38 protein-coding genes and 1 pseudogene are annotated in these 42916 nt (G+C 58.5%); 7 read left to right on the forward strand and 32 right to left on the reverse strand.

Translation table 11 applies throughout. The annotated features are described in order from the left end of the window. On the reverse strand, positions 1-329 hold a 329-nt coding region (locus GHN86_RS24120; RefSeq protein ID WP_416333495.1), incomplete at its 3' end, for a DUF6124 family protein. A gap of 244 nt (positions 330-573) precedes the next feature. Here GHN86_RS24120 and GHN86_RS19815 point away from each other — a divergent pair. Next, positions 574-957: a type II toxin-antitoxin system PemK/MazF family toxin gene (locus GHN86_RS19815; RefSeq protein WP_153381767.1), complete on the forward strand. Its 384-nt coding sequence runs from the start codon at positions 574-576 to the stop codon at positions 955-957. A gap of 218 nt (positions 958-1175) precedes the next feature. Here GHN86_RS19815 and GHN86_RS19820 read toward each other — a convergent pair whose 3' ends face one another. From GHN86_RS19820 to GHN86_RS19915, 21 genes are all read right to left on the reverse strand, one after another. Next, a complete protein-coding gene (locus GHN86_RS19820; protein WP_153381765.1) occupies positions 1176-1622 on the reverse strand; it encodes an excinuclease in 447 nt (148 codons plus the stop codon). A 52-nt stretch (positions 1623-1674) separates the two neighbouring features. Further along, positions 1675-2901, reverse strand: a complete 1227-nt coding sequence (locus GHN86_RS19825) for a beta-ketoacyl-ACP synthase (RefSeq protein WP_153381763.1) — start codon at positions 2899-2901, stop codon at positions 1675-1677. Further along, positions 2901-3629 (reverse strand): 3-oxoacyl-ACP reductase FabG, encoded by a 729-nt coding sequence (gene fabG, locus GHN86_RS19830; RefSeq protein ID WP_153381761.1) that lies wholly within the window; start codon positions 3627-3629, stop codon positions 2901-2903. The genes GHN86_RS19825 and fabG overlap by 1 nt, the downstream gene beginning before the upstream one ends. Continuing rightward, entirely contained in the window at positions 3622-4089 is a 468-nt protein-coding gene (locus GHN86_RS19835; RefSeq protein ID WP_153381759.1) for a hotdog family protein, read from the reverse strand. The genes fabG and GHN86_RS19835 overlap by 8 nt, the downstream gene beginning before the upstream one ends. Beyond that, complete coding sequence (locus GHN86_RS19840; protein WP_153381757.1) at positions 4086-5273, reverse strand: beta-ketoacyl-[acyl-carrier-protein] synthase family protein; 1188 nt, start codon at positions 5271-5273, stop codon at positions 4086-4088. Before GHN86_RS19840 ends, GHN86_RS19835 begins: the two co-directional genes overlap by 4 nt. Next, the gene (locus tag GHN86_RS19845; RefSeq protein ID WP_153381773.1) at positions 5270-5728 is read right to left on the reverse strand and encodes a DUF3261 domain-containing protein; all 459 of its coding nucleotides are present in this window, start codon (positions 5726-5728) and stop codon (positions 5270-5272) included. Before GHN86_RS19845 ends, GHN86_RS19840 begins: the two co-directional genes overlap by 4 nt. A gap of 71 nt (positions 5729-5799) precedes the next feature. After that, positions 5800-6528, reverse strand: coding sequence for a class I SAM-dependent methyltransferase (locus tag GHN86_RS19850; protein ID WP_153381755.1), 729 nt, complete (start codon positions 6526-6528; stop codon positions 5800-5802). Then, positions 6525-7772, reverse strand: coding sequence for an NAD(P)/FAD-dependent oxidoreductase (locus tag GHN86_RS19855; RefSeq protein ID WP_323369499.1), 1248 nt, complete (start codon positions 7770-7772; stop codon positions 6525-6527). The genes GHN86_RS19850 and GHN86_RS19855 overlap by 4 nt, the downstream gene beginning before the upstream one ends. Further along, entirely contained in the window at positions 7760-7894 is a 135-nt protein-coding gene (locus GHN86_RS23920; RefSeq protein ID WP_267129123.1) for a hypothetical protein, read from the reverse strand. Before GHN86_RS23920 ends, GHN86_RS19855 begins: the two co-directional genes overlap by 13 nt. Next, the gene (locus tag GHN86_RS19860; protein WP_153381753.1) at positions 7888-10203 is read right to left on the reverse strand and encodes an MMPL family transporter; all 2316 of its coding nucleotides are present in this window, start codon (positions 10201-10203) and stop codon (positions 7888-7890) included. The genes GHN86_RS23920 and GHN86_RS19860 overlap by 7 nt, the downstream gene beginning before the upstream one ends. After that, a complete protein-coding gene (locus GHN86_RS19865; RefSeq protein WP_228385016.1) occupies positions 10193-10963 on the reverse strand; it encodes an outer membrane lipoprotein carrier protein LolA in 771 nt (256 codons plus the stop codon). The genes GHN86_RS19860 and GHN86_RS19865 overlap by 11 nt, the downstream gene beginning before the upstream one ends. Continuing rightward, positions 10960-11385 carry an acyl-CoA thioesterase gene (locus GHN86_RS19870; RefSeq protein ID WP_153387175.1) on the reverse strand — a complete coding sequence of 142 codons (426 nt, stop codon included), beginning with the start codon at positions 11383-11385 and terminating at the stop codon, positions 10960-10962. The genes GHN86_RS19865 and GHN86_RS19870 overlap by 4 nt, the downstream gene beginning before the upstream one ends. Further along, complete coding sequence (locus GHN86_RS19875) at positions 11378-12922, reverse strand: HAL/PAL/TAL family ammonia-lyase (protein WP_153387178.1); 1545 nt, start codon at positions 12920-12922, stop codon at positions 11378-11380. The genes GHN86_RS19870 and GHN86_RS19875 overlap by 8 nt, the downstream gene beginning before the upstream one ends. After that, the gene (locus GHN86_RS19880) at positions 12903-13841 is read right to left on the reverse strand and encodes a glycosyl transferase (RefSeq protein WP_153381747.1); all 939 of its coding nucleotides are present in this window, start codon (positions 13839-13841) and stop codon (positions 12903-12905) included. Before GHN86_RS19880 ends, GHN86_RS19875 begins: the two co-directional genes overlap by 20 nt. Beyond that, the gene (locus tag GHN86_RS19885; protein WP_153381745.1) at positions 13838-14572 is read right to left on the reverse strand and encodes a glycosyltransferase family 2 protein; all 735 of its coding nucleotides are present in this window, start codon (positions 14570-14572) and stop codon (positions 13838-13840) included. The genes GHN86_RS19880 and GHN86_RS19885 overlap by 4 nt, the downstream gene beginning before the upstream one ends. A gap of 179 nt (positions 14573-14751) precedes the next feature. Continuing rightward, positions 14752-16422, reverse strand: a complete 1671-nt coding sequence (locus GHN86_RS19890) for an AMP-binding protein (protein WP_153381743.1) — start codon at positions 16420-16422, stop codon at positions 14752-14754. After that, positions 16419-16964, reverse strand: coding sequence for a hypothetical protein (locus GHN86_RS19895; RefSeq protein WP_153381741.1), 546 nt, complete (start codon positions 16962-16964; stop codon positions 16419-16421). Before GHN86_RS19895 ends, GHN86_RS19890 begins: the two co-directional genes overlap by 4 nt. Further along, the gene (locus GHN86_RS19900) at positions 16961-17215 is read right to left on the reverse strand and encodes an acyl carrier protein (RefSeq protein ID WP_153381740.1); all 255 of its coding nucleotides are present in this window, start codon (positions 17213-17215) and stop codon (positions 16961-16963) included. The genes GHN86_RS19895 and GHN86_RS19900 overlap by 4 nt, the downstream gene beginning before the upstream one ends. Positions 17216-17224: 9 nt before the next feature. Next, on the reverse strand, positions 17225-17485 hold the full coding sequence (locus GHN86_RS19905; RefSeq protein WP_153381738.1) for a phosphopantetheine-binding protein: 261 nt from the start codon (positions 17483-17485) through the stop codon (positions 17225-17227). Continuing rightward, a complete protein-coding gene (locus tag GHN86_RS19910) occupies positions 17430-18251 on the reverse strand; it encodes a lysophospholipid acyltransferase family protein (RefSeq protein ID WP_323369497.1) in 822 nt (273 codons plus the stop codon). Before GHN86_RS19910 ends, GHN86_RS19905 begins: the two co-directional genes overlap by 56 nt. Then, complete coding sequence (locus tag GHN86_RS19915; RefSeq protein WP_323369998.1) at positions 18244-18966, reverse strand: beta-ketoacyl synthase chain length factor; 723 nt, start codon at positions 18964-18966, stop codon at positions 18244-18246. Before GHN86_RS19915 ends, GHN86_RS19910 begins: the two co-directional genes overlap by 8 nt. Positions 18967-19424: 458 nt before the next feature. Here GHN86_RS19915 and GHN86_RS19920 point away from each other — a divergent pair, with 458 nt between their 5' ends. Continuing rightward, complete coding sequence (locus GHN86_RS19920; protein ID WP_153381731.1) at positions 19425-20198, forward strand: ParA family protein; 774 nt, start codon at positions 19425-19427, stop codon at positions 20196-20198. Here the strand turns inward: GHN86_RS19920 and trxC are convergent. Next, complete coding sequence (trxC, locus tag GHN86_RS19925; RefSeq protein ID WP_153381729.1) at positions 20195-20635, reverse strand: thioredoxin TrxC; 441 nt, start codon at positions 20633-20635, stop codon at positions 20195-20197. The genes GHN86_RS19920 and trxC overlap by 4 nt on opposite strands. A gap of 233 nt (positions 20636-20868) precedes the next feature. Between trxC and GHN86_RS19930 the strand changes: the two are divergent. After that, positions 20869-21271: pseudogene (locus GHN86_RS19930) on the forward strand (helix-turn-helix domain-containing protein). Here GHN86_RS19930 and GHN86_RS19935 read toward each other — a convergent pair. The 5 genes from GHN86_RS19935 to GHN86_RS19955 form a co-directional block, all read right to left on the reverse strand. Continuing rightward, a complete protein-coding gene (locus GHN86_RS19935; protein WP_153381725.1) occupies positions 21264-21539 on the reverse strand; it encodes a DUF3077 domain-containing protein in 276 nt (91 codons plus the stop codon). The pseudogene GHN86_RS19930 and the gene GHN86_RS19935 overlap by 8 nt on opposite strands. A 405-nt stretch (positions 21540-21944) precedes the next feature. Further along, a complete protein-coding gene (locus tag GHN86_RS19940) occupies positions 21945-22694 on the reverse strand; it encodes a hypothetical protein (RefSeq protein ID WP_153381723.1) in 750 nt (249 codons plus the stop codon). A gap of 227 nt (positions 22695-22921) precedes the next feature. After that, the gene (selO, locus tag GHN86_RS19945; RefSeq protein WP_153381721.1) at positions 22922-24385 is read right to left on the reverse strand and encodes a protein adenylyltransferase SelO; all 1464 of its coding nucleotides are present in this window, start codon (positions 24383-24385) and stop codon (positions 22922-22924) included. A 160-nt stretch (positions 24386-24545) separates the two neighbouring features. Next, positions 24546-27878: a mechanosensitive channel MscK gene (mscK, locus tag GHN86_RS19950; RefSeq protein WP_153381719.1), complete on the reverse strand. Its 3333-nt coding sequence runs from the start codon at positions 27876-27878 to the stop codon at positions 24546-24548. A 35-nt stretch (positions 27879-27913) separates the two neighbouring features. After that, entirely contained in the window at positions 27914-29656 is a 1743-nt protein-coding gene (locus GHN86_RS19955) for a potassium/proton antiporter (RefSeq protein ID WP_153381717.1), read from the reverse strand. Positions 29657-29947: 291 nt separating this feature from the next. Here GHN86_RS19955 and GHN86_RS19960 point away from each other — a divergent pair, with 291 nt between their 5' ends. Continuing rightward, positions 29948-30529: a hypothetical protein gene (locus GHN86_RS19960; protein ID WP_153381715.1), complete on the forward strand. Its 582-nt coding sequence runs from the start codon at positions 29948-29950 to the stop codon at positions 30527-30529. Positions 30530-30600: 71 nt separating this feature from the next. Here GHN86_RS19960 and putA read toward each other — a convergent pair whose 3' ends face one another. Further along, on the reverse strand, positions 30601-34545 hold the full coding sequence (gene putA, locus GHN86_RS19965) for a trifunctional transcriptional regulator/proline dehydrogenase/L-glutamate gamma-semialdehyde dehydrogenase (RefSeq protein WP_153381713.1): 3945 nt from the start codon (positions 34543-34545) through the stop codon (positions 30601-30603). Between the two features lie 447 nt (positions 34546-34992). Here putA and putP point away from each other — a divergent pair, with 447 nt between their 5' ends. The 3 genes from putP (at position 34993) to GHN86_RS19980 (ending at position 37975) form a co-directional block, all read left to right on the forward strand. Further along, positions 34993-36480 (forward strand): sodium/proline symporter PutP, encoded by a 1488-nt coding sequence (gene putP, locus GHN86_RS19970; RefSeq protein WP_153381711.1) that lies wholly within the window; start codon positions 34993-34995, stop codon positions 36478-36480. 227 nt (positions 36481-36707) lie between these two features. Next, positions 36708-37049 (forward strand): hypothetical protein, encoded by a 342-nt coding sequence (locus tag GHN86_RS19975; RefSeq protein WP_153381709.1) that lies wholly within the window; start codon positions 36708-36710, stop codon positions 37047-37049. Between the two features lie 89 nt (positions 37050-37138). After that, positions 37139-37975: a 23S rRNA (adenine(2030)-N(6))-methyltransferase RlmJ gene (locus GHN86_RS19980; RefSeq protein ID WP_122785140.1), complete on the forward strand. Its 837-nt coding sequence runs from the start codon at positions 37139-37141 to the stop codon at positions 37973-37975. A 160-nt stretch (positions 37976-38135) separates the two neighbouring features. Here GHN86_RS19980 and msrA read toward each other — a convergent pair whose 3' ends face one another. The 3 genes from msrA to GHN86_RS19995 all read right to left on the reverse strand — a co-directional run. Next, entirely contained in the window at positions 38136-38786 is a 651-nt protein-coding gene (gene msrA / locus GHN86_RS19985; protein WP_153381707.1) for a peptide-methionine (S)-S-oxide reductase MsrA, read from the reverse strand. A gap of 67 nt (positions 38787-38853) precedes the next feature. Next, on the reverse strand, positions 38854-41535 hold the full coding sequence (locus tag GHN86_RS19990) for a GGDEF and EAL domain-containing protein (protein WP_153387182.1): 2682 nt from the start codon (positions 41533-41535) through the stop codon (positions 38854-38856). A 414-nt stretch (positions 41536-41949) separates the two neighbouring features. Then, on the reverse strand, positions 41950-42916 hold a 967-nt coding region (locus GHN86_RS19995; protein WP_194286456.1), incomplete at its 5' end, for a 2-oxo acid dehydrogenase subunit E2.

Raw genomic sequence — 42916 nt, forward strand, 5'->3', positions numbered from 1 at the left:
ACAGACGCTTTCACCTGAGCAATCAAATGCACCACGGCCAACGCCACGTCGCGGTTAAGTCCTTGCAGATTATCGGCAGAGGCATACGCGGTCGCTAGGGCGCAGCGCAGCAATTCATGGGTGTGTTCGAGGGTTTGTTCGTAGTCGGGAGTGTGAGTCATGGTGCAGTTCCTTTCGTGAGTTAAGAGCTGACGCCATTTGCTTGCACACAAAGAGGGTGGCAGCTGTACGCGGGTGTGCAAGACCGGTCGAAAGGAACGCAATCCCGGCAGGTGCGAAGACCTCCCACGTACAGCCGCCATAAAGCTAAATAGGTGGCGGTGATCCATGTTCCTTACTCGATTCGAACTTGCACGTCCGGTCACCCATGGGGGATGACGTACCGAAGGCTATTGATCGAAAGAGGCAGGCGCAAGGCCAAAGGATTCTCTAGGAATCGTCCTTCAAAGGAAAGAGACCGCGCCCGCAGGCATTGTTACCGAGTGATAAAACAGGACATTCGCCGTCATACAACGACCTTGGAATGTTGAAACTAAAGCTGCGCAAAATCGCTTCTTTTTTCGGGTTCAGCCAATGTCCCTCCTCTATCAGCCGAAAGAAGGCAGTGTGCTTATTTGTGATTTCAGGGGCTTTGAAGTGCCGGAAATGATCAAGGTGCGTCCCGTTGTGGTCGTGCGTAAACACCGCACCAATCGTCAATTGGTGACGGTCATTCCCTTAAGCACCACCGAGCCACAATCCATGTTGAACCATCATCTTGAGTTGCAGAGTCATTTGCAGGGAGCGAGTCCTGTCTGCTGGGCAAAATGTGACATGGTGGCCACCGTTAGCCTGTCTCGACTGGACCGGATCAAAACCCGTGACAGACAAGGGCGTCGTATTTATGTGGTTTCACAACTTGAAACACATGAATTCATTGCCATCAAAGCCGCGGTTCGGTGCGCGTTGGGGTTGTGATGCACAGGCAGAAAACGATGAGCCGGAAAATAGACGGTTGCCTAATTTTTTGCTCGGCGCGATACTCGCCACGTTCCCGCAAGGGGCTTGTGAGACTCTGAGGATCCTGGGCAACCAGCCATCACAGAGCCGGGCAGACGCAGTGCGATGACAAGCCAGTCTGTTTGTGAATGAGGCGCCGAAAGGCGCCTTTGTCGTTTTTGAACGCTCTGTTTTTCTCACTCCACCTTCGTCAGATTCCCTTTCAGTGCCACGCCGGCAATCACTGCGCCTGCATGGCATTCGTAGGTTTTCGGATCTTTGCGTTCGTTCTTTTTGTAGTAGCTGGCGATGTCGGTGACGGCATTGGCGCCGACGTTTTTCGCCGCTTGATGCAAGGTGATCAACGCGGACTGCAACGCCCAGGAGCAGGCTTGATAGTCAGTTTTGTTAAAGGCATTGGTTTTTTTGTTGGTCACCACCCCCGGTGTGACGACGCTGGCTTTGCCCGCTGGCGTATTGCCCGCCAGGTAAAACTTGACGCTGCCATCAATCTTGCCGGTGCTGATGGCTTCGGTCACCACCTGATCAAACGGCAAAAATAGCGTCGTGTCGCGCGCCTGGCTAATGGCAGGCAGGGTGCCCAGTAGCAGTGCGGCGGCAGTTGCCAGAGTTTTGAATTGCATGGTGTCTCCTTGACGTTGGGGAAGAACAGCGTTGTTAAGGTTGATCGGTCACTCAAGACCAGCGGCGGAAAATCAACGACGTGTTGACCCCGCCAAAGGCAAAGTTGTTGTTCATCACGTAATCGTTATGCATCACCCGGCACTCGCCACGCAGGTAGTCCAGTTCGCCACAACGCGGGTCGACCTCATCGAGGTTGAGCGTGTGGATGTAGCGATCGCGGTTCATCATTTCGATGCTGAACCACGACTCCAGTGCCCCGCAGGCACCCAGCGTGTGGCCCAGAAAGCTTTTCTGCGAACTGATCGGCATATGCTTGCCAAACAACTCACTGGTGGCCAGTGTCTCGGCAATGTCGCCCTGTTCGGTGGCGGTGCCGTGGCCGTTTACATAGCCGATGGCCTGCGCGCCAATCCCCGCGTCTTCCAGCGCCAGTTCCATCGCCCGGCGCATGGTGCTGACCTCCGGGCGGGTGGTGTGCTGGCCGTCGGCATTGCTGCCAAAGCCGACGATTTCGGCGTGGATGTGCGCCCCGCGAGCCTGTGCATGCTCCAGTTCTTCAAGCACCAACATACCGCCGCCCTCACCAATCACCAGACCGTCACGGCCCATGTCATAGGGGCGTGGGCTGGTGTGCGGGGCGTCGTTTTTCAGGCTGGTGGCGTAGAGCGCGTCAAAGACCATCGCTTCAGTGGGGCACAGTTCTTCGGCGCCGCCAGCAAGCATCAACGGCAAACGCCCGAATTTGATCGCTTCGTATGCGTAACCAATGCCCTGACTGCCGCTGGTACAAGCGCTGGAGGTGGGGATCAAACGCCCGGTCAGACCAAAAAAGATGCTGATATTGGCAGCGGTGGTATGCGGCATCATGCGCACGTAGCTGTTGGCGTTAAGGCCATCGGCCACCGAGTTAAGCAGCATGTTGCCAAAGGCTTTGATTTCGTCGGTGCTGCCCGTGGACGAGCCGCAGGCCACGCCCATGCGGCCGTCGCGGATGATGGGATTGCCGAGCAAGCCCGCATCCTGCAACGCCTGTTCGGCGGCGCCCACGGCCAGCCGCGACACCCGGCCCATGCTGCGCAGTTGTTTGCGAGTCCAGTGTGTGGGCACCACGAAATCATCAATCGGGCCGGCCAGTCGCGTGTTGAGTTCGGTAAAACGATCCCACTCGTCCATGCGCCGGATGCCGCTGCGCCCGGCCACAAAATGCGCTTCGATGCTGGCCCAGTCACTGCCCAGCGAGGTGATGCCGGCCATGCCGGTGACGACAACGCGTTTCATCAGCACAGCCCTCCGTTGACGGCCAGAACCTGACGGGTGATGTAGCCCGCTTCGGCGGACATTAAAAAGTTAACGGCCCCGGCGACTTCTTCCGGGGTGCCCATGCGCTGGGCCGGGATCATTTTCATCAGTTCTTCTACGGGCACGTTTTCGTCGAGCATGGCGGTGTCGATCAACCCCGGCGCGACGCAGTTTACGGTGATTTTGCGTTTGCCCAGTTCGATGGCCAAGGCCTTGGCTGCGCCGATCAAGCCTGCTTTGGAGGCGCTGTAGTTCACCTGACCGCGATTGCCGATCAAGCCGGAAACCGAGGTGATGCACACAATGCGCCCGGCTGCACGACGCCGAATCATGGGCATCATCACCGGGTGCAATACGTTGTAAAAACCGTCGAGGTTGGTGCGCATCACCACGTCCCAATCGTCTTCGCTCAGGGCCGGGAAAGCGCCATCGCGGGTCAGTCCGGCATTGAGTACCACGCCGTAATAAGCGCCGTGTTGTTCAACGTCGGCCTCAAGCATGGCTTTGCATTCGTCGCGTTGCGACACATCGAACTGCAACACACGGGCATTGCGGCCCAAGGCGTGAACCTCAGCCATGACCGCGTCGGCTTCGCAGCGGCCACTGCGGCAATGCAGCACCAGATCAAAGCCGGCCTGTGCCAGGCGCAAAGCGATGGCGCGGCCAATGCCACGGCTGGAGCCTGTGACCAAAATGGACTCAGTCATGGCGGGTCTCCTCGGTTGTTTGAGTCAGGTACTGTTCAGGCTCAGGCGGTCGGAACACGTTCAGGCGGGCGCTGGCCTGGATGCCGGTGCCGGTGAGGTGGCACTCGAACACGCCCATGCCGTTGTCGTCTTCCAGCGAGCGTTGCGCATGGATACGCAGCTCGGCACCCAGCGGGAAGTGTTCGACGTTGCATTCAAACTTGCGGGTGCCGAGCAAAAACCCCAGTACCACTTCATGGCCTTGCGCGCGTGCGTGACAACCCGCAAACGCGGCCACACTTTGCGCCATCAATTCGACGCCCACCCAGGCGGGCAGGCTGCCGTCTTCACGGTTGAACAAGCCGCCGGCGCGTACCGTGAGGCGGGTTTCAATCTGTTCTTCATCAAACGCCAGCACGTGATCGATGAGGATCATGTCGCCAGCGTGGGGCAGCAGTTCGGCGAGCGGCCAATCAATCATGGGGCGTCTCCGATAATCAGGCTGACGTTATTACCGCCGAAGGCAAACGAGTTGCTCATCAGGCAGCGTTGTGGCGAGGCGGCGAGGGTTTGGCCGGGTGTGACCCAGTGCAGCGCGGGCAAGGTGGGGTCGGGCTGGCCATCCCACAGGTGCGGTGCCAGGGCATTGTCATGGGTCAGGCTGAGCCAGCAAAACGCCGCTTCCAGCGCACCGGCTGCACCCAGTGTATGGCCGGTCATGGGCTTGGTCGATGAGCACGGTACGCCCAAGGGGAATACCTGCGCGACCGCGTGGCTTTCCATCGCATCGTTGTGCTGGGTGGCGGTGCCGTGCAGGTTCAGGTAACCGATGTTGGCGGGATGTAAGCCAGCACGGTTCAGGGCTTTGTGCATGGCTTGAGCCGCGCCGCGCCCATTGGGCTCGGGCGCGGAAATATGGTGAGCATCGCTGCTGGCACCAGCGCCGAGCAGGGCGATCCCATGAGCGTCAGCCGGGTGTTTGCTCATGACGAACAGCGCCGCCGCTTCACCAATATTGATGCCGTGGCGGTTAGCCGAAAACGGGTTGCAGCGCTCGTCACTTACCGCGTCCAGTGCGCTAAAGCCATTGAGTGTCAGCGCGCACAAGCTGTCGACGCCGCCGCACAGCACCACGTCGCACAGGTTCAGGTCGAGCAGGCGTTGGGCGCTCATCAAGGCGCGGGCGCTGGAGGTGCAGGCGGTGGAAATCACATAGGCGGGGCCGCCAATGTTCAGCCAGTCCGCGAGAAAGGTGGCCGGTGCGCTGAGTTCTTGCTGTTGGTAATCGTAGTCGGCCGGGAACTGCTGCTCCTGCAAGTAATGGGCAATGCCGCGGCTGGCTTCGTCAATGCCCGAGGTGCTGGTGCCCAGGACAACGGCGATACGTTCACGGCCATAGCGCTTAATGGCCTGGTCGATGTCGTCGTGTATCTGCAAGGCAGCTTCGAGCAGCAACTGGTTGTTGCGGCTTTTTTGTTGATGGAGTTCAGCCGGGATGGCCGCCAGTTCGCCTTTGACGGCGCCGACGGTGAGCGAGCGCTCGGGCACCCAGCCGCTTTCGCGCTGCATGCCCGAGCAGTCGCCAGCAAACAGTGAGCGCGCCACGTCGTCAGGCCCACGCCCGAGCGAGCAAATCACCCCCAAGGCATTCAGATAGGTAGTCATGGCGCCGCCCCCAAGGGGCTGACGCGGTAATGCAGATCGCCTTTCATATCAATGCGAAACACCGACGGCTGCTGATACTGCACCTGCCAGCGTTTCGCCAGAAAGCGCAGGTCTGCTTCGGCGTTGGCTTGCGGATAATTGGCCTGCAATTCGTTCTTTGGAGTCAGGGCGAACAGCAGCGCGGCAAACAACTCACGGGCTTCGGGATTGGGCGGTAACAGACCGTCGGCGTGCCAGCGGCCGTCTTGCAGCAACTGTCGCGCCAGCGGAATGCCCAGCGGGTCCATCAGCGACCAGCGCAGTGCGGTGTCTTGTTGCTGAATCACCAGCAACCAGTCCTGGCGCTGCTCGGCCTGTTCGCGCTGGATATGCAGCTGCATCGGCAACGCCAGTGTGGGCGTTTGCCTGGGCAAGGGTAGGCTGGTGCAGCCGCTTATAAGCAGGAGCAATGCCAGGAAAAACCTGAAAACAGGCCTGCTGCGCACACCATCGCAGCCTGCGGCAGTGACTACAGCGGGTGTGTTGATCATTGCGGTAGGCCATTTAAAGGTTTGCGCGCCACCACGTTGACCAGCGTTTCTTCACGCTGGCCCACCGGTTTTGGCTTCAACAACCCTGCACGTTCCAGCAGGCCGAAGTCCTTGGAACGGCTCCACCACAAGTACGGGTACGAGACGTTCTGCGCCTCAAATTCAAAGCCCTGATCACGGATCATTTCCAGATACTGCGCGGCACTCTTCTGCACATGCATGGGGTGGCGGAACAACCAGCGAATCACCCAGGTGTCGATATAGGCTTCGGTGGATTCAGCGAACAGCAAATAGCCACCCGGTTTGAGCACGCGGTAGAACTCGGCCAGCGCCCGGTCTTGCTGCACCAAATGGTGAAAGGTCTGGTGGCAGAACAGGATGTCGACGCTGGCGTCCGGCACTTCCAGCTCGGCGCAATCGCTGCCGATCAGCTCGATTTCGATGCCCTGACGCTCCGCCTCTTCGCGGCTCATGCGCAGGCTCAGCGGGTCGGCATCCAGACCGATCAGGCGCTGCGGGGCAAAGGTTTTTTGCAGGTACTGGAACGATTTGCCCTGACCACAACCCGCATCCAGTATCACCGGCGCCTTGGGCAGTGGCTGGCTGAACAGGCTGCGCAAGTCGTTGATGGCCACCCGCAGTACGTGGTGTTGCCACGTGTGGCTGCGTAAGAACCAAAAGCCGAAACGGGTTTCTTCAACGTAGGTGTCGCTCAGAGGTTTCATGCGGGCTCCGTGGCGCAGATATCTGACAGCATGCGCAATCGGCGCTTGGGTTCGCTGACAAAGGGGTTGGTCTCGTCCCAGGCATAGCCGGCCAGAATCGAACTGATCATGCGGCGAATGTGTGGCTTGCTGTCAGGATGGTAAATCACGTCCTGAAAGGTGCCGGCATACCAGCCTTCGACGTAGCAGCGAAAGGTGTCGACGCCGCGCTTGAGCGGCTCGGCAAACTCGGTTTGCCAGTCCACCGTCTCACCTTGCAACTGGCGATGCAGCACCGCCGCGGCCATGCTCGCCGAGCGCATGGCAATGGTCACGCCCGAAGAAAACACCGGGTCGAGAAACTCGGCGGCATTGCCCAGCAGTGCGAATCCTGGCCCGTGCAGGGTTTTGACGTTGGCCGAGTAGCCACTTAGGGTGCGCGCAGGCGTGTCCCATACGGCATTGGCCAATACGCGCTGCAAGCTCGGGGTTTCGTCGATGAAACTGCGCAGGCAATCGTCGAGATTCTCACTGCGCCCGGCAAAGTGTTCGGCCGCCGCCACCACGCCAACCGAGGTGCGCCCGTTGCTGAACGGGATGCTCCAGAACCAGATGTCGCGCTGGGTCGGGTGGGTGGTGACGAGGATCTTGTTGCGATCAAAATGGGCGCAGTCGATACGGTCTTCGACGTGGGTGAACACGGCTTGGCGCACCGGGAAATTGGACGGTGCTTCCAAGTCCAGCAGGCGTGGCAGCACGCGGCCATAGCCGCTGGCGTCGAGCATAAAGTCAGCGTCTACCTGATAGCGACTGCCGTCTTCGCGTTCAATCGTCAGCAAGGGTTTGCCCGCTTCTACATCGGCGGCGATCACGCTTTCACCGTAGCGGATGTCGACGCCTTGCAAGGCCGCTTGATCCGCCAGCAACTTATCGAAGTCGGCGCGTTGCACCTGGAAGGTGGTGGGCTTGCCGTTACTGAACGTGTCTCCAAAATCGAAGGCACTGTACTGCTCGCCCCACGCGAAGGCCGCGCCGTTTTTGAGCTGGAAACCGGCCGCCTGCACAGCCTCCAGCATGCCGGCCTCTTCGACAAAGTCGAGGCAATGGGACAGCAGGCTTTCGCCAATGGAAAAACGCGGGAAGTGCTGGCGCTCAATGACCAGCACATCGTGGCCGTTGCGTTTGAGCAAGGCCGAGGCTATGGCGCCGGACGGTCCGGCACCAATCACCACCACCTGACGACGTTCCAATTCTATTCCTGACACAGGCGCTCCTTGCCGGGGATTACGGCAGACTTCAAAGGGGGTTTACTCATACCCGCCAACACCGGTAACAGCGTGGCGATGAGGCTCATCAGCATCAGTGGGATTACTGACTCGGTCAGCATGGCGTGTGCGCCTGTTTACCGGCCCACGGCGCGAGCATGAAACTGAACGCCAGCCCCAAACTCACCGACAGCCCGAAATTACTCACGGCAGGCGTGCTCGACACCGCCAGCAAGCCAAATGACAACCATGTGGTCAGCGCAGCCAGCAAGGTGCCGAGCAAACTCACGGCGGCGCCGCCGATTTGCTCGCGCATCAGGATGGCGTAATCGACGCTGATCGCCGTAACCAGCAGCAACCCGAACAGGCTGAACAAGGTTAATGGCTGACCCAGCCAGCCAAGGCTGGCAAGGCTGCACAAGGCGGCCAACAGCGGCAGGGCGACGATGCGCAGCGCGCCACCGAAGCCGAACGGGGCAATCAACAGCACAACGATCAGCACGCACGACAACATTTTCAACTCGGCGGCGCTGATTTGTGTGGCCGCAAACACCTTGTTTAAGTCGCCCAGACGATCCACCAGTTTCACACCGGGCAAGTCCTGCGCCTGCGCGCGTAACAGGCTGGCGTCATTCAAACCTTGCAGGCTGACCATGGCGGCGACGCCTTCGGGATTTTTGCCCAGCCAAAGCGCCCGCCAGGGTTCGGCCAAGGGGCCTTTCAGGGCGTCGTCGATGGACTGAACGGGCAAAGCTTGCAACTGCGTCAGCTCGTTTTGCAAGGCGCTTTCAGGCACACCCACGGCCAACAGCGGCTGCCAGTGTTGAGGCAACGCATTAAGTGCGGCGCGCAGGTGTTGCTGCTCGCCGGGCTGGCTGACCAATTGATCAAGGGCTAAAAACCCCTGCAATTGGCCTGCACCTATTAACGACTCAAGGCGCTGGCTTAGGGCGCTTTGGCGCTCCAGCAGCTGCTGCTCGTTGTCGGCGCGCACCAGAAAGAACTGGCTGGTGGGTTGATAGCCGGTGATGCGCGCAATGGCTTGCGCTTCGTTCATCAACTGCGCTGGCGCGCCGACCCACTGGCGGATGTCATTTTTGCTGGTCAGCTGCCACAAACCGGCCGCGCAAAAGATCAGCAGCCCTGCCAACAACGCAGGCGTCGGGACTTTTTTCAGCAGCGCCGCGCGCGCATCCAGCAGGCGTTGTGCGATGTGCAGCGGCCATTGCGCCGGGCGCAATTCGACGCCTTTGAGCAGCGCCGGCAACAGACACACGGCACTCAAATAAGCGCCGATCAACCCGGCCGCGGAGAAGATGGCGATTTGGGTCAGGGCCGGGAATGGGGTAAAGGCCAGCGCCAGATAACCGATGCAGCTAGTGGCCAGGCTCAGGCTTAGACCGGGCAAGGTCAGGCGCAAGGCGGCCCAGCTGCGCCACGGTTTCAGGCTCCAGCTTTTGGACAGGTAATGCAGCGGGTAATCCACCGCCACGCCAATCAGGCTGGAGCCCAGCACCAGCGTCATCACGTGCATGCTGCCAAACAGCGCGACACAGGCCACCGCACCAAACAGCATGCCCACCAGCACCGGAACAAAGGCCAGCAGCACGCGCCAGCGACGGAACGCCAGCAGTAACAGCAGAAGAATGCCCACGGTGGCACCGCCGCCCACCCAGGTGATTTCGCGAGTGGCTTGTTGTTGCCCGCTGGCGGCGTAGAGCAGGCCGCTGGCCGCGAGTAACTGCACGTCGTTGTTAGCCACCTGTTCACGGCTCTGCTCAAGCAGCTCGGCGACCCGCAGCGGCAGTTTCATATCGAACGCGTTGCCTTGGGTGCGGGCGCGCAACAGCACCCAGCTTTTGCCGTCTGCTTCGGCGATCAAGGTGCCGCTGCCAATGTCCAGTTGCACCGCGCCGCGTTGCGGCTGGCTGTTTTGGATGCGCCCGGTCAGGCCCAGCCAATCGTCCTGACTCGGCACCAGACTGAATCCGGTAAAGGGATCGAACAGCGCTTGCACCCGTTGCTGGATAAAGGCGTCGGGGTGTTCGATCAACTGTGTGCGGTCAGCGCTCGAGAGCATCGCCAAGCGCCCGCGCAGCAGTTGCTCACGCAGGGCCGGGAGGTCGGCTTGCAGGTTCCACTGGACCTTTTCAAACAGGCCGCTGGCTTGCCATTGCTCGCCCAATTGTTGAGCGGTGGCGATGGCCTGCTGGCGATCCGCGCTGCCCACCAGCACCAGCATTTCGCGGTTCAGGGGTTCTTGAATACGCTGCTCGGCGCTCAGCTCCAGCGCGTCGGGTGCGTCACCGGGCACCAGTTCCATCAGGTTGGCCGATAACGGCGCACCGTGGCGCCATTGCCAGCCGGCCAGCGCCAACACGGCCAGCAGCACAATCAAAAAAGCCCGTGGCAGCCAGCGTTCACTGCGCAAAATCGTGTTGCTCCGCGTCGCTCAAGGGTTGATTGCTGACACTGTTTTGCAGTTTCAGCAGGGTGCTGTCGCCTTGGGTTTCTTGCAGCTCGATGCGTTGAACCAACTCGCCGCCTTCAATGTTGATCTGATTGAACACTTGCTTGAGCAGCAGCGAGCGTGGGGTCAGGGTGAGCGTCCAGCGGGTGGGTTCGCCTTGCAGTTGCAGGTCGAAATCCCGTTGCAGGCCGCTGCTGTCGCCTTGCAACACGGCGAGGAATAAACGGTTCTGTTCGGCACCGGCACTTTTGCCGGGGAGCATCTGCCACTGCGTGCCGTTGCGTCGGGCGATGCCTTGGGCGGTGATGCGGTAATCCTGTTGCAGCGGGGTTTTCAGTTGCCAGAGCAGGCCGTGGTCTTTGGCCAGCACAAAGGTGCCGGTACTGGTCAGCGGTTTGGGCAGGGCGCGCAGGTGTTTTTCTTGCGTGAACTGGCCTTGGATCACGTGGGGTTTGGCCAGTTGGTCGCTGAGCTGTTGCAGGTCGAAGGCGTGGGCCAGTGGGGTGAACGCCAGCAGTACGGTGAACAGGGCTGCGAGACGTGTGCGGGCTTTACCCTCACCCCAACCCTCTCCCAGAGGGAGAGGGGGCTGATGTGTGGAGTGGCGGACATTTCGACAGTCAATGAGTGGGAGCTGACATGTGGAGGGGCTGAAATCACCTCGGTCAGTCCCCTCTCCCTCTGGGAGAGGGCTAGGGAGAGGGGCTTTTGATCTGTTCATGAAAGCACCCGCTCAACCGCTTGAACAAAACACCCAGGCGAAGCCAATTGCATCTCCCGGCTCTCAATTTCAACCGCCACCTGCACCGTCACCGCCCGAGTCAAACGCTCGCCCGTGACCGCATCGGTAATCAGATAATTAATCTTCAAGCGGTTCTCCCATTCCACCAGACTGGCGCGCACGTTGATCCGCTGACCAAACGTCGCCCCGCTCACATAGCGCAGCTGCATGTCGATTACCGGCCACGCATAACCCGCTGCAAGCATTTGCCTGTAGTTATGGCCGATATGGTCGAGCAGCGCGCAACGCGCCACTTCGAGGTATTTGACGTAATGCCCGTGCCACACCACGTGCATGGTGTCGATGTCGAAAAACGGCACCAACACTTCGGTATCAACGTGCAGTACGCCTTTGCTACGCATGCAGCCTCCAGTGTTGTTGGGCAATTCGGCTCAGGCACAGGCGCAGTTCAGCTTCCAGTGCACGGTCTTCGACCACGGGCGGGAAGTCTTTGCCCAGTTCGGCGTGCATCTGCGCCAGCGCAGGCGGCAACGGGCGGGCCTCTTCGACACGGCTGCGCAGCCACACGCCTTGGTTGGCGGCCAGCAGGGTGGCGGCCGCCACTTGTTCAGTCAGTTCCAGCACACGGATCGCATCACGGGCGGCAATGGTGCCCATGCTCACTTTGTCCTGGTTATGGCATTCGGTCGAACGCGAGAACACGCTGGCCGGCATGGTGTTTTTCAGGGCTTCGGCAGTCCAGGCACTGGTGCCAATCTGCACGGCTTTAAACCCATGATTGAGCATCGCCCGTTCTGCGCTGGCGCCCGACAGGTTGCTCGGCAGGCCGTGGTTGTAACGCACGTCCACCAACAGCGCGAGCTGGCGGTCGAGCAGATCGGCAACGTTGGCCACCAGAGTCTTGAGGCTGTCCATCGCAAAGGCGATATGGCCACCGTAGAAGTGTCCGCCATGCAGCACGCGTTCTTCTTCGGCGTCGATGATCGGGTTGTCGTTGGCGCTGTTGAGCTCGATTTCGATAAACCCGCGCAGCCAGTTCAGGCTGTCGGCCAGTACGCCCAGCACGTGGGGCGCGCAGCGCAGCGAGTAACGGTCTTGCAGGCGATGCAGCGGCGCGGTCGGGGCGTCGATGGCCAGATCCTGACGCAGCCAGGCGGCCACCTGCATTTGCCCCGGATGCGGCTTGGCGGCGAACAGGCGCTCGTCAAAGTGCTCGGGGTTGCCTTGCAGCGCCACGACATTGAGCGCGGTGATGCGGGTGGCGAGTTTGAGCAGGTAGTCGGCGCGGGCATACGCCAAGCAGGCGAGGCCGGTCATCACGGCGGTGCCGTTCATCAGCGCCAAGGCTTCCTTGGGCCGCAGTACCAGCGGCGTCCAGCCCAGTTCGCGGTGTACATCAGCGGCAAAACGACGTTCACCCTTGAATATCACCTCACGCTCACCGGACAAGGTTGCAGCCACGTACGACAGCGGTGTCAGGTCGCCGCTGGCGCCGACCGAGCCTTCTTCGGGAATCAGCGGCAGCACGTCGTGGGCGAGAAAATCGTGCAGGCGCTCCAGCAACTCGACACGTACGCCCGACACGCCGTGGCACAGCGACTGCAAGCGCGCGGCAAGCACGGCGCGGGTGGCTTGCGCGTCGAGTAACTTGCCCAGCCCGCAACCATGAAAGGTGTACAGATGACGCGGCAGCGCTTCGACGTGCTCCAGGGGCACGGCCACCACGCACGAGTCGCCGTAGCCTGTGGTCACGCCGTAGATCACCCCTTCTTTATCCAGCAACGAGTCGAGGAAACGCGCGCCCTTGGCGATGCGCTCGCGATACTCGGCGTCGTCTTGCAAACGGCTCGGTGCTTGACGATTGGCCACTGCCAGCACGTCTTCAATACGCAGCGGGGGTTGGCCGAAGGTTACTGGCTCATGCGGATGCGTCGTCATCGGTCTTCCAGAAAGGGTAAAAATTAAACCACTGTTGCGGCGCTTGAAGGCAGTAATGCCCGAGCCGTTCGGCGTAGCGGCCAGCCCAATGGGCGATGACCTGATCGCGGTCGCTGCGCCGCCACACGACGGCCTCTGCGAAGGGTTCGAGGATGACTCGGTAACGGCCTTCGCGTTTCAAACAAAACATCAGATTGACCGGGCACTTGAGTAACCCGGCCAACAACCATGGGCCTTGCGGAAAGGCAGCAGGCTGGCCGAGAAAATCGACCCGCACCTGACGCCCGCCTTGCAGGGGCACGCGGTCACCGGCAATCGCCAGCCACTCGCCGTTTTCCAGGCGCTGATTGAGTTGCAGCATGACGGCGGGGTTGAGCTCGCTGACTTGAATCAGGCGTAAATGGCTGGCCCCGGCTTCGCCCAGCAGGCGATTGAATTGCTCGGCGTGCTTGGTGTGTACCAGCACGTTCATGGTGACTTTTTCGCCCAGCTCGGCGAGGGCGCGGCACACCTCAAGGTTGCCCAAATGAGCACCCACCAGCATCTGCCCGCGCTCAGCACGCAACTGATTGCGCAGCAGGGCCGGGTCGATGATGTCGATGTCTTCGATCTTGAGGCGGCCGTTCCACACGTCGAGCTTGTCGAGCAAGGCGTCGGCAAACGCCATGAACTGGCCAAATACCCGGCGGCGGGTGGGGCGCAGGGCGCTTTGCCCGCTCCAGTCGGCCAGCCGCTGCTGGTACTGCCCAATGCTGCGCCGGGCGCGGCCACCGAAGACAAAAAAGTACAGCACGATGCCGTACAGCACCGGGCTGAGCAGGCGACGCCCGAGCAATTTGACCCCGAATGCGGTGAGCTGCATCAGCCGCAAATTGCCACGTTCCTTGTGATCAGCCCAATGTTGTCGAGGTTCGCTCATGCCTGCCAACGCCTCCAGAGGATGCTCGGCAGGCGCACCAACATGCCGAAAAACAGCTTCGTGTGCATGCTGCTGATCAGCGCGTTGTCATGCCACAGGCGAAAATGCGACAGCCCGTCCTGTGGGTAATGCACGCGGGTCGGCAGCCAGCGCATGGGCTGATTGCGCCAGGAGAGTCGCACCAAAACTTCGGGGTCGAAATCCATGCGTTTACCCAGCTTGACCGAGCTGATCAGCGCCAGGGTCGGTGTCAGCGGGTAAATGCGAAAGCCGCACATGGAGTCGGGGATTTGCAGCGACAGGCTGTTGATCCACACCCACACGTGGGTCAGGTAGCGTGCATACAACCGGCCTTTGGGCACGCTGGCGTCGTACTGTGGATAACCGCACACCAGCGCCTCGGGGTTGCGCTGCGACACCTGAATAAAGGTGGCCACGTCGCGCAAGTCGTGTTGACCGTCGGCGTCCACTTGCAGCGCATGGGTAAAGCCCAGACGCGAGGCTTCGCGCAGCCCGGCCATGACCGCGCCGCCCTTGCCTTGATTGACGGCCAGACGGATCAGGTGGATGTGTTCACCTTGCGCCAGTTGTTCGAGCACCGCTGCGCAGGCGGGGCTGCTGGCGTCGTCCACCAGCACGCAAGGCAAGCCAGCGGCGAGCAGGGCATCGACCACGGCGGGCACGGCGGTCTCATGGTTGTACACCGGGATAACGGCGCAGGGGTTATACATGAGAAGAAACCTCCAGACCGTTATGGATTTTTCGTAGCAGCTGCCGAAGGCTGCGTCCGGTGGCGTAGCCGCCGTAAAGTCCGGCGCCTCGGTGTGTCAGGAAAATCGTGCAAGCCGGTTTACGATTGCTTCGCAACCGGACGCAGCCTTTGGCAGCTGCTACGGGCAGGCGGTGGGTGTTATCCACGGGCCTCCTCCAGCACGATACGGCCGCTGGCGCACGCCGCCGTGGCGTTGCGATAAGCGAAGTGCAATTTGCTGCGTTCGCGATCAAAGCGCAGGGTCAGTTCAATGGCGTCGCCGGGACGCACCAACTGCTGAAACTTGAGCACTTCCATCCCGGCAAAGCGCGGCGGCAGGTCAAGCACTTGCTGGCCCAGCGTCATTGCCCACTCCACTTGCACCACACCTGGCAATACCGGGGTTGTGGGGAAGTGGCCACTGAAGTAAGCCAGATCCGGCGGTATCGACAGGTTGAGTGTCCACAGGCCCGCGTCTTCACGCTGGCTCATCACTTCGGGCAGCTTGGGGCGGGGTGCGAGCAGTAAGGCATCGACCTGCGCCTGAGGCAGTTTGCCCTGGCTGTTAAGGGGTAAGTTACGCAGCAGGCGCCAGCGACGTGGCAAAGCCAAAGCTTCGCAGTGGTCGCTCAAATGCTGGCGCAAGGCTTGAGTCAGCGCCCGGCGGCCGTGTTCGCGCAAGGCATACAGACCGCTGTCGCTGAGCACCAGCAGCGCACCCAGCGACGCCCGGTTTTCGTGCACAACGCCCAGTCGGGCTTCCGCCACCCAGTCGTGGTGGGTCAGCGCGAGTTCGAGCATGGGCAGGGAGATGCGCTTTTCTTCGAGTTTGACGATACGGTCAAGGCGCCCGAGCAACTCAAAGCGTCCGTCAGCCTCAATGCGGGCCGCGTCGGCCGTGTGTTCGACATGACCGATCGGCAAGTAGGCGGAGGTGATGCGCAGGGCGCCGTCGTCGCTCTGGCTCAGTTGCACATCGACAAACGGCTGCCAAAGGGTTTGCCCCTGACGCCAGGCGATGCCGCCGGTTTCGGAGCTGCCGAAGATTTCAGTGGGCCATTGGCCTAAACGCGCGTGCAAGGCCTGCCCGGCCTCGGCGGGTAATGCACCGCCCGAGGAAAACACCCGCTGCACGGCGCTTAAGGCAGGCCAGTCGAGGTTGTCAGCCATGCGCTTGAGCATGGCGGGGCTGGCAACCCAAGCAAATGAAGGATGTTCACGGCTGGCGCGTTGCATGTCCTCGGGAAAGGCCAATTGTGTGCGCACAAAGCTTCGGCCCGCACACAGCGGCCACAACACGCGGAACAACAACCCGTAGATATGCTGTGCCGCCACACTGGCGATGATGCAGGCAGTGCCCAGTTCGGCCCCCCACAGCTGTTCCAGCGCGTTCACTTCATTGGCCATCTGGCGCAGGGTTTTGTCGATGCGCTTGGGCTCGCCGCTGGAACCCGATGTACACAGGCTCAGGTGGCAGGTGTCCAGGTTCAGTTCGGCGGCGTTTAATGGCGCATCAAACAAGGCTTCGAGTGCTTGCGTTGAAGTTATCCACAGGTCGACCTGCGCGTCCCAGCGTTGGCGGGTTTGGGCTTGCAGGTCGGCGGGTAATAACACGCTGACCCCGGCCCGCCAGGCGCCCAGCAAGGCAATCGCCAGCTCAGCGGCATCCTCCAGGTGGATCGCCACGTGTTTGATCGCGCGTCGTTGCAGCCCTCCCGCCAGCCGCAAAGCCTGTTCGCACAGCCGCGCATGATCCAGTGCCGGATCAAAAGTTACGGCACGCTCTGCGTGCCCCTTCAGCACCAAGTGCTCAAGTTTTATCCAATTCATGCCCGGCCTCTTACCTGTTGCCGTATCAGCCATTCAATGGCAAACAGCAGCCCCATCAACCCGTAGGCGATCAGGCCGTTGTACAGCGTCCACCAGCTCAGCGGTGCCCAGAGGGTCAAACTGGCCGCGACCAGCCCGTTGAGCAGGAAAAACAGGCACCAGACTTTGGTCACCTGCCGTGTGTAATGAATCGCAATGTCGGGCAGCTCCGGTTCGCGCAACCGGGCCAAACGCTCAACCATCGGCGGGCCGAAACGCAGGCTCAGGCTGAACAGGCTGAGCATAAAGCCGCTGATCAGCACCGGGTACCAACGCAGCAAGGCCGGGCTGTTGAACAGTGCCAACAGTGCGCAAAACACCAGCGCGACTACGGCCATCCACAGGCCACCGGGACGTCGCTCGCCCGTCAGCGCGCGGCCCAGCCACAGACCGCCGAGCAGCAGTGCAAACTGCCACGGGGCGAAATGGGCCATGCCGAAATACACCGCAAAGGGGTACAGAACGCCCGCCAGTAACAAGCCCAGGCTGATCAGCCGGCTCATTCGACGGGATGAACCAGACGGTAAACCGCCTCAACCACATCGTTGACGGTACGTACCGATTTGAATTCGTCAGCGGCGATTTTTTTGCCGGTTTTACGTTTGATATGGTCGATCAGGTCGACCGCGTCGATGCTGTCGATTTCCAGATCTTGATACAGATTGGCGTCCAGGGTGACGCGCTCGGGTTCCAGCTCAAAAAGCTCGACCAATGCGGTACGCAGGGTATTGAAAATGTCGTCGCGGGTTTGCATGGTTCGGTCTCAGGCTGCCTGTTTGGCCGTGACGAAAGCCGCAAGGCTGGCCACGTTGGAAAAGTGATTGCGGGTGTCTTTGGCGTCGGCATCTATTTTGATGCCGTAGGTTTTCTGGATGGCGAGGCCCAGTTCCAGCGCGTCGACCGAGTCCAGCCCCAAGCCTTCACCAAACAGGGTTTGTTGGTCATCAATGTCGCTGACGCTGATGTCTTCAAGGCCCAGGGCGTCGATGATCAGTTGTTTGATTTGCGTGTTCAGATCGCTCATCTGTGGCGAGCTCCTTAATAAAGTAGTCATGCACGAAGTCATTGAGCAGGCGCGAGGCTTTGGGTGGCGGGCCCAGCGCAGTAAAGGTGTTTGGGTCTATATCGGCGCCGACACGAAAACTGAAGTGCACGCGACGATCGGGAATGCGATACCAGGGTTCGGCCTTGGTCAGCGTGGTAGGGCTGACTTTGATGATCACCGGGGTGAGGATCTTCGCACCCCGCAGGGCAATCGAGGCCGCGCCGCGATGAAAGGCAGGCGGGTGCCCCGGTTGCGTGCGGGTGCCTTCGGGGAAAATGATCAGTGTCTGGCCTTCGCGCAGAGCATTTGCCGCGGTGTCGAGCATGTCGACGCTGCCGTCATTGCTGATGTATTGCGTGGCACGCACCGGGCTGCGGGTGAAGGGGTTTTGCCACAGGCTCTGTTTGACAACGCAATTGGCGTTGCGCACCAGACCGATCAAAAACACCACGTCGATTAGCGACGGGTGGTTGGCGATGATCATCTGCCCGGGGCGCCCCAGTCGCTCAGCGCCTTGCACTTCATAGGTGAGCACGCCCATGCGCGCCATGCTGCGAATGAACAGCCAGAATAAGCGGCTGACCGTGGCGCGGGCACGTTCGCGCTGGCGAATGGCGTCACCCGGCAAGCAGCCCAGCACCGGGAAAACGATGAGCCGCAGGCACAGTCCGCCAAAGCCGAACAGCGCAAAGCTCAGCCCGGTGGCGATCAGGCGCCAGTAGTAAGCGTCGCGTCGATTACTCACCGCTACGTTGCCAGTTCCAGACGCGGTGTTTCCAGGTGTGCTGGAAGCAGGTTTGCTCATCGAGCAAATGACGCACCAGCTGCAACGCGTGAGGCCACGGAGTTTTGACGGTATCGCCCGAGTGTCGATCCAGTGACAGTTGCCATTGCGAGCCAGGCGTCAGGAGCAGGCCGACGGCGTAAGGGAAGGGCACATCATCGACCCAGTGGGCATACGCGTGGGGCGGCTGTTCTTCGGTGATCACCAGCAACACCGCGGGCGCGCCTTCGTTGAGCAGGGCGCAAGCCTCGATCAGACCGTGCTCCAGGCCATCTCCCGCCGCAGCGAGGGCGGTCTTTTCGCTGGTTTCGCCGCGCATGATCGACCATAGGCCGATCACCGCGTTATGCACCGAAAGGCTGAATTGGGTAGGGGACAAGGGCTGGTCGGTGGCCAGATCGCTGAGGATGTCGAACGTACGCGGTGTTTCGCCGTGACGGGAAATAAACACCAACGGCAGCGCTGCATGGCCTTCTGCAAGCGGCCAGCCGACGCTAAACGCCATGCGCGCCAACCTGCTGAGGCGCCGCCGCTGCATGGCCGGTAAAAATGACACATCAGGCGCGCTGTCGCTGGCAGCGAGCACGCGGGGTTGCTGGCTCCAGGCCTGCCAAGCGGCCACGCTTTCGAGGCCCGGGGCCCAGGCGTGCCATGCGGCAATATTAAACGTAATCACTGGAGTGTTATCCCGCCCTTGCGGGCTTACATGATGTGGCGGTAGGCAGCGATCTATGCTCTTTACGAAATGTATCTGCGCTCGGTTATGCGGCGTTGAAAACAGGCTCGGAATGCTCATTAACAACACGTTAACTCCGCTTCCTCGCCTGTTTTCGCCTTGCCTAACCTTCGCTCGAAAACATCTCGTACAGACCCTGGGCGACACCTTTAAAAGTGCCGGCATTATCCCGGTGCGGTTGGTTCGTAGCAAACATCCCGTTACCGTTCAATGCTGATTATTAAACAAGTCTGAACGCAATAGCTGTCATTTTGCCAGTATTGAATTGCCGGGTAGCCCTTATGACTTGCAAAAAGACGATATGTTCTCTGGAGACGTAGTTCATTTCGGTGCAAGGTAGCGAAGCTTCACAAATGACATCTACACTCGGGCACTTATTGATACACGGAGGTCTTGAAATGCGGCGCGTGGTGTTCAATCAAAAAGGCGGTGTGGGCAAGTCCAGCATCGCCTGCAATTTGGCTGCCGTCAGTGCCAGTGAGGGGTATCGGACCCTCTTGGTAGACCTGGACGCCCAGGCCAATTCCACCCAATACCTCACCGGGCTGACCGGCGACGAGATTCCGATGGGGATTGCCGATTTCTTTAAACACAGCCTGTCGGCGAGTGTTGGTTCCAAGAAGAATCGGGTCGATATTTACGAAACACCCTACGAAAACTTACACATCATCACGGCCACCGCCGAGTTGGCTGATTTGCAGCCCAAGCTTGAGGCCAAGCACAAGATCAACAAGCTGCGTAAGTTGCTGGATGAACTGGCAGAAGATTACGACCGGATATATGTCGATACACCGCCCGCACTGAATTTTTATGCGGTATCGGCGTTGATTGCCTGCGATCGTGTATTGATTCCCTTTGATTGCGACAGTTTTTCGCGCCAAGCGCTGTATGGCCTGCTGGCTGAAATCGAAGAACTTAAAGAAGATCACAACGAGCACTTGCTGGTTGAGGGCATTGTGGTGAACCAGTTCCAGTCGCGGGCCAGCTTGCCGCAGCAAATGCTGGACGAACTGATCAGTGAAGGGTTGCCCGTCTTGCCGCTGTACCTCAGCAGCTCAGTAAAAATGCGCGAGTCACACCAAGCCAGTAAGCCGCTGGTGTATTTCGACCCGCGGCACAAACTGACGCAACAATTTGTTGAGTTGCACGACTACCTGGATCAGAACGCTTAAGCCCGCACCCCGTGGCTTTGCAGCCATGCCTTGAGTTGCTGCAAGGGGAAGGCTCCACTTTGGCGAGCGATTTCCTTGCCGTTTTTGAACAGAATCAAACTGGGGATTGAGCGAATCCCCAGTTGGGTCGCCAATTGTTGATTGGCTTCACTGTCCAGCTTGGCCAGCCGGCATGTGCCGAGCAACTGGCTGGCGGCTTGCTCAAACACCGGTGCAAATGCCTTGCACGGCCCACACCACTCGGCCCACACGTCCAGCAACAGCGGCAGGTCGCCCTTGATTTGACTGGCATAGTCGGTTTGGCGCAGGTCAAACGGCTTGGCCAGCAACACCTCATTTTTGCAGCGCCCGCATTTGGGGTGGTCACCCACGCGCTCGGCAGGAATGCGGTTCAGGCCGTTGCAGTGGGGGCAGGGAATCAGCAGCGGTTCGGTCATGGGGGCACTCCATCAAAGCGGGTTCTGTATGGCGTGCAGTTCAGCAGATCATTGCCCAACCTGCCACTGATGCGTGACGCATCTGCTCATACACGGCTGGCGCTCAGGTCAATCGCCGTGGTCAGGCTGTTAAGTCGGCATCTGAAGCACCTAGGTCATGTAGTAAATATCGCGGATTGCGATATTCAGACCCGGGGTCTAACCTGCAAGGGGCAAATGGAAGGAATAACCCCATGAATGCACAGATCGAACACGCTATACAGCACTGGCCTTTTGTAGCGCCCCTGCTACGCAAGCCCAAAAGCGAGGCGGATTACGACGCGTTGGTCGTCGTCCTTGATGAACTGACCGACCTGATGGGCGATGATGAAAACCATCCACTAATGGGGCTGGTAGACATTATTGGCGACTGGGTCGAAGCCTATGACCTTGAGCATCATCCGATGCCCAAGGCCAGTGGTGTCGATGTTCTGCGTTCAGTGATGCAAGAGCACGGCCTGACCCAAAGTGATCTGCCGGGGTGTGGGTACACAGTCGGTGGTGTCCGAAATTCTCAGCGGTAAACGCCAGCTCAACGTACGGCAAATTCGCTGGCTGGCCGATTACTTCAACGTGCCAGTGGATATGTTTATTTAACGCTTTGAGCCTGCACCACGCTGTCCAGCGTGGCATCGATCAACCCCTTACTCATTTCAACCAATTGCAGGCTGGCGAAGGTCAAGCTGTGGCTGGTTTGAGGGGAGGCGAGCTGGCTTTCTGCGCTCAACACCGCTGCGCTGCCGAGTAACTGCGCGGTTAGCTCAAGCGCAAGCTTGATCGGGATGCCGGGATTTACGCTGAACAAGGGTTCGCCTGTAAAGCTTTGGCCGAAAGGTGTTGGGTTTTGTAGGGTTAGATCGGGCATTGGAAAACTCCGCTATGAAGTAGACGAACGAATTTTTAGACCATGCGTTCCACTATGAAGAGCCCGACCGTCAAACCGGATCACGAATGTGTCGTGACGTTGGCGAGGATAGGGGCTGACTGCGTGAGGGTCAATCAGAGGATGTTCCGGCGGGGCATGAAGATCACAAGCGTTAGTTTTTTGAAAAAACATCTTTATTAAACGAAAAACCTACGCGTTGGTTGTTGCTCGTTCGACATTGCCATTAGGTTAATGGCGCTGCGGGTATGTGCTCGTAAGTATAAGCCTGAGAGTTTTCGGCCGGTCCCGCTGTTATGTAAACAACAAGGCCAATTCAATACAGGTATTGAATTGGCCATGTATGAGATTCCTGAGAGGGATGCTCAATCAATGATAATTAAGTGCTTACAAACAGACAATCATCTCGACATTATCAAGCCCGAAAGCATTAGACGCTTGAAACTTCAAGGTGATCTCATTGGTTGTGTGGTCGGAGGAGATAGGTAATGCAAGTTCTTTTGCGCCAACCGTTGTGAACAGTGGATACGATATACCCTGCAAGCTGACCGTCACGGAGCCATAGAGATCCGAAATTGTGAAGTTGACTTTAACGATGTCGCCTTTCACCAGTGGTCGATCTAACGTGACTAACTGTTTGACATGGCCGACCCTGGCCACATTAGCTTTGCCGTTTGTAAATGTTGTGATGCCACCCGTTGTCCAGTGTTCACCTGGGGAGCCCGGGTTTGAGAAAGTACCATTTTTAATAACATCTTTAGGTGTGCACGATTTATTTTCCAGCTCGAGTGACACGTTGTCCAAAGTAAAGGCATTGGTGGCCTGGAATTTCAATGTTAAAACATTGGTTGTCATGTCCTCGGTGAGTGTAATTGCAATATCGTGATCATCTTCTTTCTCGATCGCAGGGTATGAGCCCCCCGTCACACTAACAGTCACTTGGCTGCCATACATGGCTTTCACTTTGAATTTGATTCTGACTGCGTCCCCTTTTTTTAGCGGGGCTTCTAATGTGATCGCTTGTTTAATATGACCAATATTAGCAACGTTTGCAACATTGCCATCAAAGGAAGTTGTTTGAAAAGTCCAGTGATCACCGCGAGACGAGAAATCACCATTGAGTACTAAGTTTGGCATTGTTGTATGTTCTGTTTGATAGTGGGTTGTGGGTATGGCTAAATGCTTTGAAGCAAAATAAGCACAATATCCAGTAGCGTCTACTATCAGTTCTAACAGGGGCGTCGAATTTGTTTGGCTGGTCTGGCTTTAGTTTGATTATTAATTGCCTGGGAAGAGGGTTGGCGTTAGCAATAAAGCCAGCGAAGTTTGTTCATTTACAGCGCTGGCATACAGGGACGGGAAGGTCAGGAAGAACAACTGATCTCTAAATGCTTGCCCCACTCCGGCGGGCGTTCGGCATAAGTTTCCATACCCGGTTGTTCGGTAAATGGCCGGGTCAGCACATCATGCAAGCGTTGCACTTCGCTGTAGTCCCCTGCTTCAGCGGCATCAATGGCTTTTTGCGCCAGGTAGTTACGCAGGATGTACAGCGGGTTGACCGCGTGCATGCGCTCGCGTCGCAGGTTTTCGTCGCTGATCCCTTCACGTTCAACGCGCGCGACATACTGCGCCGCCCACTCATCGAAGCCCTTGAGGTCGACGAACTCGTCACGCAACCGCGCCACGGCTTTCGCTGCAGGTTTCTCACCCAATCGGCGGAAGAACAGGGTGTAGTCGATGCTGCTGCCTTGCATGCGTTGCAACAAGGTTTCGATCAAATGTTGATCACCGTCTTCGGCGGTGGTCAGGCCTAAACGACGGCGCATCAGGTCAAGGTAATGGGCCTGATACATCGGCAGGAACAGGCTAAGGGTTTCGCGCAAGGCCTCTACGCTGATAAACGGGGTGAGTGCCTGCGCCAGTGCGCTGAGGTTCCATTGACCAATCGGGACTTGATTGCTGAATGAATAGCGACCCTCGTGATCAGAGTGGTTGCAGATGAAGTTGGCGTCGAAATCATCCAGAAAGGCGAACGGGCCGAAATCGAAGGTGATGCCCAGAATCGACATGTTGTCGGTGTTCATGACCCCGTGACAAAAGCCGTAGGCCTGCCATTTGGCGATCAGTTCAGCGTTGCGCTCGACCACTTCGCGAAACATCGCCAGATACGGTTCCGGCTGTTCCAGACATTCGGGAAAGTGCAGGGCCAAGACGTGTTCACCCAACCGCTTTTGCTGTTCGGGTTGCTTGGTGTAGTAAAAGTATTCGAAATGCCCGAAACGAATATGGCTCGGCGCCAGACGCAGCACCATGGCGGCGCGCTCTTGTTTTTCTCGCCACACGGGGGTGTCTGAACCGATCACGCACAAGGCGCGGCTGCTGGGGATGCCCAGCGCGTGCAAGGCTTCGGACGCCAGGAATTCGCGAATAGAGGAACGCAGTACCGCGCGGCCATCGCCCATGCGCGAGTAAGGGGTCATGCCGGCCCCTTTGAGGTGCAAGTCCCAGTGCTCACCGGCGTCGTTATACACCTCGCCCAGCAACAAGCCTCGGCCATCGCCCAGGCGCGGGTTGTATGAACCGAACTGATGGCCCGAATAAACCATGGCGCGGGGTTCGGCGTCGGCCCACAGGGTGTGGCCGCCAAACAGCTGAGCGAAAACCGGGTCATGCGTCACGGCGGGGTCGAGATCGAGCAGGCCCAGGGCGGCGGTGCTGGCCACCACGACGCGCGGTGCATCGATCGGCTCAGGCAGCACATGCGTCGAGAACGCGTCGCCCAAACGGGCGAAGCGGTTATCGAAGGTCAGTTCGTTCAGCGTTTTCAAGGTGGAGCTCCAGCATGGGGGGCAACAGCTTGCGTAGCAGCTGCCGAAGGCTGCGTCCGGCGGCGCAGCCGTCGTACATTCAGACGCCTCAGTGAGTCCGTTGAATCCGGCACTCAGGGTTTACGATCGCTGCGCAATCGGACGTCGCCTTCGGCAACTGCTACGTCGGGTTAGGCTTATCCAGCGTCAGCTTTTGAGCCGGTACTTCCGGCCCGACAGGCACCAGCTTGTATTCCTGGCCCTGAAGGTTTTTAAGGTACACCTCCATCTGCTGGAAAGAGATGTTGATGTTGTGGTTTTTGAATTCGCGGTTGATAAAGCGGTTCACTTCGTCAATGACCGGGTTACGGTCGCCCAGATCACGCACGTGCATGCGCAGTTCGTGGTCCAGTGTGCTTTGGCCGAAGCTGAGGAAGAATACATGCGGCTCAGGGTCTTTGAGGACGCGGGGGTTTTCTTGCGCGGCCTTGAGCAGCAGCTGTTTGACCAGATCCAGATCGGAACCATAATCGACCCCCAGCTTCAGGGTGACGCGGGTAATGGTGTCGGTCAGCGACCAGTTGATCAGTTGCCCGGTAATGAAGGTTTTATTCGGGACGATAATGTCTTTGCGGTCGAAGTCGGTGATGGTGGTCGCACGGATGCGGATCTTGCTGACCGTGCCCGACAGGTTGCCGATGGTGATGGTGTCGCCGATACGCACCGGGCGCTCAAACAGGATCATGATGCCGGAGATGAAGTTGGCGAAGATCTCTTGCATGCCGAAGCCCAATCCTACCGACAGCGCGGCCACCAGCCATTGCAACTTGTCCCAGCTCACGCCCAGGGTCGAGAGTGTGGACACAAAGCCTATGCCGATGATCACGTAGGTCAGCAGGGTCGTGGTGGCGTAGGCGCTGCCTTGGCCCAGATCAAGCCGTGACAGCACCAGCACTTCCAGCAGGCCGGGCAAGTTGCGCGCCAGCGCGATGCTGATGCCGATTATGACCAGCGCACCGATCACGTCGCCGATGCTGATGGGCACCATGCTCATGTTGGCGCCGGTGCCGCTGGTGTATTCGTACAAGGTGATGTTGTCGAGGTAGGAAAATACTGAAATCAGATCAGCCCACACCCAATACAGCACAGCGATAAAACCTGCGAGCAAGGCCAGACGAATCAGGCGCAGTGATTGCTGGTTCACCTGTTCAATGTCCAGTGTCGGTTCTTCGAGCACGACGTCGTTGCCTTCGCCGGCTTCTTTGGCTGCCTGACGTTTGGCCAGTGCGCGCTGATAGGCCAGACGCCGTGCGGCCACGGCCAGACCGCGCACAAATGCGGCTTCAACCACCAGCCAGAACATCAGCAAGTAGAGGGTGTTGATCAAGCGATCACTGAGTTTGAGCGCGGTGTAGTAGTAGCCAAAACACACGGCGACAAACAAGGCGAGCGGCAGCAGGGCAAACAGGAAGCCCAGGGTTTTACGCACGCGATAGGCTTTTTTGTCGGTCTGGTCGTTGAGCAGCAGGCGAAACAGCAGCCAGCTCATGGCCGCATAGCAGCTCAGCACAACGAGGATGCCCAGCACGTCATCAGCCAACGCTGCGGGCTGTTGTTCGGCAAAGGCGACGACAGCTACCAGCGCGAGGACGACAAATCCGAGTTTGCGAATCCATTTTTGTAGAAACTCGACCAGCGGCTTTTCCCAGCGAAAATGCAGCTCGGCCACGCCACCCGGCGCCAGAATCCGATAGATCGTGTAGAACACCAGCCAGGCTTGCGCCATTTGAATCAGGGCAGCGCCGGCGTTGGCATTCATGCCGCGGGCGTCGCTTTGTAAAGCGTACCCGCAAAGGGCCAGCGCCAGTGCAATCGGCATGGCCAGCAGGATATTGATCAGGATCGCCAGCGGCGTATGCCATTGGCTGTCACGCTTGAAATGGCCAATGTCCTGATGGATTTCATTCAATTTGCCGTACAGGTATTTGCGCTTCCACAGCAGGGCGACAATCAACAGCACCAGCGGCAAAAACAACAGCGGGCGTTGGCGCAAACCATCAGCCAGTTCGCTGAAACTGGAGGTCCATGGAAGGGTGACGACCTGCTGTTTCAGTTGACGGGGCGCGCCTTCGAGCCACTCCAGGTCCAGCGGTTTATTGCTGGGAATCCAGAACATTTGCTCGTCGAGCGTGGCCCGCAGGCTTTGCGCGGTGCTGAGCAGTTGTTTCTGGTTGAGCTGAAGGGTGATCGATTCGTTGAGCAGTGAGCTGAGTTCGCGGTTCAGGCGGTCCAGCAGGTCGCTGCGGGTATTGACCAGATCTATCAGTGTTTTACGCAGTTGCGGGGTGACCTGATCGGCGGGCTGGGTTTTGAGCAGGTTATCGACGTAGCCGGTCGGGTTGCTGATCAACTCGCGCTGCTGGTTGATTTCGAACTGGTACAGGCGAATGTCTGCAATCTCGTCTGCCAGGTTTTTGTCCATTTTCTGTAAACGCGGCAGGGCTTGCTTCTGTTTATAAAGAATCTTGGACAGCAGCAAACTGCCCTTGAGCACACTGATTTGCTCGTCCAGCGCCTGATCGCTCTGGGTCACGTTATCCAGTTGCTGCTTGGTTTCGAGGTTTTGCTGCGTGACTTCGTTGAGGCGGTCAGTACTGCGCAACAAATAGTCAGAAAGCTTCAGGTTGATCGCGCTTTCGGTAGCCAGCAGGCTGCTGCTGCCTGATTTCTGAGCTTCGATGGATTGCTCGGTCACCGTTTGTTGCGATTGAGCCAGCCGCTTCTGATTGATCAGGGTTTGCAGGTCCTGAATTTCCTGGTCCTGACGTGTGGTTTTTTCCAGCAGCAGGTCGTGTTGGCTGCCACTCAAGTCTTGCAGTTGGCTGTTACCTGCCAGTTCCTGACGACGCAAGGCGATGAGTGCGTTCAGTGCGGCGATTTCGGCAGTGAGCTGATTGCGTTGATCGGCATTCAGCAATTTGCCATTGTCGCGGCCAGATTTGAGGATGTTGTTGATCTGCTGAATGCGTGTCTGGCTGGTGCTGATTTCGGCTTGCGCCCGCTCCGGGCGAGTCTGGGCGGCAATGCTTTGGCTGTTGGCAATGGCCAGGGCTTTTTGCAGTTCACCTTGTTGCGTCGTGCGATCAGCCAGCATTTGCTCCAGTTGCGCAACGGACAGGTCTTTGTAGCGTTGGGCGACTGGCACGGCGGGGCTGGCTTTAAGGCGGGCCAGTTCGCGCTGGTTTTCTGCGGTCTGGTCAGGCGCCGTGGCCAGTTGCTGCTTGATATCGGTCAGGCGCTGCTCGTAGTCGGCTTTGTCGCCCAGCAGCGTGAGGGTCTGCTGCAACACGCCTTGCAAGGCTTTTTGGTCGGCTTCTGGCAGTTTTCGATCGGCAATTTTGTCGAGGCTTTGCTGCACCGATTCGGGCGACGGGGGCTCGGCGGCCTGGAGTGTGCCAACAGAAAGGCTCAGGCCGAGCCATGCGGTAACGACTAACGTGCGCAGTAGTGACATAGGTACCGATCAGACAAGCGTAGGAAAATTGGAGTTTAGAGGAACAACCCGGGACCCGGTGCACTTCCTTCGGGGAATCTGACGCCCACTTTGCCTATCTTGTTCCCGTCCATGACCGCAACGGTCCAGATGGTGTTGTTCCATTCCACCTGGTCGCCGACCACCGGAGCGCCGCCCACTTTTTGTGCAATGAAGCGACTGAGTGGCAAATCAGGGTCAATGCCGTCGAGCTGTAAACCATACAAGGCAGCGACCGCGCCCAGCCGGGCGTCACCTTCCAGGACGAAGTCGCCGAAGAAGCGCAGATCGAGGCCGCGAGTAGGGGGCTGGCTGAACAGTTTGCCGAGGGCCGGCAAGTTGTGTTCGTGGCCGATTACGCAGAGCAAATCGCCAACGTCGAGGGTGGTACTACCCGACGGGTGGAGCAGTTTTTGGTCGCGAAACAGGGCGGCGATGCGGGTGCCATCGGGCATTTTAAGTTCCCGCAGAGCAGCCCCGACGCACCAATTTTGTGCGTCCAGACGGTAAACAAACAGTTCCCACTCGCTGGTTGGGTGAACTTCGAGGGCTGCACGAGACACCGGTGCCAAATCGGGTGGCACGGTGACTTTGAGCAGCTTGGCCACCCACGGCAGGCTGGTGCCTTGCACCAGCAGGGATACCAGCACAATAAAGAACGCCAGGTTGAAATACAGCTGTGCGTTGGGCAAACCGGCCATCAACGGGAAGACCGCCAGAATGATCGGTACGGCACCACGCAGCCCTACCCAGGAGATAAATACTTTTTCGCGACCGTGAAAGGCCTTGAACGGCAGCAGGCCGACGAACACCGACAGGGGCCGGGCGAACAGAATCATCCACAGCGCCAGGGCCAGAGCGGGAATCGCGATGGGGAGCAAGTCATGGGGGGTGACCAGCAGGCCCAAGACCAGAAACATGCCGATCTGGGCCAGCCAGGCCATGCCGTCAAGCATATGCAAAATGCCGTGGCGGCTGCGAATTGGACTGTTGCCGATCACCAGGCCGCACAGGTAGACCGCCAGGAAGCCGCTGCCGTGCAGGGCGTTGGTCAGGGCAAAGACTGCCAGCCCGCCTGCAATGACCAGAATCGGGTACAGACCGTTGGCCAGGTGGATGCGGTTAACCATTTGCAGCAACAGCCAGCCACCGGCCAGACCGACTGCGGCGCCGATACCGAATTCTCGCAGCAAGTTAAGCAGCAGGCTGGCATGCAGGGTGGTTTCGCCGCTGGCAAGCATGTCGATCAGGGTGACAGTGAGAAACACGGCCATTGGGTCGTTGCTGCCGGATTCAATCTCCAGGCTGGCTGAAACCCGTTCGTTCAGGCCTTTGCCGCCCAGCAGCGAGAACACGGCGGCAGCGTCGGTTGAACCGACGATCGCGCCGATCAACAGGCCTTGAATCAGGTTGAGGTTGAACAACCAGGCGGCCATCAAGCCGGTCAGGCCGGTGGTAATCATCACCCCGACCGTGGCCAGTGACAACGCCGGCCATAACGCCACGCGAAAGCTCGACACCCGTGTGCGCAAGCCGCCGTCGAGCAGGATCACCGCCAGAGCGAGGTTGCCGACCAGATACGCGGTGGGATAGTTGTTGAAAATGATCCCGCCGCCATCGACGCCTGCGGCCATGCCCACCGCCAGAATGATGACCAGAATCGGGATGCCCAGACGTGAGGACAGTGAACTGACGAGAATGCTTGCACCTACCAGCAACGCGCCGATCAAGAACAGGCTGTTGATGGTCGTTGCATTCAAAGGCAGTACTCCAGAAGACTGAAAAGACAGGGCGTAGACGGCCTATGCAGTCTACGTGCCAGCGATTCTAACCTGCGCGATTGGCCAGCTGTCAAAAAGGTTTTCAAGATATGAACTTGCGTGGGTGCAGCCGTTTTTCACTCACATTGAATGGTTTGCACCTACTGGCTCGCAAAGTAATCGCAGAGGGTCTGAGGCTTTTTCTTACAAGAGAGACAGACCGAGACTGCATTATTTTGGCCCGGCAAATTGTATCTCTATGTCACATTTCTATTAGCCAATGGATGAATCATGAAACCTACCTCTTTGATCAGAGATCCGGTGTCTGATGTAAATAGACTATTGGGTCTGGGTCCAAGCGAGCTGTATGTCGTTTCTGTCACCAAATTTGTTGTGTTGTATCTGCTGACGGGCGGTGGGTACATCGTCTATTGGTCATACCGCAACTGGGCAACCTACAAAGAACGAGTCGGGGCGGACATCTTCCCGCTTGTACGGGCTGTGCTATGGCCGTTTTTTATTCTTGAGCTGTTCGACAAAATTCAGAACGGTCTGGATCTGGCCGGCAAACCGTGCCGGTGGCACCCTGAACCCAGAGCGCTTCTGATTATGTTGATGGTCATGATCTCGACCCTGTTTGCGATGTTTTTTGATGATCCGCAAGACGCTGGAGTGGTGTTTATTGCCAATGCAGTGCTGATCACAGTGAGTGTTTTTTTGTTTGTCGGCGCCCAGCGCGCCATCAATCTTTTGGCAAACGACCGCCTGGGAGGCAGTAATTGCAACTTCAATGTGGGCAATGTCTTCTGGGCGTTAGCCGGGGCTGTGTCAGTGGCACTTCTGGCGCTTTATGTGTTGGTCTACACAGGATAATTGCCCGGATGTGGCGCATAAAAAAACCGGGCACTTTTCAGGTGCCCGGTTCTTGATGTTTCAGCCTGCTGTCAACCGATGGTCATCAAGCTGGCGTTGCCACCTGCTGCTGCGGTGTTAACACTCAGCGCGCGCTCAATCACCAGACGTTCCAGTGCAATAGACGTTTCACCCTGGGACAGACCTTGTACACCGACAATAGCGCCTGCGCGTTTGGCCACTTTCTGGCACACGTCACGCAGTTGATCGCAATCGCCGTGGTGCAGGACAGCGTCAAAGATCACATCGTCTTGAGTCCAGTCTGCAACCCGTTTGATGCGTGCTTGCACTTCTTTAGGCAGGCGCGCTACCACGGTTTGGCTCAGCTCATTGTCCGGCAGTACCGCCGAGCTGCCCACGGCCAGTACAGCCGCCAGTTGGGTGAGCAGGTCGCTCTCGACTTCAGCCAGGCACAACACGTGTTCGCGCGGCAGGATGGCGTAGCTGTTGCGTTCGCCGGTAGGGCCGTTGAGCAGGCGAGTGATGCCGCTTTGCGAGTGGGCGGCATACTCGTCGCACAACTCGGCCAGCGCTGCTTGCTGATTGTTGTTGGCCCAGTCTTGCAGCGCCTTCAACGGTTTGCTCAGAGCTTCGCGAGCTTGAGTGTCAGGCACGGTCACCGCATCGACTTTGGCGAATGATTGCTCAATCGCGTTAGCGGGACGGGTCGACAACAGGCGGAACAAGTACAGCGGGCCACCGGCTTTAGGGCCTGTGCCCGACAAGCCTTCGCCGCCGAACGGCTGCACGCCGACCACGGCACCGACGATGTTGCGGTTAACGTAGACGTTACCGGCATTGACGTTGTTGACCACTTTGGCAATGGTTTCGTCGATGCGGGTGTGCACGCCCAGCGTCAGGCCGTAACCCGAGGCGTTGATCTGTGCGATCAACTGGTCAATGTCTTTGCGCTTGTAGCGCACCACGTGTAGCACCGGGCCGAAAATTTCGCGTTCCAGCTCGTCGAAGCTTTCCAGTTCAATCAGGGTCGGCATGACGAAGGTGCCGCGTTTGCACTCTTCAATGTCGGCGATAGCCATTTGGTAGACGCTACGGCCTTTGCTGCGCATGCCCTGAATGTGTTGCTCGATACCGGCTTTGGCTTCGGCGTCGATCACCGGGCCGATGTCCACGTTTAACCGCTCCGGATTGCCCATGCGCGATTCGGCCATTGCTCCTTTGAGCATCTCAATGACGCGATCTGCTGAATCTTCCTGCAAGCACAGTACCCGCAAGGCCGAACAACGCTGGCCGGCACTGTCGAATGCCGAAGACACGACGTCGATGACCACTTGTTCAGTCAGCGCCGAGGAGTCGACGATCATTGCGTTTTGGCCGCCGGTTTCGGCGATCAGCGGGATTGGGCGACCTTGTGCATCCAGACGGCCCGCGATATTACGTTGCAGCAAGCGCGCGACTTCGGTGGAACCCGTGAACATCACACCTTTGACGCGATCATCGCCCACCAGGCGTGCGCCCACGGTTTCGCCACGACCCGGCAGCAATTGCAGCACCCCTTCAGGAATACCGGCTTCGAGCAGGATGCGTACCGCTTGAGCCGCCACCAGTGGCGTTTGCTCTGCGGGTTTGGCCAATACCGGGTTACCGGCAGCCAGCGCAGCAGCGACCTGGCCGCTGAAAATCGCCAGCGGGAAGTTCCACGGGCTGATGCACACCACCGGGCCCAGTGGGCGGTGGGCGTCATTGGTCAGGTCGTTGCGCGCCTGCACGGCGTAGTAGCGCAGGAAGTCGACGGCTTCCCGGACTTCTGCAATGGCGTTGGCGTAGGTCTTGCCCGCTTCACGTGCCAGCAGGCCCATGAGTGGTTGAATTTCGCCTTCCATCAGGTCAGCCGCGCGCTCCAGAATCGCCGCACGTTCGGCCGGTGGCGTGGCTTGCCAGATGGGGGCGACGTTGAGTGCGCACTGGATCGCGTTATCGGCATCTTCAACCGTGGCTTCTTGTACATGGCCGACCACGTCACGCAGGTCGGACGGGTTGAGCACCGGCGCAGGCGTTTCGCTGCTGGAGGCGCAGCCCAGCATCGGTGCTGCTTTCCAGTTGTTATGGGCCGTGGCCAGCAGGGCACAGGACAACGACGCCAAGCGATGTTCGTTGGACATGTCGATACCGCTGGAGTTGGCGCGTTCGCTGCCGTACAGATCGCGGGGTAATGGAATGCGCGGGTGGGGCAGGCCGAAACCGCCTTCTTGCGCCGCCATGTGCTCGATCTGTGAGATCGGGTCGGCGACCAGCTCTTGAATCGAAATGGTGTGGTCAGCGATGCGGTTCACAAACGAAGTATTCGCGCCGTTTTCCAGCAAGCGACGCACCAGATACGCCAGCAGCGTTTCGTGAGTGCCAACAGGTGCGTACACGCGGCACGGACGGTTCAGCTTGCCTTCGGCCAACTTGCCGACAACTTGCTCGTACAATGGCTCGCCCATGCCGTGCAGGCATTGGAATTCGTACTGGCCGGGGTAGTAGTTCTGACCGGCAATATGATAAATCGCCGACAACGTTTGGGCGTTGTGGGTGGCGAACTGCGGGTAAATCGCTTCGGGCACAGCCAGCAATTTCTTCGCGCAAGCGAGGTAGGACACGTCGGTGTACACCTTGCGGGTGTAGACCGGGTAGCCTTCCAGGCCTTCAACCTGAGCGCGTTTGATTTCGCTGTCCCAGTACGCGCCTTTTACCAGGCGGATCATCAAGCGGTGACGGCTGCGGCGTGCGAGGTCAATTACGTAATCGATCACGTACGGGCAACGCTTCTGATACGCCTGAATGACGAATCCGATACCGTTCCAGCCCGCCAGTTGCGGTTCGAAGCACAGGCGTTCCAGCAGATCGAGGGAGATTTCGAGGCGATCAGCTTCTTCGGCGTCAATGTTCAGGCCGATGTCATATTGCTTGGCCAGCACGGTGAGTGACAGCAGGCGCGGGTACAGCTCGTCCATCACGCGCTCGTACTGGGCACGGCTGTAACGAGGGTGCAGGGCCGACAATTTGATCGAGATGCCCGGGCCTTCATAAATGCCACGGCCGTTGGACGCTTTGCCAATCGAGTGGATGGCTTGCTCGTAGGAGGCCAGGTATTTCTGAGCGTCATGCTCGGTCAGTGCCGCTTCGCCGAGCATGTCGTAGGAGTAACGGAAGCCTTTGGCTTCAAAGCGCGTGGCGTTGGCCAAGGCTTCACCGATGGTTTCGCCGGTGACGAACTGTTCGCCCATCAGGCGCATGGCCATGTCGACACCCTTGCGGATCATCGGTTCGCCGCTTTTACCGATAATGCGGCTGAGCGAAGAGGTCAGGCCCGCTTCGTTGTGGGTCGACACCAGTTTGCCGGTCAGCAGCAGGCCCCAGGTCGCGGCGTTAACAAACAGCGACGGGCTGTTGCCCAAATGCGGGTGCCAGTTGCCGGTGCTGATCTTGTCGCGGATCAATGCGTCGCGCGTGCCTTTGTCTGGGATGCGCAGCAGCGCTTCGGCCAGGCACATCAGGGCCACACCTTCCTGGGACGACAGGGAGAATTCTTGCAACAAGCCTTGAACGATTCCGGCGCGACCACCGGCGCTCTTCTGATTGCGCAGTTTTTCGGCAATCGAGGCGGCGAGGGCTTGAGTAGCAGCAGCCATCGGCGCAGGCAGACGAGCCTGTTCGATGAGCATAGGGACGACTTCAGGCTCCGGGCGGCGATAGGCCGAGGTGATGGCCGCGCGCAGGACGGACTGCGGCAGAATGCTTTCGGCGAACTCCAGGAAGCACTGATGCGCGTGATCGGTGGGGGCTTCGTCAGCGTCATCGCCAGGCACGCCGCTTAACTCGGTCAGGGTTGCACCACCCTCGAGTTTTTCCAGGTAATTGAAAATTGCCTGTTTGATCAGCCAGTGAGGCGTGCGATCAATCGAGGTCGCGGCGGCCTTGAGGCGCTCGCGGGTTGGGTCATCAAGTTTGACCCCAAGGGTGGTGGTAGCCATATTTTTATCCTCATGGGTGCCGCAGTTGCGCGGCAGCAGCTGGCGGCAAGATTAGCGCTGCGCAGAGAGAGGTGCAACCTAGTGCAACCCGTTTTTTCTGCGCTTCGTCAGGATTTTTTCCCACCGACAAATTCCGTGCACAACCTTGGTGCTTATGGTTCGGTCTTGTGGGTTTCTTGCTCCTAAAAGGCGCAAAACCCCTGAATTGAGACGAAAAGGCGACAAGGTGCAACTTGCCCGACAAAAACTGGTTGCACCTTATTTGCTTTGTTGCATAGCATTCGCAGCCAAGGTGCAACCGCTTTAATGCTGATGTACCAACTGATGGTTTTCCTGGGGGAACGTCAGTCATAAATGCAGGGCTTTGTTCATCGTCTCAAACAGGACGTTTGTGAGCGTTCAACCAGACCGCTGCTAACCATAAAAACAATGCCAGGGCTTAATGTAATGAGTGTGAGTAACCCAACCCTGATCACGTTTGTGATCTATATCGCGGCAATGGTCCTCATCGGCCTTATGGCCTATCGCTCCACCAACAACCTTTCTGACTACATTTTGGGTGGCCGTAGCCTGGGCAGCGTTGTGACTGCACTGTCCGCTGGCGCCTCCGACATGAGCGGCTGGCTGCTGATGGGTTTGCCCGGTGCCATTTACATGTCCGGGCTGTCCGAGAGCTGGATCGCCATCGGTCTGGTGGCCGGTGCCTATTTGAACTGGCTGTTTGTGGCTGGTCGTCTGCGCGTACAAACCGAGCACAACGGCGACGCCTTGACGCTGCCAGACTATTTCTCCAGTCGTTTTGAAGATCACAGCGGGCTGCTGCGCATTATTTCGGCCATCGTGATCCTGGTGTTCTTCACCATCTACTGCGCCTCTGGCATCGTGGCCGGTGCCCGTCTGTTCGAAAGCACGTTCGGTATGCCATACGGCACTGCATTGTGGGCCGGTGCTGCTGCGACCATTGCTTACACCTTTATTGGCGGTTTCCTGGCAGTAAGCTGGACTGACACGGTGCAAGCCACACTGATGATTTTTGCGCTGATCCTCACGCCAATCATCGTGCTGCTGGCGACTGGCGGTGTGGACACCACATTCCTGGCTATCGAAGCGCAAGACCCTAGCAACTTCGACATGCTTAAAGGCACCACCTTTATCGGCATCATCTCGCTGATGGGCTGGGGGTTGGGCTACTTCGGTCAGCCGCATATCCTTGCCCGCTTCATGGCGGCGGATTCGGTCAAGTCGATTGCCAAGGCGCGTCGCATCTCCATGACCTGGATGATCCTGTGTCTGGCCGGTACGGTTGGGGTGGGTTTCTTCGGTATTGCCTACTTCTCGACACACCCGGAGCTGGCTGGCCCTGTGACTGAAAACCCTGAGCGGGTGTTCATCGAACTGGCCAAGTTGCTGTTCAATCCGTGGATTGCCGGGGTGCTGCTGTCAGCTATTCTCGCGGCGGTGATGAGCACCTTGAGCTGTCAGTTGCTGGTCTGCTCCAGCGCCCTGACTGAAGACTTTTACAAAGCATTCCTGCGCAAAAATGCCTCCCAGCTCGAGTTGGTGTGGGTTGGCCGAATCATGGTGCTGGTAGTGGCTTTGATCGCTATCGCCATGGCCGCTAACCCTGAAAACCGCGTGCTGGGTCTGGTGAGCTACGCGTGGGCAGGCTTCGGTGCTGCATTCGGCCCGGTGGTACTGATCTCTGTACTGTGGAAAGGCATGACACGTCAGGGCGCGCTGGCCGGTATTCTGGTCGGTGCAATCACCGTGATCGTGTGGAAGCACTTTGCCTTGTTCGGTCTGTACGAAATCATTCCGGGCTTTATCTTCGCCAGCTTGGCCATTTGGCTGGTCAGCGCTATGGGCCAAGGCCCGAGCAAGAAGATGGTCGAGCGTTTCGACGCTGCCGAGAAAGACTTCCAGCAAAACAGCTAATTGGCTGAGCTCCGGCTCGCTAAGTAGCTCATAAAAACGGCCCGCTTCCTTATGGATGCGGGCCGTTTTTGTGTGTGCTTCGCCTGACGCCGTAGGCTTTCTCAGTGCTCATTGCATGAACATACGGGGTGTTACCGTGGAAAGTTCTGAGCGTGCTTTTGAGCGTTAAAGGGCGGCTAGCCTTACGTCAGCGTTCGCTTTCGGACGCCCTATCAAGGAGCTTTTCTATGGGTGGTAAAACTATAAAAGGAGAGATCTCGCTTCGTGAGATTCCTTTCCAGTTCCAAAGCCAATACGTCTGGACCATACAGCTCACTGGCGTGAAAGCCGATGGCAGCACCAAGCAACTGGGCTTGATCAGTGAGCCTACCGAGATCAAAGAGCCCTGGGCTTTTATGTTTCATATCGACGATCATTTAGTGGCGGGTGAGATCCAGATGTACGGCCTTCGCGTTGAAGTGTTAGATGGTCAGGTATTAATCGCAGATGCGGATCACCGTTTTCCGGTCGACCGCCACGGCGACGCTCCTACGGTACAACAGCTGGTTTTGCTGCCTCAGTACATTTGATCAAGAGCGCCGTTTAGCGCCGCCTCAGGCTTAACGCCTGACGCGGCTCGCTGTGCAGGGTAAACTTCGCCCCCTGCGCAGGAGCAATCATGAACTATCGTCACGCCTTCCACGCCGGCAACCACGCCGACGTATTCAAACATATCGTCTTGACCCGACTGATCGCCTTGATGTCGCGTAAAGAACAGCCTTTTGCCTATCTGGATACCCATGCCGGAATTGGTTTGTACGACCTCAAGGGCGATCAGGCGAATCGAACCGGCGAGTATCTTGAAGGCATCGCCCGTCTGTGGGATCAGAAAAACCTGCCCGCGATAACCGCGGACTATATGCAGGTGCTGCACAAAATGAACCCGGACGGCGAGTTGCGCTATTACCCCGGCTCCCCTGAGTGGGCGCGTCGTTTGACCCGTTCTCAAGACCGCATTCTATTGAACGAGAAGCACCCGGAAGACGGTGTGATGCTCAAAGACAATATGAAAGGCGATCGCCGCGTCGCCGTGCATCTAGGTGAAGGCTGGCATGTGCCGAGGGCCTTGCTGCCGGTCGCGGAAAAACGTGCGCTGATGCTGATCGACCCACCGTTTGAAAAGCTGGACGAGATGAAACGCTGCGCTGAATCCTTGAAAGATGCGATCAGCCGTATGCGTCAGACCGTGGTAGCGATTTGGTATCCGATAAAAGATAAACGCCAATTGCGTCGCTTCTATCAGGATTTGGCAGGTTCAGGCGCGCCGAAACTGCTACAGGTCGAGTTGTTCGTACACCCGCTGGATACTCCGAACAGTCTTAATGGCTCGGGCTTGGCGATTGCCAATCCACCGTGGGGTCTTGAAGAAGAGTTGCGCGAGCTGATGCCGTGGTTGGCCAAAAAGCTGGGGCAAACCCAGGGTGGCTGGCAGATGGAATGGTTGATCGCGGAATAAGCCGCAATGGGTCTCGTAGCGGCTGCCGCAGGCTGCGTTCGGCGGCGCAGCCGTCGCAAAATCCGAAAGCACGGTGTTTAAGAGCCACCGAGCTGTCTGATTTAACGATTGCTTCGCAACCGGACGCAGCCTGCGGCAGCTGCTACGGAGATCGTTTTCGTCAAATAGGGCAGGTCACGCCGGTGCCGCCAATGCCGCAATAACCCTGCGGATTTTTCGCCAGGTATTGCTGGTGGTAGGCCTCGGCAAAATACACGGTCGGAGCTTGTTCGATTTCGGTGGTGATTTGTCCCAGACCGGCCTTGTCCAGCTCAGCCTGGTAAGCCGCTTTGCTGGCCAGCGCTTCATCCAGTTGCTCTGGGGTGGTGCAGTAGATCACCGAGCGGTATTGGCTGCCGATGTCGTTGCCCTGACGCATGCCTTGCGTCGGGTTGTGCAGCTCCCAGAACATTTTCAGAAGATCGCCGTAGCTGACCTTGTCCTGATCGTAGACCACCAAGACCACTTCGGTATGGCCGGTCAGCCCCGAGCAAACTTCTTCATAGGTCGGATTTGGCGTGTAGCCCCCCGCATACCCTACGACCGTGCTGACGACGCCTTCGCGTTCCCAGAATTTGCGTTCTGCACCCCAGAAACAGCCCAGGCCAAAAATCGCAAAACCGACGTTGCCCAAAAATGGCCCCAGCAGCGGGGTGTCTTTGAATACGTAGTGGTATTCAGGCAGTTGCATGGGGGTTTCGCGGCCCGGCAGGGCTTGTTCTTGAGTAGGTAGCACGTTTTTATTCACCAGTATTTCCGAGCGCAAGACCATGTTTCGAGTCCTCTCAGTCAGATAGTCATAAGTCAGACCCGCAGTGTGCCCGAGTGTTACCGCGCTGTCAGGCCAAAGGGCCACGTGGGTAGCGTTTGAGTTTTTCCATCAGTTCGTCGCCGGGGATAGGGCGGTCGAACAGATAGCCTTGACCCACATCGCACCGATGGCGACGCAGAAAAGCGAGCTGTGCGGCGGTTTCGATCCCTTCAGCGACCACTTTGAGCTTGAGGTTGTGGGCCATGGCGATCACGGCGGAGGTGATTTCCATGTCGTTCTGGTTGTCGGGAATGTCTTTGACGAAGCTGCGGTCAATTTTGATGACGTCGATCGGGAATTTTTTCAGGTAACTCAGCGAGGAATAGCCGGTGCCAAAATCGTCCATCGCCAGGGTCAGGCCCATCTCTTTCAATTGATCGAGCTGCAAGCGCGTGTCATCGGTGGCTTCGAGCAGCAGGCCTTCAGTCAGTTCGAGTTCCAGCAAGCCCGCAGGCAGTTGTTCTTCCTTGAGGATGCTGGCAATGGAGGCCACGAGATCGGGGTCGGAGAACTGCTTGGGCGACAGATTGATCGCCACTTGCAAGTTGCCCAGGCCGCTGTCGCTCAGGTGCTTGCTCATTCGGCAGGCCTGGCGTGCCACCCATTTGCCAATCGGAATAATCAACCCGGTTTCTTCCGCCACGCTGATGAATTGGTCCGGGCGAATCATGCCTTTTTCAGGGTGGTTCCAGCGCAGCAAGGCTTCCATGCCGAGCAAACGCCCGGATCGCAGGCACAGCTTGGGTTGATAGAACACCTCGAGTTCGTTTTGGGTGAGGGCGCGGCGCAGGTTGTTCTCGACGAAAAGTTTGTAGCTGGCTTCGGCGTTCAGGGCCTCGGTGAAGACTTGTACCTGATGTTTGCCGTTGGCTTTGGCTTTGTGCAGGGCCAGCCCGGCGTTGCGCATCAGTGTTTGCGGATCGAGCCCGTGCAAAGGCGCACAGGCAACGCCGACTGAACCGGTCACGCTGATGAGCTGGTTATCGACAAACATGGGTTTGTCCAGGGTCATCAGCAGTTGGTTGGCGGTGTGCTGGCCGGCTTCAACTGCGGTGTCGTCAAGGAGTATGGCAAATTCGTTACTGGCGAAACGCGCCAGAATGTCTGCGGGGCTAAGGGTATTGCGCAGGCGTCGGGCCAGACTGATCAGCAGTTTGTCGCCCGTTTGATGGCCGAGGCTGTCATTGATGCGCTTGAAGTTGTCGATATCGACCAGTAGCAGGCAAATAGGGGCGGTGCTGGTGCGGGCAAAGCGCTCATCAAGGGTACGGATAAACGCAGGGCGATTGCCCAGACTGGTCAGGTTGTCGGTATAGGCCAAACGTTCAATGCGCTGATGCGCCCGTTTGGACTCGGTGATGTCTTCGTAAATGCCGATGTAGTGGGTCAGTTCCCGGTTGTCACCGTAAACCTTGGAGATCGACATTTGGCCCCAATAGGGTTCGAGATTTTTGCGTCGGCTTTTGAACTCGCCTTGCCAGCTATTGCCTTTGCTCAGGCTCGAATGCGCATCGAACAAGAGGTCGCTGAGGTTCTCCAGCGCGGGCAGCTCGCTCAATTTTTGGCCCTGGACTTCGTCTGAGCTGTACTGGGTAATGGCGGTAAAGCTGGGGTTGACGTATTCCACCACGCCTTCGCAGTTGACCAGCAAGAAGGCGTTGGCGCTTTGTTCGACAGCCCGCTGAAACAGGTGCAGGGCGCTGGTGGCGGTGCGCCGGTTGTGGTTGTTGATGACTTGCGCAAACTGGTCGGCCAACTCACCGGCAAAGGCTATTTCATCCGATTGCCACACCCGGCTTTTGCCGATTTGCTCAAGGCACAGCACCCCCACGACCTGTCCGTCGATGCGGATGCTGGCGTCCAGCATGGCATTGGTGTCGTGGTGGCTCTGGGTGGCGATGAGTTCGCGGGTGCGCGGGTCGCGGTTGGCGTTGTGTGCGTCGATTGAACGGCTGGTATGCAGAGCTTCGAGATAGTCCGGGAAATGGCTGATGTCGAGTGACTCGAGCAGCACATAACTTTGGCTTTCACGCTGGAAGGCTGAAACGGGGTGTAAGTAGTTGCCTTCAAGGTTCCACAGGCTCGCGCCATCAACCTGATAAATGTCGCAGGCGCTACGGGTGATCAGTTCGGCCGCCTCTTGCAGCGAATTGTGCTGGCTGTAGCGGTGACGGGCGAGCAGCAGAATCAAATCCTGTTGGGCGCGTACGCGCTCCAGGTGCTGGAGTTGTTCTTGCTGAGCCCGCTGGTTGAGCTCCAGCGCCATATGCAGTCGGCTGTTCTGGGGTTCTGGCTCGGTCAGGGCAAAAGAGGGTGGGTTTTCAAGCACCAGCAGGTAGCCGCGCAGCAAGTGACGATTATGGTGTTTGTAGGTTTCGCCCGCTTCCATAACCTTCAGTGGGCCTTGTTGCGTGTGCAAAGTGTAATGCACGACGTAGTGAGGCTCGTTAGTGAGTTGTCGGGTAATGGACTCATGCAAGTGATGGCGGGCCTTGGGCTCCATCAAGCTGGCGTAGGGCGAGCTAACCAGCGTACACAGATCACTCGCTGAAGCGCCGAAATGGCGCTCGCAGTTGGGGTCGAGATAAAGCAGTGCCCAACTGGCGTCATTAAGCCGCTCGAAACGCAGCATACCGAGCCGCGAAGGCACGGGTAGCTGGGTCACGACCTCGGATGCCATGCGCACGGCAGCATCGGGTTGGCTTTTCATTGAACACTCGCTTCACAAATGCTGATGGCGCACGGGCGGCTGCCCTGATCCTGCGGTCTGCGGCAAGGTTGCATCAAGCTCACGGCGCTGACAAGTGAACAAGAAGGCTAAGTGCTATTGAAGGCTATCGGCAGGGGTTTGGGATTCTGGAGTTTGTTTGTACCTTGACCCTCACCCCAGCCCTCTCCCGGAGGGAGAGGGGGCTAAAAAACAGTCCCCTCTCCCAAAGCGAGAGAGGGCTTAGGAACACCACCAATCAGTCCCCTCTCCCTCTGGGAGAGGGTTAGGGTGAGGGGCTTTGCGTAAATCGCAGGCAAAAAAAGCCCCGCCAAAAGAGCGGGGTTGAGGTACGAGCGTGGCGCTCGGAAAACAGTGCGCAGCCCCGGCCTTCGGTGAAGAAGGCCGGGACGTGGCTTACAGCAAGATGGTGCGGATGTCGCCCAGCAACTGGCTCAGACGCTGGGTGAAGCGTGCCGCCGCAGCGCCGTTGATCACACGGTGATCGTAGGACAGCGACAAAGGCAGCATCAGTTTGGGCTGGAAGGCTTTGCCATCCCAGACCGGCTGAATAGTTGCCTTGGAAACACCCAGAATCGCCACTTCAGGCGCGTTGACGATCGGCGTGAAGCCGGTGCCGCCAATGTGGCCGAGGCTGGAAATAGTGAAGCAGGCGCCTTGCATGTCGTCTGCGGTGAGCTTTTTGTCACGGGCTTTGGCAGCCAGTGCCGCCGCTTCCGCTGCCAGCTGCAACAGGCTCTTCTGATCAACGTTCTTGATCACAGGCACCAGCAGGCCATCCGGCGTGTCTACGGCGAAGCCGATGTTCACGTACTTCTTGCGGATGATCGCTTTGCCGCTTGGCGCCAGCGAGCTGTTGAAGTCCGGCATTTCCTTGAGCAGGTGCGCGCAGGACTTGAGCAGCAGAGGCAGTACAGTCAGTTTCACACCGGCTTTTTCGGCGACGGCTTTCTGCGCGACGCGGAAGGCTTCCAGCTCAGTGATGTCAGCCTGGTCGAACTGAGTCACGTGCGGGATGTTCAGCCAGCTGCGATGCAGGCTCGACGCGCCAATTTGCATCAGGCGAGTCATGGCCACTTCTTCCACTTCACCGAAGCGGCTGAAGTCGACGGTCGGAATCGGCGGGATGCCCGCACCACCGGTTGCGCCAGCTGCTGGCGCTTCCTTGGCCTTCTGCATCATGGTTTTGACGTACGCTTGCACGTCTTCCTTGATGACACGCCCGTGCGGGCCGGTTGGCGACACGGCGCTCAGCTCGACACCGAATTCGCGGGCCAGTTGACGCACGGCAGGGCCAGCATGAACCTTGCCGCCTTTTGGCGCAGGGGCTGCGGCCGAGGCAGGAGCCGCCTCGGCTTTGGCG

Source organism: Pseudomonas helleri, assembly GCF_009600315.1.
In the GTDB taxonomy this organism is placed as follows: domain Bacteria; phylum Pseudomonadota; class Gammaproteobacteria; order Pseudomonadales; family Pseudomonadaceae; genus Aquipseudomonas; species Aquipseudomonas helleri_A.

What these genes read in the sequence shown, in the direction of transcription:
- GHN86_RS19980 (WP_122785140.1), top strand. Translation starts at nt 37,139, where the DNA reads ATGAACTATCGTCACGCCTTCCACGCCGGCAACCACGCCGACGTATTC.
- GHN86_RS19990 (WP_153387182.1), bottom strand. Translation starts at nt 41,535, where the DNA reads ATGAAAAGCCAACCCGATGCTGCCGTGCGCATGGCATCCGAGGTCGTG.
- GHN86_RS19820 (WP_153381765.1), bottom strand. Translation starts at nt 1,622, where the DNA reads ATGCAATTCAAAACTCTGGCAACTGCCGCCGCACTGCTACTGGGCACC.
- GHN86_RS19840 (WP_153381757.1), bottom strand. Translation starts at nt 5,273, where the DNA reads ATGACTACCTATCTGAATGCCTTGGGGGTGATTTGCTCGCTCGGGCGT.
- GHN86_RS19960 (WP_153381715.1), top strand. Translation starts at nt 29,948, where the DNA reads ATGAAACCTACCTCTTTGATCAGAGATCCGGTGTCTGATGTAAATAGA.
- trxC (WP_153381729.1), bottom strand. Translation starts at nt 20,635, where the DNA reads ATGACCGAACCGCTGCTGATTCCCTGCCCCCACTGCAACGGCCTGAAC.
- GHN86_RS19920 (WP_153381731.1), top strand. Translation starts at nt 19,425, where the DNA reads ATGCGGCGCGTGGTGTTCAATCAAAAAGGCGGTGTGGGCAAGTCCAGC.
- GHN86_RS19895 (WP_153381741.1), bottom strand. Translation starts at nt 16,964, where the DNA reads ATGAGCCGGCTGATCAGCCTGGGCTTGTTACTGGCGGGCGTTCTGTAC.
- putA (WP_153381713.1), bottom strand. Translation starts at nt 34,545, where the DNA reads ATGGCTACCACCACCCTTGGGGTCAAACTTGATGACCCAACCCGCGAG.
- GHN86_RS23920 (WP_267129123.1), bottom strand. Translation starts at nt 7,894, where the DNA reads ATGCTGACCGAGTCAGTAATCCCACTGATGCTGATGAGCCTCATCGCC.
- GHN86_RS19865 (WP_228385016.1), bottom strand. Translation starts at nt 10,963, where the DNA reads ATGAACAGATCAAAAGCCCCTCTCCCTAGCCCTCTCCCAGAGGGAGAG.
- GHN86_RS19880 (WP_153381747.1), bottom strand. Translation starts at nt 13,841, where the DNA reads ATGAGCGAACCTCGACAACATTGGGCTGATCACAAGGAACGTGGCAAT.
- GHN86_RS19870 (WP_153387175.1), bottom strand. Translation starts at nt 11,385, where the DNA reads ATGCGTAGCAAAGGCGTACTGCACGTTGATACCGAAGTGTTGGTGCCG.
- msrA (WP_153381707.1), bottom strand. Translation starts at nt 38,786, where the DNA reads ATGGTCTTGCGCTCGGAAATACTGGTGAATAAAAACGTGCTACCTACT.
- GHN86_RS19875 (WP_153387178.1), bottom strand. Translation starts at nt 12,922, where the DNA reads ATGACGACGCATCCGCATGAGCCAGTAACCTTCGGCCAACCCCCGCTG.
- GHN86_RS19900 (WP_153381740.1), bottom strand. Translation starts at nt 17,215, where the DNA reads ATGCAAACCCGCGACGACATTTTCAATACCCTGCGTACCGCATTGGTC.
- GHN86_RS19905 (WP_153381738.1), bottom strand. Translation starts at nt 17,485, where the DNA reads ATGAGCGATCTGAACACGCAAATCAAACAACTGATCATCGACGCCCTG.
- GHN86_RS19935 (WP_153381725.1), bottom strand. Translation starts at nt 21,539, where the DNA reads ATGCCCGATCTAACCCTACAAAACCCAACACCTTTCGGCCAAAGCTTT.
- putP (WP_153381711.1), top strand. Translation starts at nt 34,993, where the DNA reads ATGAGTGTGAGTAACCCAACCCTGATCACGTTTGTGATCTATATCGCG.
- GHN86_RS19850 (WP_153381755.1), bottom strand. Translation starts at nt 6,528, where the DNA reads ATGAAACCTCTGAGCGACACCTACGTTGAAGAAACCCGTTTCGGCTTT.
- GHN86_RS19825 (WP_153381763.1), bottom strand. Translation starts at nt 2,901, where the DNA reads ATGAAACGCGTTGTCGTCACCGGCATGGCCGGCATCACCTCGCTGGGC.
- GHN86_RS19940 (WP_153381723.1), bottom strand. Translation starts at nt 22,694, where the DNA reads ATGCCAAACTTAGTACTCAATGGTGATTTCTCGTCTCGCGGTGATCAC.
- GHN86_RS19885 (WP_153381745.1), bottom strand. Translation starts at nt 14,572, where the DNA reads ATGTATAACCCCTGCGCCGTTATCCCGGTGTACAACCATGAGACCGCC.
- GHN86_RS19835 (WP_153381759.1), bottom strand. Translation starts at nt 4,089, where the DNA reads ATGATTGATTGGCCGCTCGCCGAACTGCTGCCCCACGCTGGCGACATG.
- GHN86_RS19890 (WP_153381743.1), bottom strand. Translation starts at nt 16,422, where the DNA reads ATGAATTGGATAAAACTTGAGCACTTGGTGCTGAAGGGGCACGCAGAG.
- fabG (WP_153381761.1), bottom strand. Translation starts at nt 3,629, where the DNA reads ATGACTGAGTCCATTTTGGTCACAGGCTCCAGCCGTGGCATTGGCCGC.
- GHN86_RS19815 (WP_153381767.1), top strand. Translation starts at nt 574, where the DNA reads ATGTCCCTCCTCTATCAGCCGAAAGAAGGCAGTGTGCTTATTTGTGAT.
- GHN86_RS19975 (WP_153381709.1), top strand. Translation starts at nt 36,708, where the DNA reads ATGGGTGGTAAAACTATAAAAGGAGAGATCTCGCTTCGTGAGATTCCT.
- mscK (WP_153381719.1), bottom strand. Translation starts at nt 27,878, where the DNA reads ATGTCACTACTGCGCACGTTAGTCGTTACCGCATGGCTCGGCCTGAGC.